45 protein-coding genes and 2 tRNA genes (1 of these 47 running past the window's edge) are annotated in these 57,671 nt (G+C 70.3%); 15 read left to right on the forward strand and 32 right to left on the reverse strand.

The window, feature by feature from the left end:
- The 5 genes from AC0T5L_RS23880 to AC0T5L_RS23900 form a co-directional block, all read right to left on the reverse strand.
- The coding region (locus AC0T5L_RS23880; RefSeq protein ID WP_476167727.1) for a ClpX C4-type zinc finger protein at nucleotides 1-247 on the reverse strand (247 nt) is incomplete at its 3' end.
- Nucleotides 248-530: 283 nt separating this feature from the next.
- Nucleotides 531-1,187 (reverse strand): ATP-dependent Clp protease proteolytic subunit, encoded by a 657-nt coding sequence (locus AC0T5L_RS23885; RefSeq protein ID WP_476167728.1) that lies wholly within the window; start codon nucleotides 1,185-1,187, stop codon nucleotides 531-533.
- Nucleotides 1,188-1,235: 48 nt separating this feature from the next.
- On the reverse strand, nucleotides 1,236-1,775 hold the full coding sequence (locus AC0T5L_RS23890; RefSeq protein ID WP_476167729.1) for a ClpP family protease: 540 nt from the start codon (nucleotides 1,773-1,775) through the stop codon (nucleotides 1,236-1,238).
- A 298-nt stretch (nucleotides 1,776-2,073) separates the two neighbouring features.
- Entirely contained in the window at nucleotides 2,074-3,525 is a 1,452-nt protein-coding gene (gene tig, locus AC0T5L_RS23895; protein ID WP_476167730.1) for a trigger factor, read from the reverse strand.
- Nucleotides 3,526-3,751: 226 nt separating this feature from the next.
- A tRNA-Pro gene (locus AC0T5L_RS23900) sits at nucleotides 3,752-3,826 on the reverse strand.
- A gap of 117 nt (nucleotides 3,827-3,943) precedes the next feature.
- On the opposite strand from AC0T5L_RS23900, the gene AC0T5L_RS23905 reads away from it, so the two are divergent.
- The 3 genes from AC0T5L_RS23905 to AC0T5L_RS23915 all read left to right on the forward strand — a co-directional run bounded on the left by AC0T5L_RS23905 (nucleotide 3,944) and on the right by AC0T5L_RS23915 (nucleotide 6,919).
- A tRNA-Gly gene (locus AC0T5L_RS23905) sits at nucleotides 3,944-4,017 on the forward strand.
- A gap of 379 nt (nucleotides 4,018-4,396) precedes the next feature.
- Complete coding sequence (locus AC0T5L_RS23910; RefSeq protein ID WP_476167731.1) at nucleotides 4,397-4,900, forward strand: adenylyltransferase/cytidyltransferase family protein; 504 nt, start codon at nucleotides 4,397-4,399, stop codon at nucleotides 4,898-4,900.
- A gap of 156 nt (nucleotides 4,901-5,056) precedes the next feature.
- On the forward strand, nucleotides 5,057-6,919 hold the full coding sequence (locus AC0T5L_RS23915) for an ABC transporter ATP-binding protein (RefSeq protein WP_476167788.1): 1,863 nt from the start codon (nucleotides 5,057-5,059) through the stop codon (nucleotides 6,917-6,919).
- A gap of 70 nt (nucleotides 6,920-6,989) precedes the next feature.
- Here the strand turns inward: AC0T5L_RS23915 and AC0T5L_RS23920 are convergent, their stop codons facing one another.
- The 10 genes from AC0T5L_RS23920 to AC0T5L_RS23965 form a co-directional block, all read right to left on the reverse strand.
- The gene (locus AC0T5L_RS23920; RefSeq protein ID WP_476167732.1) at nucleotides 6,990-7,490 is read right to left on the reverse strand and encodes a (2Fe-2S) ferredoxin domain-containing protein; all 501 of its coding nucleotides are present in this window, start codon (nucleotides 7,488-7,490) and stop codon (nucleotides 6,990-6,992) included.
- A 118-nt stretch (nucleotides 7,491-7,608) separates the two neighbouring features.
- The gene (locus AC0T5L_RS23925; RefSeq protein ID WP_476167789.1) at nucleotides 7,609-8,442 is read right to left on the reverse strand and encodes a peptidoglycan DD-metalloendopeptidase family protein; all 834 of its coding nucleotides are present in this window, start codon (nucleotides 8,440-8,442) and stop codon (nucleotides 7,609-7,611) included.
- A gap of 335 nt (nucleotides 8,443-8,777) precedes the next feature.
- Nucleotides 8,778-8,975: an Rv0909 family putative TA system antitoxin gene (locus AC0T5L_RS23930; protein ID WP_476167733.1), complete on the reverse strand. Its 198-nt coding sequence runs from the start codon at nucleotides 8,973-8,975 to the stop codon at nucleotides 8,778-8,780.
- A 106-nt stretch (nucleotides 8,976-9,081) separates the two neighbouring features.
- Complete coding sequence (mgtE, locus tag AC0T5L_RS23935) at nucleotides 9,082-10,425, reverse strand: magnesium transporter (RefSeq protein WP_476167734.1); 1,344 nt, start codon at nucleotides 10,423-10,425, stop codon at nucleotides 9,082-9,084.
- Between the two features lie 404 nt (nucleotides 10,426-10,829).
- Nucleotides 10,830-11,933 (reverse strand): PP2C family protein-serine/threonine phosphatase, encoded by a 1,104-nt coding sequence (locus AC0T5L_RS23940; RefSeq protein ID WP_476167735.1) that lies wholly within the window; start codon nucleotides 11,931-11,933, stop codon nucleotides 10,830-10,832.
- A gap of 682 nt (nucleotides 11,934-12,615) precedes the next feature.
- Nucleotides 12,616-13,089 (reverse strand): ribose-5-phosphate isomerase, encoded by a 474-nt coding sequence (locus AC0T5L_RS23945; RefSeq protein WP_476167736.1) that lies wholly within the window; start codon nucleotides 13,087-13,089, stop codon nucleotides 12,616-12,618.
- Nucleotides 13,090-13,174: 85 nt separating this feature from the next.
- Nucleotides 13,175-13,324 carry a hypothetical protein gene (locus tag AC0T5L_RS23950; RefSeq protein ID WP_476167737.1) on the reverse strand — a complete coding sequence of 50 codons (150 nt, stop codon included), beginning with the start codon at nucleotides 13,322-13,324 and terminating at the stop codon, nucleotides 13,175-13,177.
- 185 nt (nucleotides 13,325-13,509) lie between these two features.
- Nucleotides 13,510-14,931, reverse strand: a complete 1,422-nt coding sequence (locus AC0T5L_RS23955) for an aldehyde dehydrogenase family protein (RefSeq protein ID WP_476167738.1) — start codon at nucleotides 14,929-14,931, stop codon at nucleotides 13,510-13,512.
- A gap of 121 nt (nucleotides 14,932-15,052) precedes the next feature.
- Nucleotides 15,053-15,211 carry a hypothetical protein gene (locus AC0T5L_RS23960; RefSeq protein WP_476167739.1) on the reverse strand — a complete coding sequence of 53 codons (159 nt, stop codon included), beginning with the start codon at nucleotides 15,209-15,211 and terminating at the stop codon, nucleotides 15,053-15,055.
- A gap of 142 nt (nucleotides 15,212-15,353) precedes the next feature.
- Nucleotides 15,354-15,989, reverse strand: a complete 636-nt coding sequence (locus tag AC0T5L_RS23965) for a mycothiol-dependent nitroreductase Rv2466c family protein (protein WP_476167740.1) — start codon at nucleotides 15,987-15,989, stop codon at nucleotides 15,354-15,356.
- A 214-nt stretch (nucleotides 15,990-16,203) separates the two neighbouring features.
- On the opposite strand from AC0T5L_RS23965, the gene pepN reads away from it, so the two are divergent.
- Nucleotides 16,204-18,750, forward strand: a complete 2,547-nt coding sequence (pepN, locus tag AC0T5L_RS23970; RefSeq protein ID WP_476167741.1) for an aminopeptidase N — start codon at nucleotides 16,204-16,206, stop codon at nucleotides 18,748-18,750.
- A gap of 141 nt (nucleotides 18,751-18,891) precedes the next feature.
- Here the strand turns inward: pepN and malQ are convergent, their stop codons facing one another.
- Nucleotides 18,892-20,925: a 4-alpha-glucanotransferase gene (gene malQ, locus AC0T5L_RS23975; protein ID WP_476167742.1), complete on the reverse strand. Its 2,034-nt coding sequence runs from the start codon at nucleotides 20,923-20,925 to the stop codon at nucleotides 18,892-18,894.
- 11 nt (nucleotides 20,926-20,936) lie between these two features.
- Here malQ and AC0T5L_RS23980 point away from each other — a divergent pair, with 11 nt between their 5' ends.
- Together AC0T5L_RS23980 and AC0T5L_RS23985 are read left to right on the forward strand one after the other, a co-directional pair.
- Complete coding sequence (locus AC0T5L_RS23980; protein ID WP_476167743.1) at nucleotides 20,937-21,062, forward strand: hypothetical protein; 126 nt, start codon at nucleotides 20,937-20,939, stop codon at nucleotides 21,060-21,062.
- Between the two features lie 58 nt (nucleotides 21,063-21,120).
- Nucleotides 21,121-22,473, forward strand: a complete 1,353-nt coding sequence (locus tag AC0T5L_RS23985) for an MFS transporter (RefSeq protein ID WP_476167744.1) — start codon at nucleotides 21,121-21,123, stop codon at nucleotides 22,471-22,473.
- Between the two features lie 25 nt (nucleotides 22,474-22,498).
- Here the strand turns inward: AC0T5L_RS23985 and AC0T5L_RS23990 are convergent, their stop codons facing one another.
- Nucleotides 22,499-23,938: an amidase gene (locus AC0T5L_RS23990; protein WP_476167745.1), complete on the reverse strand. Its 1,440-nt coding sequence runs from the start codon at nucleotides 23,936-23,938 to the stop codon at nucleotides 22,499-22,501.
- A 210-nt stretch (nucleotides 23,939-24,148) separates the two neighbouring features.
- On the opposite strand from AC0T5L_RS23990, the gene AC0T5L_RS23995 reads away from it, so the two are divergent.
- Together AC0T5L_RS23995 and ilvD are read left to right on the forward strand one after the other, a co-directional pair.
- Nucleotides 24,149-24,934, forward strand: a complete 786-nt coding sequence (locus tag AC0T5L_RS23995; RefSeq protein ID WP_476167746.1) for a nuclease-related domain-containing protein — start codon at nucleotides 24,149-24,151, stop codon at nucleotides 24,932-24,934.
- Between the two features lie 218 nt (nucleotides 24,935-25,152).
- On the forward strand, nucleotides 25,153-27,015 hold the full coding sequence (gene ilvD, locus AC0T5L_RS24000; protein WP_476167747.1) for a dihydroxy-acid dehydratase: 1,863 nt from the start codon (nucleotides 25,153-25,155) through the stop codon (nucleotides 27,013-27,015).
- A 38-nt stretch (nucleotides 27,016-27,053) separates the two neighbouring features.
- On the opposite strand, the gene AC0T5L_RS24005 is transcribed toward ilvD, so the two are convergent.
- Nucleotides 27,054-27,257, reverse strand: coding sequence for an FmdB family zinc ribbon protein (locus AC0T5L_RS24005; protein WP_476167748.1), 204 nt, complete (start codon nucleotides 27,255-27,257; stop codon nucleotides 27,054-27,056).
- Nucleotides 27,258-27,352: 95 nt separating this feature from the next.
- Nucleotides 27,353-27,853 (reverse strand): HNH endonuclease, encoded by a 501-nt coding sequence (locus tag AC0T5L_RS24010; protein WP_476167749.1) that lies wholly within the window; start codon nucleotides 27,851-27,853, stop codon nucleotides 27,353-27,355.
- A gap of 377 nt (nucleotides 27,854-28,230) precedes the next feature.
- Here AC0T5L_RS24010 and AC0T5L_RS24015 point away from each other — a divergent pair, with 377 nt between their 5' ends.
- Together AC0T5L_RS24015 and AC0T5L_RS24020 are read left to right on the forward strand one after the other, a co-directional pair.
- Nucleotides 28,231-30,324 carry a prolyl oligopeptidase family serine peptidase gene (locus AC0T5L_RS24015; RefSeq protein WP_476167750.1) on the forward strand — a complete coding sequence of 698 codons (2,094 nt, stop codon included), beginning with the start codon at nucleotides 28,231-28,233 and terminating at the stop codon, nucleotides 30,322-30,324.
- 131 nt (nucleotides 30,325-30,455) lie between these two features.
- On the forward strand, nucleotides 30,456-30,896 hold the full coding sequence (locus AC0T5L_RS24020) for an acyl-CoA thioesterase (protein WP_476167751.1): 441 nt from the start codon (nucleotides 30,456-30,458) through the stop codon (nucleotides 30,894-30,896).
- A gap of 30 nt (nucleotides 30,897-30,926) precedes the next feature.
- Here AC0T5L_RS24020 and AC0T5L_RS24025 read toward each other — a convergent pair whose 3' ends face one another.
- The 9 genes from AC0T5L_RS24025 to cobT all read right to left on the reverse strand — a co-directional run bounded on the left by AC0T5L_RS24025 (nucleotide 30,927) and on the right by cobT (nucleotide 45,688).
- Complete coding sequence (locus AC0T5L_RS24025; RefSeq protein ID WP_476167752.1) at nucleotides 30,927-31,445, reverse strand: globin; 519 nt, start codon at nucleotides 31,443-31,445, stop codon at nucleotides 30,927-30,929.
- Between the two features lie 183 nt (nucleotides 31,446-31,628).
- On the reverse strand, nucleotides 31,629-33,293 hold the full coding sequence (gene ettA / locus AC0T5L_RS24030) for an energy-dependent translational throttle protein EttA (RefSeq protein ID WP_476167753.1): 1,665 nt from the start codon (nucleotides 33,291-33,293) through the stop codon (nucleotides 31,629-31,631).
- 407 nt (nucleotides 33,294-33,700) lie between these two features.
- The gene (locus tag AC0T5L_RS24035) at nucleotides 33,701-34,930 is read right to left on the reverse strand and encodes a DUF4192 domain-containing protein (protein ID WP_476167754.1); all 1,230 of its coding nucleotides are present in this window, start codon (nucleotides 34,928-34,930) and stop codon (nucleotides 33,701-33,703) included.
- A gap of 84 nt (nucleotides 34,931-35,014) precedes the next feature.
- The gene (locus AC0T5L_RS24040) at nucleotides 35,015-36,391 is read right to left on the reverse strand and encodes a sensor domain-containing diguanylate cyclase (protein ID WP_476167755.1); all 1,377 of its coding nucleotides are present in this window, start codon (nucleotides 36,389-36,391) and stop codon (nucleotides 35,015-35,017) included.
- 572 nt (nucleotides 36,392-36,963) lie between these two features.
- On the reverse strand, nucleotides 36,964-39,504 hold the full coding sequence (locus AC0T5L_RS24045; protein WP_476167756.1) for a YfjP family GTPase: 2,541 nt from the start codon (nucleotides 39,502-39,504) through the stop codon (nucleotides 36,964-36,966).
- Nucleotides 39,505-39,531: 27 nt separating this feature from the next.
- Nucleotides 39,532-39,681 carry a hypothetical protein gene (locus tag AC0T5L_RS24050; RefSeq protein ID WP_476167757.1) on the reverse strand — a complete coding sequence of 50 codons (150 nt, stop codon included), beginning with the start codon at nucleotides 39,679-39,681 and terminating at the stop codon, nucleotides 39,532-39,534.
- A gap of 203 nt (nucleotides 39,682-39,884) precedes the next feature.
- On the reverse strand, nucleotides 39,885-41,774 hold the full coding sequence (locus AC0T5L_RS24055) for a dynamin family protein (protein WP_476167758.1): 1,890 nt from the start codon (nucleotides 41,772-41,774) through the stop codon (nucleotides 39,885-39,887).
- Between the two features lie 72 nt (nucleotides 41,775-41,846).
- Nucleotides 41,847-43,127 carry a uroporphyrinogen-III C-methyltransferase gene (cobA, locus tag AC0T5L_RS24060; RefSeq protein WP_476167759.1) on the reverse strand — a complete coding sequence of 427 codons (1,281 nt, stop codon included), beginning with the start codon at nucleotides 43,125-43,127 and terminating at the stop codon, nucleotides 41,847-41,849.
- A 206-nt stretch (nucleotides 43,128-43,333) separates the two neighbouring features.
- Complete coding sequence (cobT, locus tag AC0T5L_RS24065; RefSeq protein WP_476167760.1) at nucleotides 43,334-45,688, reverse strand: nicotinate-nucleotide--dimethylbenzimidazole phosphoribosyltransferase; 2,355 nt, start codon at nucleotides 45,686-45,688, stop codon at nucleotides 43,334-43,336.
- 548 nt (nucleotides 45,689-46,236) lie between these two features.
- Here cobT and AC0T5L_RS24070 point away from each other — a divergent pair.
- Together AC0T5L_RS24070 and AC0T5L_RS24075 are read left to right on the forward strand one after the other, a co-directional pair.
- Nucleotides 46,237-47,331: a peptidoglycan recognition protein family protein gene (locus AC0T5L_RS24070; protein WP_476167761.1), complete on the forward strand. Its 1,095-nt coding sequence runs from the start codon at nucleotides 46,237-46,239 to the stop codon at nucleotides 47,329-47,331.
- A gap of 181 nt (nucleotides 47,332-47,512) precedes the next feature.
- Nucleotides 47,513-48,088 (forward strand): GNAT family N-acetyltransferase, encoded by a 576-nt coding sequence (locus AC0T5L_RS24075; RefSeq protein WP_476167762.1) that lies wholly within the window; start codon nucleotides 47,513-47,515, stop codon nucleotides 48,086-48,088.
- 235 nt (nucleotides 48,089-48,323) lie between these two features.
- Here the strand turns inward: AC0T5L_RS24075 and AC0T5L_RS24080 are convergent, their stop codons facing one another.
- Nucleotides 48,324-48,614 carry a DUF6504 family protein gene (locus AC0T5L_RS24080; protein WP_476167763.1) on the reverse strand — a complete coding sequence of 97 codons (291 nt, stop codon included), beginning with the start codon at nucleotides 48,612-48,614 and terminating at the stop codon, nucleotides 48,324-48,326.
- Between the two features lie 231 nt (nucleotides 48,615-48,845).
- Between AC0T5L_RS24080 and AC0T5L_RS24085 the strand changes: the two genes are divergently transcribed.
- From AC0T5L_RS24085 to AC0T5L_RS24095, 3 genes are all read left to right on the forward strand, one after another.
- Nucleotides 48,846-49,760 (forward strand): hypothetical protein, encoded by a 915-nt coding sequence (locus AC0T5L_RS24085; protein WP_476167764.1) that lies wholly within the window; start codon nucleotides 48,846-48,848, stop codon nucleotides 49,758-49,760.
- A gap of 173 nt (nucleotides 49,761-49,933) precedes the next feature.
- Entirely contained in the window at nucleotides 49,934-52,141 is a 2,208-nt protein-coding gene (locus AC0T5L_RS24090) for a serine/threonine-protein kinase (RefSeq protein ID WP_476167765.1), read from the forward strand.
- A gap of 84 nt (nucleotides 52,142-52,225) precedes the next feature.
- Nucleotides 52,226-53,191 (forward strand): quinone oxidoreductase family protein, encoded by a 966-nt coding sequence (locus AC0T5L_RS24095; protein ID WP_476167766.1) that lies wholly within the window; start codon nucleotides 52,226-52,228, stop codon nucleotides 53,189-53,191.
- Nucleotides 53,192-53,241: 50 nt separating this feature from the next.
- Here AC0T5L_RS24095 and AC0T5L_RS24100 read toward each other — a convergent pair whose 3' ends face one another.
- From AC0T5L_RS24100 to AC0T5L_RS24110, 3 genes are all read right to left on the reverse strand, one after another.
- A complete protein-coding gene (locus AC0T5L_RS24100; RefSeq protein WP_476167767.1) occupies nucleotides 53,242-54,324 on the reverse strand; it encodes an SPFH domain-containing protein in 1,083 nt (360 codons plus the stop codon).
- 37 nt (nucleotides 54,325-54,361) lie between these two features.
- Complete coding sequence (locus AC0T5L_RS24105; protein WP_476167768.1) at nucleotides 54,362-54,802, reverse strand: NfeD family protein; 441 nt, start codon at nucleotides 54,800-54,802, stop codon at nucleotides 54,362-54,364.
- Between the two features lie 163 nt (nucleotides 54,803-54,965).
- Nucleotides 54,966-57,671 carry the 3' portion of a penicillin acylase family protein gene (locus AC0T5L_RS24110; protein ID WP_476167769.1) on the reverse strand. The gene runs 213 nt beyond the window's last position, so 2,706 of the gene's 2,919 nt are visible here — the last part of the coding sequence; its start codon lies beyond the right edge, outside the window; its stop codon occupies nucleotides 54,966-54,968.

The raw sequence follows: 57,671 nt of genomic DNA on the forward strand, positions 1-57,671 counted from the left end.
TCTTGGCCTGCTCCTGACCGATCACGTAGGAGTCCAGGAACTCATAGAGCTCCCGCGGCTTGGGAAGCGAGTCCCAGGTGAGCTCGGTGGCGTCGGCGAGTTCCTCTTCGATGATCTCGTTGCACAGATCGATGCACTCATCGCAGATGTACACGCCGGGGCCGGCGATGAGCTTCTTCACCTGCTTCTGGCTCTTGCCGCAGAACGAGCACTTCAACAGGTCCCCGCCGTCGCCGATGCGTGCCACCCAGCCACTCCTCAAAACTAAGGCCGCCCCGTCGGTACCGCTCGCGCGCGAAGGCCGCACGGAAGTCGAGAATCTCCCGTAACCGTCCACAACGGCGGTCAACGGACGAGGCGATCTGTGTGTCGCTCTCCGTCAGACTAAGCGAAAGACCGGACCGGCTTCACCACCAGGCTCCTCCGGGCGGGTCAGGGGCCGGTCCGGCCAACACTTCTGCCTCTGTCTGAAACTCCCGCCGCGTTCCCGTTTCCACGGGACCAGCCGAGGTCTCAGTTCTGCCGTGACCCTACTGTAGAGAGGCCTTGCGGTAGGGCAGCACAAAGTCGATGATGCCGTAGTCCTTGGCTTCCTCGGCGGTGAGGATCTTGTCCCGCTCGATGTCGTGGGAGACCTGCTCGACCGAACGCCCGGTGTGGCGGGCCAGGGTGGTCTCCAACTGGGTACGGATACGGGTGATCTCGTTCGCCTGGATCTCGATGTCGCTGGCCTGACCGTGCATGCCCTCGGTCGCGGGCTGGTGGATCAGGATGCGGGAGTTGGGCAGCGCACCGCGCTTGCCGGCGGTCCCGCCCGCGAGCAGGATCGCGGCGGCCGAGGCAGCCTGTCCGATGCACACCGTCTGGATGTCGGGCCGGACGAACTGCATCGTGTCGTAGATCGCCATGAGGGAGGTGAAGGACCCCCCGGGCGAGTTGATGTACATCTGGATGTCCCGCTCGGAGTCGAGCTGCTCAAGGGTGATGAGCTGGGCCATCAGGTCGTTGGCCGAGACGTCGTCGATCTGCACGCCGACGAAGATGATCCGCTCCTCGAAGAGCTTGTTGTACGGATTCATCTCCTTGACGCCGTAGGACGTCCGCTCCACGTAGGACGGCAGGACGTAGCGGCTCTGGGGAGCCATCGAGGCCGCGCCGCCGATGTGACTGGGGTTGAACTCGGTCATTTCACGCCTTCCACGCACTGTGCCGTTCCTGGGACCAGGTCCGACGGATCAACTCTGGCCCCGGTCCGGGGTCACGTCGAGCGTTCCCTCCAGGACCTCGTCGATGAAGCCGTAGTCCAAGGACTCCTGGGCGGTGAACCAGCGGTCGCGGTCAGCGTCCTTCTCGATCTGCTCGATCGCCTGGCCCGTGTGCTCGGAGATCTTCTCTATGAACATCTTCTTCACGTAGAGAAGCTGGTCGGCCAGGATCCGGATGTCGGAGGCGGTACCGCCGATGCCACCGGACGGCTGGTGCATCATGACGCGGGTGTGCGGCAGCGCGTAGCGCTTGCCGGGGGCACCGGCGCACAGGAGCATCTGACCCATGGACGCGGCCATACCTATACCCACGGTGCGCACGTCGTTGGGGATGTACTGCATAACGTCGTAGATCGCCATGCCCGCGGTCACGGACCCGCCAGGCGAGTTGATGTACATGGTGATGTCTCGCTGGCGGTCCTCCGCGGACAGCAGCAGGAGCTCACCAACCAGGCGGTTGGCGATCTCGTCGTCGACCTGCTGGCCGAGGAAAACGATTCGCTGGCGCAACAGGCGCTGAGGCGTCTGCTCAAGAAAAGGGGAAAACTGCGTCTCCGACGTACGAGCGTCGAAGCGCGGGGACTCATCAAAGGTCGGCGGCACTCTCGTCACCTGCTCCGGAATCGAAACGGTTGCGATACAGCGACACTAACGCCGCACGGCACTGAGCCAGTCCGGATCGCGTCCCTGTTCGCTTTGAGCGCAGGGTGGTAGAACCCTGCGCAGTGCGTTCTTCCACCAGCGAACACGAAGGGCCCCGCCCGGCCTAGGAAGCTTGGGCGGGACCCGTGCGCGCAGGGCTTCGGAGCTACTTGGCGTCCTCGGCCTTGGCGTCGTCGTTCTTGGTGGAGGCCTCGGAGGCTTCGGCGGTCTCAGTCGCCTCGGCATCGTCCTCGATGACCTCAAGGGCCTCGTTGGCGGTGGCCGCGGCGGCCTTGGCAGCCTTCTCCTCGGCGCTCTCCTGCTCGATGACGTTACCGTCCTCGTCGGTGACCTTGGCCTCGGCCAGGACCAGGTCCATGGCCTTGCCGCGGACGACCTCGGTGAAGGCAACGCGAATCTGGTCGGACTCGACCAGGTGCTGGGCCAGCTGGTCCGGGCTCACGCCCATGCGCTGGGCCTGCTCGAACACGTACTGGCTGAGCTCGCTCTGGTCGGCGCTCAGGTCCTCCTGGATGGCCAGCTGGTCGAGGATGAACCCGGCCTTGACCGCGGAGCGGGCTCCGGTGGTCAACTCCTCGTCGAACTCCTCCTCGGTCTTCTCCTGCGACTCGAGGTAGGCCTCCTTGGTCAGACCACCCTGGGCGAGCTGCTGCTCCAGGCTCTGACGGCGACGGGTGATCTCCTCGTCGACGACCGCGTCAGGCAGCGGGACGTCGACGGAGTCGATCAGCTTCTCCAGGGCCTTGTCACGGGCGGCGGAGAGCTGCTGGAGGCGACGGACCTCGCCCATGCGCTTACGGACGTCGTCGCGCAGCTCGCCGATGGTGTCGAACTCCGAGGCCAGCTGGGCGAACTCGTCGTCCAGCTCGGGCAGCTCCTTGACCTTCGCGCTGTGCACGGTGACGGTGACGTCCGCCTCCTGGCCCTCGTGCTCACCGCCGACGAGGGTCGTGGTGAAGGTGGCCTCGTCACCGGCCTGCATGCCGCGCAGGGTCTCGTCGAGGCCCTCCAGCATGGAGTTGGTGCCGACCTCGTAGGAGTAGCCGCTGACCGCGACGTCCTCGAGGTTCTCGCCGTTGACGGCAGCGGACAGGTCAATGGACAGGTGGTCGCCGTCCTGGATCGGACGGTCGACGCCCACAAGGGTGGAGAAGCGCTCTCGCAGGGTGCCGATCTGCTCATCGACCTGCTCGTCGGTGACCTCGGCGCTGTCGACGGTCACCTCGATGCCCTTGTAGTCCTCAACCTCGAACTTGGGGCGGATGTCGACCTCGGCGGTGAAAGCGAGCTCGTCGTTGTCCTCCAGCTTGGTGACCTCCACGTCGGGCTGGCCGAGCGCGAAGAGCTCCTCCTTCTGGACGGCTTCGTTGTAGAGCTCCGGAACGGCGTGGTTGACCGCTTCGCTGATCACCGCGCCGCGGCCGACGTAGCGGTCGATCAGCCGCGCCGGCGCCTTGCCCGGGCGGAAGCCCTTGATCCGGACCTGCTTGGCGAGCGACTTGTAGGTCACGTCGAAAGCGTGATCGAGCTCCTCGAAGGGCACCTCGACGGTCAGCTTGACCCGAGTAGGGCTCAGCTCCTCGACATCGGTCTTCACGGGGCGGTACTCCTAGGTTTGCCGGCTGGTGTCCGCGTCGGCCCGCAGGCGCACCACACACAACGGCGAAATGCACGCGCGCACCCCGGGGGTCTTGACGACCACATCCAGCTGGGGTGCCCTGCGACGGGCTGGGACTTACAGTTTCCTGCTGATCGCACCAAGTCTAGGGCAGATACACAGGGGGCCACGGCGCACGGCCGGAGCCGCTGCCACAGTGGTTTCGTCGGGGTGGCGGGATTCGAACCCGCGGCCTCATGCTCCCAAAGCATGCGCGCTAACCAAGCTGCGCTACACCCCGTGTGCCAGACCAAGGATCGCACTCTCAGCGTGAGTGTGCGAACACGGCCTCAGAGACTGTACTCTTGTCTCTGTCGGCTCCACGAGTCTAGAGGACACTCGAGGTCTCTGGCGCCACGCGGGCGTAGTTCAATGGTAGAACCCCAGCCTTCCAAGCTGGTCATGCGAGTTCGATTCTCGTCGCCCGCTCCAGCATCCCGCCGGGGGACGGCCCCGCGCCACTCGGCGTGAGGTGCGCACGTGACGTGCCAACCCGTTCCGCCGCCCCGACTCGGGGACGGCCCCGAACCCCCATGCCACCTGGCGTGAGGTGCGCACACCACGCGCCGCCCCCACCGCCCACGCACCACCCGCTGGCGATCCGTGTGCCCCCACGCCCGCCCCTCCTGCGCCCGACCGTCTTTTCGGTGAGGTCTCTCACACTCACGACCCGGCACCCCTGGAGGAGAACACCGTTCGGTTTTCTCCTCCAGGCGGAATACCGGCCCCGGACGGGTACGTTGACCTTGCGGGCGGCCCTGTGGGCGCGATCGGATACGGGCGCCCTCGGGCTTGTGAAACGGGTGACTGAATGACGGACACGGACGCGGCACACGAGCCGGGCACCACTCTCAGTACGCGCTGGTTCGAACGCCCCGACGACCTGGTGCGGCCGGCCGTGGTCACCGGAGCCTTCGACGTCCTGCACGTCGGACACGTCCGCTTCCTCCGGGCCATCGCCGAGCGCGGGCTCCCCCTCGTGGTGGGTATCGAATCCGACGAACGCGTGCGCGCCTGGAAGGGGTCGGGACGACCGGTGAACCCCGCCGAGGAACGCGCCGAGACCGTCGCCGCCCTGGGATGCGTCACCGGCTCATTCATCGTCGAGGGGCCACCGGAGGTCGCCGACTGGGCGTCCTACGCCGAAGCCCTGCGTCCCCTGGCCCCCGCCGCCCTGGCCTACACCGCCGGGGACCGCTACACCCAGGCCAAGATCCGCGGCGCCGACGCGCTCGGCGCCCAGGCTTGGGAACTGCCCTTCACCCCCGGCCGCTCCACCACCGCGGCGCTGGGCCGCCTCGCCCACTCCCTTTAGCACCGCGCGGCCCACGGGTGTGCTCGACGGAGCGGGCGGCCCCGAACCGCCGTGGACGTCCGCCCCGGGAAGTGCCCCACGTACACCAGTGTTGACGCATGCGTGTGTTGACACATGCGTGGCGAACCGGCGAGCAGAACGAGGCTGTCCATGACGATGATGTCCGGCAGGCCCTCCTACAGGGCCCTGGTCAACGACGGGAGCGCGAGAGGGAAGGCACTGCCTCCCGGACTCGCCCGACGGATCATCTCCTACGCCCGCCCGCACTGGCGAGCGATCCTGTACTTCCTGGGGGTCACCACGGTCGGCGCCTCGATCGTGGTCGCCAACCCGCTGCTCCTCAAGGCCATCATCGACCGGGGCATCCTGTCCGGGGACACCTCGCTGGTGGTGTGGCTGGCGTTCGCCGCGGCCGGGCTGGCGGTGCTGGAGGGCGCCCTGACACTCCTTGGCCGGTGGCTGTCCTCCCGGATCGGAGAGGGGGTCATCTACCAGCTGCGCACGGAGGTGTTCACCCACGTGCAGCGGATGCCGGTGTCATTCTTCACCCGCACGCAGACGGGTTCACTGATCAGCCGGCTGAACACCGACGTGGTGGGTGCGCAGCGGGCGATCACCTCCGTACTCCAGTCGGTGGTGTCCAACCTGGTCAGCGCGACCGCGGTGATCGTGACCATGCTCGCGCTGTCGTGGCAGGTGACGCTGATCGCCCTGGCGCTGGTCCCGCTGTTCGTCATCCCCGCCAAACTGATCGGGCGGCGCCTGGCGCACATCTCCCGCGACGCGATGGACACCAACGCGGACATGAGCTCGCTGATGACCGAGCGGTTCAACGTCGGCGGAGCGATGCTGGTCAAGCTGTACGGACGCCCCGACGAGGAGTCGGCCGGCTTCGCCCGCCACGCGGGACGGGTCCGCGACCTGGGCGTGCGTCAGGCCGTGTTCGGTTCGCTGTTGTTCAGCATGCTGGGCCTTATCACGGCCTTGGCGATGGCGATGGTGTACGGAGTCGGCGGCGTGCTGGCGATCAACGGGGCGTTCGAGGTGGGCACGCTGGTGGCGTTGACCACCCTGCTCTCCCGCCTGTACGGACCGGTGACCACGCTGTCCAACGTGCATGTGGAGATCATGACCGCGCTGGTCTCCTTCGACCGTGTCTTCGAGGTGCTGGACCTGGAGCCGGGCATCAAGGAGAGCCCGAACGCCAAGGACCTGCCCGGAGGCGCGCTGGGTGTGGAGTTCGACAACGTGTCGTTCCGCTACCCGGGGGCGAAGGAGTCGTCGGTGGCGTCGCTGGAACTGACACCGCACGCGGAGGTGGACGAGGACACCCAGGTGCTGAGCGGGGTGTCCTTCCACGCGAGGCCGGGAACGATGGTGGCCCTGGTGGGGCCCTCGGGCGCGGGCAAGACGACGCTGACGCACCTGGTGTCGCGGCTGTACGACCCGACCGACGGCGAGGTGCGCCTGGGCGGGCTGAACCTGCGCGAGGCGACCGGGGACTCGCTGCGCGAGGCGGTGGGTGTGGTCACCCAGGACGCGCAGCTGTTCCACGACACGGTGCGCGCGAACCTGCGGTACGCCCGTCCGGAGGCGACCGACGCAGAGCTGGAGGAGATGCTGCGGATGGCGCGGCTGGGTCCGCTCCTGGAGCAGCTGCCCAACGGCCTGGACACGATGGTCGGCGACCGGGGGTACCGGTTGTCCGGCGGTGAGAAGCAGCGGCTGGCGATCGCGCGGCTGCTGCTGAAGGCGCCGTCCGTGGTGGTGCTGGACGAGGCTACGGCACACCTGGACTCCGAGTCCGAGGCGGCCGTCCAGGAGGCCCTGGCCGTGGCGCTGGAGGGACGGACATCGCTGGTGATCGCGCACCGGCTGGCCACGGTGCGGGAGGCGGACCAGATCCTGGTACTGGAGGACGGGCGGATCCTGGAACGGGGTACACACGACGAACTGCTGGACCAGGACGGGTTGTACACGGCGCTGTACCGGACCCAGTTCGCACCGCAGAGCCGGTAAGTCGGGGCCGCGGGGGCCGGGTCCACGGTTCCCGGAACGGGACCGGGCCGTGTGACGGCGAAGCATCGGACTACTTCTTGTCCTTTTTGATCTTCTTGTCGCTTTTGTCGCCCTTTTTCTTGTCCTTGCCGGACTTCTTCGGGTGACTGCGGTCCTTGTCCGAACCCGTCTCCTTGGCGGCCTTCCTCTCGGCCTTGGCCCTCTTCTCCGCCTTCTCCTTGGCCTTCTTGCGCTCCTTCTTGGCCGCCTTGGAGTGCTTGGACTCCTTGCTCTTCTTCGGCTTCTCGGCGTCCTTGGACGTCACGTGGCCGGCCAGGACCGCGGGCAGAGGTGCGATACCGGGACCGCCCTCGAAGATCCAGTCGTCGATGACCCCGACCAACCCGTCCTCGGTGACCCCGCCCAGCCACACCGGGCGGCCGCCGGCGGCGCGTCCCGCCCGGGACGGCTGGACGACCACCACGTTGGCCTGGAAGCAGATGTCCAGGCACGTGCTGGTGCGTACGGGGACGGTGCGGCCGGAGTGATCCTCGATAGCGCTGAGCCGGGCGAGCTGGGCCTCGTGGTCCACGCCCGGGACCTTCTTCCTCGTCCCGCAGCAACAGCCCCGACAGACCGTGAGCTGACACGGACGTCCTTCGCCTCCGTTCACGCTCTCCCCCGTGCTCTCCTCGGGACCACCAGAACCATTAGGTTCGCCTTACCTCATCAGCGTAGTCCGCATCGGGGACCTTCTGACCAGCGGGTACGCCGTTCCCTTCGGGGTCGGCGACCACCACGGGCCGCCAGGTCTCCGGGAGCCCCTCTCCCGGGGAACTCCCGTTCCATCCCGGTACCCACATGATCGGCAGCCCGGCGGCGAACAGGGGACTGCGGTGGTCCATGAGCTGCACGCGTACCTGGGGCTCGGTGCAGGCCCCCGAGCTGCCGCAGCGGGCCACCAGCTGACCGGCCCGGACTCGGTCCCCCCTGCGGACCACCGCTGATCCGCGACGCAGGTGGCCCAGGAGCACGTAGGCGCCGCCAACGTCGATCACCAGGTGGTTGCCGAGCAGTCCGGCCGGTCCGCGCAGCTCCCGCAGCGTGTTCTCCACGACCGAGCCGAACAGCCACGGCCACGAGTTGCGGCTGCGGTGGTCGCGCCGACGGCCGTGCACGGTCACCACGGTCCCGTCGGAGGGGGCGTACACGGGCTGCCCGAAAGCCGGGAAGTCGCCTGGCGGGCGGCTGAGCGGCCGCCAGCCGATGTCGGGGCGCGCGCCCTTCCCGGGTTCGGCGACCAGGCCGAGCGCGTAGGACTGCCCGTAGGCGTGGCTGCCCTGGCTGGGCACACCGTCCACGGGACTGGTGAGTGCCATCCACCGGCCCCGTACCGGCGGCTCCAGCACCCGGGGCTCACGCCGCACGGTGCCCAGGCGCAGGTAGACGGCGAGCGCGGCGGCGAGCAGCGTTCCGCTCACCCACCAGGACAGGCCGACGTAACCGGCGAGGAGGGCGAGCGTGGCCGCCCACATCAGCGGCATGCGGACCCTGGCGAGCAGGATCGGCCACCGGGGGCCGTCCGGGACATTCGGCCCGGAGGGTTCGACGGGTTCGGGGGAGGCGGAGCAACGCCGGAGGGACGGAGAGGGCATCCTCCATTCTGGCTTCTCTTCCTCCTGGAAGAGGATCCCCGGGCTCAAGCCGCCCGTCGGGGCCCGCGCGGCCAGTACCAGCCGGAGGCCGAAGGGGCCCGAACCGGCATCACACACGCGGTGGAACCCCCGGGGAGAACACCATTCTCCCCAGGGCGCGGACCTGGGCGTCCTCCAGCACGGCTGGTGGACGCCCCGTCCGTGTCGCTCTCACACGGGCCGTGCTACTTCCCGTCCTCCCGAGCGCGCTTGCGCAGGTACTCCGTAGCGGCTCCGGCCCCTCGGTCGATCTTCTCGTCGTGGGCGCCCCCGGTGGCCTTCTTCGCGGCTCTGGCGGCCTTGCCCACCATGCCCTGAGCCTTGCCGGCGTTGTCGTCGACGGCCTTCTTCAGCCGGTTGAACGCACCTCCGGTACCGGACATGGAATCCTCCCTCGATCCGTCCTGCTCTTGTCGCGATACCCGCTCCACGCCCGGTCCATGCAGCCGGAGTACCTTGCAAAAGGTGCGCGAAACGGCACTGAGCAGGTCAGATACCCAGGACCGCTGTGGCGATGGAGAAGTAGATGAGCAGTCCCGTGGCGTCCACGATGGTGGTCACCATGGGCGAGGACACCACCGCCGGGTCCACACCCACCTTGCGGGCCAGCAGCGGCATGGACGAACCGATGACCGCCGCCCACGTACACACCGCGATCACCGAGCACGCCACCACCAGCGCGACGTCCACACCCACCAGCAGGGAGCCGATGGCCATGGCCAGCCCGGCGAGGAGGAACCCCAGGAGCAGGCCGACCCGCGCCTCCTTCCAGATCACCGAAGGCAGGTCGCGCACCCGCACCTCACCGACCGCCAGGGCGCGTACGATCGCGGTGGCCGACTGCGCACCGACGTTGCCGCCGGTACCGATGAGCATCGGTACGAACAGCGCCAGGGCCGTGACCGCGTCCAGGGCCGACTCGAAGGCCTGCATCACGTTGACCGTGAACGTGGCCGCCACGATGAGCAGCATCAGCCACACTGAACGCGCCCCGACCAGGCGCAGTACACCGACGGTCACGTAGTGGTCGCTGACCGGGCTGGCGCCGGACTGGCGGGCCATGTCCTCGGAGTCGGCGGCCTCAATGATCTCCAGGGCGTCGTCGAAGGTCAGCAGGCCCAGAAACCGGTCCTCGGAGTCCACCACCGACAGGGAGACCAGGTTGGCCTCCTGCATCAGCCGGGCGGCGCCCTCGACCGGTTCCGAGGCACGCACGCGTGGCGCGAAGACGTCCACGATGTCCTTGATCAGGCGGTCGTCGTCACTGACCACCAGGTCGCGCAACGTCACGGTCCCGACCATGCGGCGGCCGTCGCTGACCACTGGCAGGGTGTAGATGCTCTCGGCGCCGGCCCCCTTCGCACGCACGACCTCCAGGGCGCGGCCCACCGCCAGGTCCCGGTGCAGGATGACCGTCTCGGGGGTCATGTACCGGCCGACGGAGTCGTCCGCGTAGCCCAGGAGGGCGGCGGTCATCCTGCGTTCGGCGGGGCTGAGGCCGGCCAGCGCACGGGTGGCGATCTTGGCTGGCGCCTCACCGATGAGACGGGCCCGGTCGTCGGGGTCCATCTCCTCCAGGATCTCGCGGAAGGCGGCGTCGCGCAGCCCCAGCAGGATGGCCTGCTGCTGGCTGGGGTCGAGTTCCTCGAAAACCTCCAGTTCGCGGTCCTTGTCCAGGAGCCGGAAAGGGATGATCGCTTCGCCACCATCCATGCGGGAGAGCTCGTCGGCGATCTCGTGGGGCCTGTGTTCGGCCAACCAGAGCCGGATACTGGTCAGGTCGTTGGTCTGCACCAGATCGGCCAGTTCCTCAGCGCGCTCGCCTTCTGCCATGCGAAGCACCCCCTCGCATTCTCCTACGCCCGTTGGGGGGCACCCACGGGCGGCACCAGTCCTCGGAAAAGCGGTGGGCCGGTGGTCCGGCCCCGCTCCGGTCCCGTCGTCACTGGTGTGGTGGACCGTGCGTGGAGTTGGCGCCCGGGGGCGGAAAAGGGCGGGCACGGCGATCCTGGACGTGTACGGACTGAACCGCCGTACGCGGGACGGGGAGCACACCGACCCTACCCGTCCGAGCGGCCCGAGCCGTACTGATCGGCCCTCCGGCGCGGCAGCGGCGGCTCCGTGGCGTGGGAGGGCGCACCAGGAGGGCGGCGCCGAGGAACCGCCGGGGAGCCGTGAAGTACCTGGCCAGTGCTCAGGAGGACCCACACCAACAGATCACAGCCCCTCTGCGTGGGTCAGTCGCGCCAGAGGACGACCAAGGCGCAGTCGTCGTTCTTGTGCTTGCTGAGGGTGTCCACGATCTCGTCCGCGCCAGTGGCGAAGCCGCGTGGGACGAGCTGCTCGGCGGCGCCCAGGAGCCGGTCGATCCCGGCGTCCAGGTCCTCGCCGGGGGTTTCGATGAGGCCGTCAGTGCAGAGCATGATGGCGTCACCGGGCCGGAGTTTGCCCTCGGCGGAGGCGTAGGTCATCTCGGGGATGACGCCCAGGACCACGCCCTTGGCCTCGGTGGTGCTCCACACACCGCCGCCGCTGTCGTAGTGCAGCGCGGGAGGGTGCCCGGCGGAGGCGATCTGGTACTCGCCCGTGTCCAGGTTCACGCTCAGGTGCACGGCGGTCACGAAGCCCTCACCGCCGCCGTTGCGCATGAGGTAGTCGTTGCAGTGGGCGAGGAAGTCACTGGTGGGAACGGCCCCGATGAGCCCGCTGAACGCGCCGGAGAGCATCAGGGCACGGGTCCCGGCGTCCACGCCCTTACCGGAGACGTCCACGACGGCCACGTCCAGCTGGTTGCCCCGGCGGATGGAGACGACGAAGTCGCCGCCGAAGGAGGAGCCGCCCGCCTGGCGCAGGACGGCGGTGCGCCCCCAGCCCTCGGGCAACAGGGGCATCCTGCCCTGGTGGCGGATGCGGTCGCGCAGGTCCAACAGCATCATCTCGCCGCTGAGCCCCTGCACGCCGAGGCGCTCGCGCACCCCGGACAACAGGTAGGACAGGACGGCGGTAACGCCGATGGTGACCAGCAGTCCGGGGCCCACCTGGCCGAAGTCGAGCATGAAGGCGACGAACAGCAGGACGGCGCCGACCACGGCCAGCAGGAAGGCCAGGCTCTTGCGTTTGAGGAGGAGGCCGCCCGCCAGGACGGTGAGGATCGTGGAGCTGGGCGGGAACCAGCCCGCGGGGCCCCACACGGCGCCGACGCCGATACCGACAGCCAACACGACGAGGGTGATGAGGACGAGCCGGTAACGGAACAGCACCTTGCGCCGGAGCACCGCGACGAGCCGCTGCACGGTGGAACGCAGCAGCCGGGTGGCCTTGGCGGTCGGTGTGGGCTTCATGGATCCCCTGCATTGCACACCCGCTCGCCGGCGGGAGTTCGGTTCTCGGACGGCACGGTCGGGTGGCACGAGGGCCACGTCGCCACCGGGGGACGTGGCCGGCGTACGGGGGCGGTGTACGGGGTACGCCCTGGCCGTGATGGCTGGAGGCGCCGACGGCGGACGCCGACGCGCTGCGGGCGACGAGGGCCCGCTACTGTGCACGAACTGTAGCGCGGGGGGTGGAACCGTGGCACGTGCAACCAGCGGTGTTCTCCCCCCAAACCACGGATTTGGGTTCAGCCGATAACCGAGCGTACGGAGTCAGGCACTACTCCGACACGGGGGAACGGTTCCGAATACCGGGATTGTTCCCCTCTCTCGGACACCGTTTCACGATCGGGTTCCTCTCGCGACCGGGTCGTCCGGGTGGGCCCGCGGCCCGGTGGCGCGACCGCGCTTCAGGATCTCACAGAGGCCCGGCGCAGGCCAGAGACCCACGTCCCAAGAAGTGAGATAAGGCACAATGGCCGAAAAAGACATAAACCGGATATCAAGTGCAAATAGGGCACTTGGCAGGAGTGAAGGGATGGCCGGACGAACGGAGGCCCCCGCGCGGTGATCCGTGGCCAACGCACCAGAACGTGGAGAAACGGTCCCGGCAGTGTCCTGGGAGGGCCCCGGCCGGGGCCCTCCCAGGACACTAGCCCTGTGGAAGCGGCGGGAGTTCGCCGGCCTCCTCGTAGGCCGTCAGCATCTCGATGCGGCGGGTGTGCCGCTCCTCGTCGCTGTAGGGGGTGGAGAGGAAGACCTCCACGAACCTGGTGCTCTCCTCCCGGGAGTGCATCCGGGCGCCGATGCCGAGCACGTTGGCGTCATTGTGCTCGCGCGCCAGTCGGGCGGTGTCCTCGCTCCAGGCCAGAGCGGCGCGAACGCCCCTGACCTTGTTCGCGGCGATCTGCTCGCCGTTGCCGGAGCCGCCGATGACGATGCCCAGGGAGCCCCGGTCCGAGGCCACGCCCTCAGCCGCGCGCAGCACGAAGGGCGGATAGTCGTCCACGGCGTCGTAGACGAGGGGGCCCGCGTCGACGACGTCGTGGCCGTGCTCCTTCAGCCAGGAGACGAGGTGTTCTTTGAGCTCGTAGCCCGCATGATCTGATCCAAGGTAAACACGCACGGCATCAGTCTGGCAGGTCATGGTGGTGACAAGCGCGGCGCCCCGCTCGCATGTGCGTAACGGGGCGCGGTGGTACGCGGACCTCTCAGACGGCGGCGGAGGCCGCGGAGGCGACGGCTAGTCCGAGAACGGCGAAGAGGGCCATGGAGACGATGGCGATCATGTTGTACAGGACCATCGACTTGATGTCCTTACCGATGGGGCCTGCCTTGGAGACCGCGGACTTGTTGCTCAACTCACACCTCGTTCGGGGTTCGACCAGAGATATCCCGCCGGAATTTTTCCACACCGCACAACGCGGTCGTCACCGGGGCCGATTCCCCACGGAAGCATGCGAGGGCCGTGAGCCCGCGCACACGTCCGTTGGCGAGCCCGCGGCCCCGACGGCCCTTCAGCCGCCCGGGGGCCAGCACGCGAGCGTCACATCTGGACGGCCTTGACCTCGCAGAACTCCTCCAGCCCGGGCAGGCCCCACTCGCGGCCGTTACCAGAGCGCTTGTAACCGCCGAAGGGCGCACGCGGGTTGAGCGCACCCCCGTTGAGCTCGACCTGCCCGGCCCGCAGGCGCCGGGCGACGGCCAGGCCCTGATCGGGGTCGCCGGACCACACGGCGGCGTTGAGCCCGTACACGGTGTCGTTGGCGATGGTGACCGCCTCCTCCTCCGTGTCGTAGGGGATCAGTACCAGCACGGGGCCGAAGATCTCCTCCTGGGCGATACGCATGTCGTTGCGTACGTCGGCGAAGACGGTCGGGCTGACGTAGTAGCCGCTCTCGTGCCCCTCCACCGGCTCGGCGCCGCCGGTCACCAGGCGGGCGCCCTCCTCCGTCCCGAGCGTGATGTACTCGCGGACCTTCTTCAGCTGGGCGGCGGAGACCAGCGGACCCATGCGGGTGGCCCCGTCCTCGGGGTCGCCGGGCGTGTACTTGGCGGCGTACCCGGCGGCCAGTGAGACCGCCTCGTCGTAGGAGTCCCGGTGCACCAGCATGCGGGTGAGCGCGTTGCAGCTCTGGCCGGTGTTGCGCATGACGTCGGCGACACCGCGCTTGACCGCCTTGGCCAGGTCGGCGCCGGGCAGGATGACGTTCGGGGACTTGCCGCCCAGCTCCAGAGCGACCTTCTTGACGGTCTCCGCCGCGACCTGGCTGACCCGGGTCCCGGCACGGGTGGATCCGGTGAAGGAGACCATGCCCACCCCGGAGTGCGCGGCGATGGCCTCGCCGACGACGGGGCCGGTGCCCGAGACCAGGTTGAACACACCCGCGGGAAGGCCCGCGTCGTGGAACACCTCGGCCAGGGCGTAGGCGCTGAGCGGGGCGATCTCGCTGGGCTTGAGCACGACGGTATTGCCCGCCAGCAGGGCGGGGACGATCTTGAGCACGATCTGGTGGAGCGGGTAGTTCCACGGGGTGATGGCGCCGACGACGCCGACGGGCTCGCGCACGATGAGCGAGTTGCCCTGCCGTTCGCCGCCGAAGTAGTGCTCGCCGGTCTCCTCGACCAGGTCGATGTAGGTCTGGAACATCAGGGCGGGCAGGCCCGCCTGAACCTTGCGGGCGAACCCGGAGGGGGCGCCCATGTCACGGGTGAGCACCGCGGCGGTGTCGTCGACGCGGGAGTTGAACAGCTCAAGGGCCTTGGCCAAGTGGGTGACGCGCTGCCCGGGCGTGAGCGCGGACCAGGCGGGGAAGGCCGCCGCCGCGGCCTCGACCGCGGCGTCGACGTCCTCGGCGGCCCCGGCCGGAACGGAGTCGATGACCTGCTCGGTCGCCGGGTTGACCACGTCCAGAGCCTCGCTGGAGACGGAGTCGCGCCAGGCGCCGTCGATGTAGAGGGATCGCATGACCCTACTTTCGCAGAACGGGATTCGGGTTGACCAGCCCGGAACTCGGTGCCGGTGGTTTTCCCGATACCCGGAGGCTTCCCGTGAACACGAAGGGGCGTGTGGGATCCGGGGCGGTGGGTCAGTCCCAGTGCGGCGGACGGTCGGCCATCAGCCGCGCGGTGGAGTCGTCCTCCGCGTCCTCACCCCATCCGAGTCCGCTCTCGTCACTGGTGGTGTCAGGCAGGATGTCGAGATCGTCGAAGAAGTCGACCCTGCGCTCGTCGTCGGGTCCGGGCACGGTTTCCCCTCCATGGTCGCGGCGGGCCCTGCCCGCCGTGCTGCCTGCGTGGTTCCGGACTCCAGTGTGCACCGGATCCGGTGCCGCCCCGCCGCACCGGGAGGGGCGGCGCGGCGGGGTTCGGCGTCGGCGGGCTCCCGGATCAGTCGAAGACGGGGCCCCGGGTCCGGGTCCGCTTGAGCTCGAAGAACCCGTCGGTCCCGGCGACCAGCAGTACGCCGTCCCACAGCTTCCCGGCGTCCTCTCCACGCGGGACGGGCGTGACGACCGGGCCGAAGAAGGCCGTGTCCGCGACCTGGATGACGGGGGTGCCCACGTCCTCACCGACCAGCTTCATCGCCTCGGCGTGCGAGGCGCGCAGGACCTCGTCGTGGTCGGTGACCGACCCCGCCGCCGCCAGGTCCTCGGGCAGGCCGGCGTCGGCCAGCGCGGCGCGGATCGTGTCCGTGGTGCGCGACTCGCCGTTGTTGTGGAAACGGGTGCCCAGGGCCGTGTACAGGCCGCCCAGGACCTCCGGACCGAAGCGCTGCTCGGCCGCGACGCACACCCGCACCGCCTCCCAGGACCGGTTGAGGCCCTCCCGGTACTCCTCGGGCAGGTCCTTCCCCTCGTTGAGCACGCCCAGACTCATCACGTGCCAGCGCACCCTGACCGACCGCACCTTCTCGACCTCGACGAGCCAGCGCGAAGTGATCCAGGCCCACGGGCACGCGGGGTCGAACCACATGTCCGCGTAGACGGTCTTCTGCTCACCGCCGGTGTTGGGGGTTTGCGTCATCGCTACTCCTCGGATCACGAAGGGAAGTGCACAAGTTCTGGCCGTAGAAGTGCAACCTCGCCCATCAGTTGCGCATTCCGCCCCGGCGCGTGACAGGATCGTGCCGAGTGGAAGACGACCTCCGGCCCCGACGACGCTCCACCCCAGGCGGCGGACTCGCCGTGGTCGGCAACGATCCGGCCGGCGAAGAAGGCGGCCGTGGAGGGAGCGTGGCGTGGCAGGCAACCTGACACGGGACGAGGCTCGGGAGCGGGCGCGGATTCTCAGCGTCGACTCCTATGACGTGGAACTGGACCTGACCACCGGTGACGAGACCTTCCGGTCCACCACCGTGATCCGTTTCTCCAGCTCGGAGCCGGGAGCGCGCACGTTCGTCGAACTGGCGGCACCGAAGGTGCTCACGGCGACGCTGAACGGCACCGCACTGGACCCGGCCGAGCTGTTCGACGGCGAGCGCCTCACCCTCCCCGAGGTGGCCGGGCGCAACGAGCTGACGGTCGTCGCCGACGCCGCGTACATGCGCACCGGTGAGGGCCTGCACCGGTTCGTGGACCCGGTCGACGAGTCGGTGTACCTGTACTCACAGTTCGAGACGGCCGACGCACACCGCATGTTCGCGTGCTTCGACCAGCCCGACCTGAAGGCGACCTTCGAGCTGACGGTGTTCACGCCCCCGTCGTGGGAGGTCGTGTCCAACAGCGCCCCGGACGTGGAGCGCGAGGCTGCGGGCGAGGAGCGGGTGCGCTGGCACTTCCCGGCCACACCGGTGATGTCCACCTACATCACCGCGCTGATCGCGGGCCCCTACCACGTGGTCCGCGACGAGCACGACGGCATCCCGCTGGGCCTGTACTGCCGGGCCTCGCTGGCCGAGCACCTGGACTCCGAGGCCCTGTTCGAGGTCACCAAGCAGGGCTTCGACTTCTTCCACGGCCTGTTCGACCTGCGCTATCCCTTCGGCAAGTACGACCAGCTGTTCGTGCCCGAGTTCAACGCGGGCGCCATGGAGAACGCGGGCGCGATCACGTTCCTGGAGGACTACGTCTTCCGCTCCCGGGTCACCGACGCCCGCTACGAGCGCCGCGCCGAGACGATCCTGCACGAGATGGCGCACATGTGGTTCGGCGACCTGGTCACCATGCGCTGGTGGGACGACCTGTGGCTGAACGAGTCGTTCGCGACCTACGCCAGCGTGTACTGCCAGTACAACGCCACCAGGTGGACCGACTCCTGGACGACGTTCGCCAACGTGGAGAAGGCGTGGGCGCTGCGCCAGGACCAGCTGCCCTCCACCCACCCGATCGCCGCCGACATGGTCGACATCCAGGCGGTCGAGGTCAACTTCGACGGCATCACCTACGCCAAGGGCGCCTCGGTGCTCAAGCAGCTCGCGGCCTACGTGGGCGTGGACTCGTTCTTCGCGGGCGTGCGCGCCTACTTCAAGGAGAACGCGTTCGGCAACACCGAGCTCAAGGATCTGCTCAAGCACCTGGAGGCCGCCTCCGGACGCGACCTGTCGGGCTGGTCTCGCGAGTGGCTGGAGACCACGGGCGTCAACACGATGCGTCCGGAGTTCGAGGTGGACGCCGAGGGCAACTTCACCTCCTTCTCCGTGCTCCAGGAGGCCCCCGCAGAGCACCCGACGCTGCGCTCGCACCGCCTGGCGATTGGTCTGTACGACCGCACCGGCGAGGGCATCGTGCGCCGCGAGCGCGTGGAGCTGGACGTCAGCGGCGGGCGCACCGAGGTGCCGGAGCTGGTCGGTAAGGCCCGGCCGGACCTGGCGCTGATCAACGACGACGACCTCACCTTCACCAAGGTCCGCCTCGACGAGCGCTCCCTGCGCACCGTGGTGGAGGGCGCCGGCGAGATCCGCGAGTCCCTGCCGCGCGCACTGGCCTTCGGCGCCGCCTGGGACATGACCCGCGACGGCGAGATGGCCGCCCGCGACTACGTCGCCCTGGTCATCTCCGGGATCAGTGGTGTGGACGACGTCATGGTCGCCCAGACCCTGCTGCGCCAGGCCACCTCGGCGCTGCACATGTACGCCGACCCGGCGTGGCGCCCGTTCGGCTTCGAGCAGCTCTCCGACCGGCTGCGCGAACTGCTGAGCGCCGCCGAGCCGGGCGGGGACCTGCAACTGGCCTACGCCAACGCGCTGGCCGCCACCGCGGTGACCGACGCCCACCTGTCCCTGCTGCGGGGCCTGCTGGACGGCGCGATCACCGTGGACGGGCTGGTGGTGGACACCGAGCTGCGCTGGACGCTGCTGCGCCGCCTGGTCGCGGCGGGCAAGGCCGGCGAGGCGGAGATCACCGCCGAGCTGGAGACGGACCCGACAGCGGCCGGCCACCGGCACGCCGCCGGCGCCCGGGCCGCGATCCCCACCACCGAGGCCAAGGCCGCCGCGTGGGAACGCATCGTGGGCGAGGAACTGGCCAACGCCGAGTTCCGCGCCGTGCTGATGGGCTTCACCGAGCCGGGCCAGGCCGAGCTGCACCGGCCCTACGTGGAGAAGTACTTCGCACAGCTGGCCCCCGCCTGGGAGAAGTGGACGGGCGAGTTCGCGCAGACCTTCGCCGAGGTGGTCTACCCCCGCAGCCTGGTGGAAGAGGAGACGCTGCGGCGCACGGACGCCTACATCGCCGAGACCGACCCGCCTCCGGCGCTGCGCCGCCTGCTGATCGAGGGCCGGGCGGGCGTGGAACGCGCCCTGCGTGCCCGCGCCACCGACATCGCCGCGGGCGCACGGCAGGAGTAGCACCGCTCGGGCAACAGCCCCTCTCCGGGGCAGCGCGGACGTCCCGCCGCCGTCGGGTGGCGGGACGTCCGCGTGCCCGCGGGTGGTACCTCCCCCTCGGGCCCTCCCATGACGGCCGCCGAGGCGCGTTCCGCCCCGCCGCTACAGGACGCGCCCCTGGCCGCCGCTGACCGGGCCGAGGGTGCGCCGGATACGCGCGACCATGCGGGGGTCGGCGAGTAGTTCGTCCACGAGCACAGGCTCGCCCTCTCCGTTGGTGAGCGGGATGCGCCAGTTCGGGTACTCGTCGCTTGTGCCCGGCTGGTTCTGCATCCGCCGGTCCCCCACCACGTCGGTGAGTGCCACCCCGACCATGCGGGCGGGTGTGGCCACCAGGTAGGCGTGCATGGCCGCCACCACGGCGGCGGGGTCGGCCACCGGGTCGACGCCGTCGTCGAGCAGTCCCAGCTCCACCAGCAGCTCCCGCCACCGCTCCACCCGGGCCTCGGCGCCGGCGCGCTCCTCCTCCACCGGTCGGTTGAGCAGCCCCAGCCGGTCGCGCAGCTCCACGTGCTCGGCGGACAGAAACGACGCCACCGGCGGCAGATCGTGGGTGGCGACCGTGGCCAGGCAGTCGGTGCGCCACTGGTCGGGGGTGTGCGGCTCTCCGTCGGCCTCCTGCTCGAACCACAGCACGGACGTGCCCAGGACCCCGCGGTCGGCGAGGTACTCGCGCACCCACGGCTCCACCGTGCCCAGGTCCTCCCCCACCACGACGGCGTCCGCCTGGTGGGCGGCCAGGGCGAGCGCGCCGACCATGCCCTCGTGGTCGAACCTGACGTAGGTGCCCTCCGCGGCGGAGGCGCCCTCGGGCACGCACCACAGCCGGAACATGCCCATGACGTGGTCGACTCGGACCCCGCCCGCATGGCGCAGCGTCTGGGCGAGGACCTGCCGGAACGGGCCGTAACCGAGTTCGGCCAGCCGCCGGGGGTGCCAGGGCGGCTGCCCCCAGTCCTGGCCCCGCTGGTTGAACTCGTCCGGCGGCGCGCCCACGTGCAGGCCGGACACGAGCGCGTCACCGTACATCCACGCGTCCGCACCGCCCGCCTGTACGCCGATCGCCAGGTCGTGCATGACGCCGACGCTCATACCCCCGTTCAGGGCGGTGTCCTGCGCCTGGGTGAGCTGCTCGTCGAGGACCCACTGGAGCCAGCGGTGGAACTCCACCGTCGGCCACCGGCGCAGAGCCTCCTCTCCCACGCTCCGGGCGTTGACGTCGCGCAGGTGGCCGGGCCAGGACCGGTAGTCGGTACCGTACTCCTCGGCCAGGGCCGACCAGGTGGCGAACTGGATCAGGGGCTGACCCTCGCGCTCCAGGTAAGTGCGCAGGGACGCTTCCCGGCTGGGTACCCGGGTCACCTCGAAGAGCACCTCCAGGGCGGTGCGTTTGGCCTTCCACACCGAGTCCCGGTCGAGCAGGTCGGCCGTGCGGCCGCGTTCGCGCAGCGGCCGGGCCAGGCGCTGGATGCCCTCCCGTTGGGCGGGGTCGAGCCGGGCGTATTCGGGAACGTCCTCGATACGGATGTAGAGGGGACTGGCGTAGCGGCGGCTGACCGGCAGGTAGGGCGAGGGTTCCACGGGCGGCAGCGGCTCGGTGGCGTGCATCGGGTTGATCAGGGCGAAGTCGGCGCCCAGGTCGCGCGCGCTCCAGTCGGCGAGCTCGGCGAGGTCGCGCAGGTCACCGGTGCCCCACGAGGCGCGGGAGCGCACGCTGTAGATCTGCGCCATGGTCCCCCACAGGCGCGGGTTGTTCCGGAGTGCGCTGGGCTCGACGCGGTCGGGGACCACGAGCAGGGGCGCGTCGTGCTCGGCGCCGTTGTCGGTGACGTGCAGTGTGTGCACGCCCAGCGGCAGGCCGGGGTCGAAGGGCAGCAGGGAACCGTCGGAGGTCTCCACCGTGCTGCGGGCTCCTTCGGGCAGCACGAGGTCGGGGGCCTTGCCCTCCCGGACGACCACCGCCGGAGGCAGGAGGCCCCGGGCCGCGGTGTCCGGCGCTCCTGGATCCACCCCCAGAGCCGCCAGGACATGGCGGATGGTGTCGGGGCTGACGGGGACCCGCCGTCCCCGCCAGTCCTCGTAGGTCGTCGCGACTCCGTGCTGCTCGGCCACCCGTGCCAGCTGAACGTCCCTCACAGAATCCGATCATGCCCTACCAGGTGCTCCGTACACTGGAGGCCGTACCGGCGTGGGGCCGGAACGTGCCCGAGGTCCTGGCCGATAACGGCTGGCGGACACGGCACGGCTGGCTCCGCGGCATACGTGAACAGTAGGCCTGCACAGGCCGTTAATTCGATCGCAGCGTGTGCTTGACAACTGCATAATCGAGTTGTGCTCGCGAACTACCGGCGGCTCTTCGCCGTCCCCCATGTGCTCTCTCTGCTGGCCTGGTCCCTGACGGCGCGCTTCTACACCCCGGGCCTGATGATCGCGGTCACCTTCCTGGTGGAGGAGTGGACCGACTCCTACACCCTGGCCGGTCTGGTCGCGGGCGCCTTCACCCTGGGTACCGCCCTGGTGGGACCGCTGCGGGGCCGGATGGCCGACCGTGGCGGCACGGACCGGCTGGTGCTGGTGTGCGGCGCGGTGTTCAGCGTGGGCCTGCTGGGGCTGGCCCTGCTTCCAGGATCGCTGTGGTGGCTGTCGATTCCGCTGGCTCTGGGAACCGGGCTGTTCAACACCCCCGCGAACCAGGTCGTGCGTGCGCTGTGGCCGCGGCTGACACGCGGTCCGGAACGGCAGGCGATCTACGCGGCCGAAGCCACCACCCAGGAGCTGTTGTTCGTCTTCTCCCCCATCCTGACCGCCGGTGTGGTGGCCTTCGCCGGTGCCCGCTGGGCACTGTTGGTGTTGTCGGTGCTGGCGCTGCTGGGCGCGCTCGGCTTCGCCCGTGCCCTGCGCCGGGCCGGGGTGACCGGTCCCGCACCGGTCGACGGTGAGGAAGGCTCCGCCGGCGCGGCCACGGCTCCCCGGCGGAGCCTTCTGCGTCGTCCGGCGCTGGTGGTCCTGTTCCTTATGTGCCTGCTGATGGTCAGCGGGATCATGGGGATGGACCTGGTCATCGTGGCGTGGGCCAACGAGCTGAACACGCCGCAGTACGTGATGGTGCTGGCGTCGGTGTGGGCGCTGGGGTCGCTGGTGGGCGGTGCGATCGCGGGCGGGCTGCACGGCCGCCCCCACCTGGTGCGGCGCTGCTTCGGGTCGGCGCTGGGCGTGGCGGTCCTGGCACCTTTCGTGCCGCCGATCATGTACCTGCCGACGCCGCTGCTGATCACACCCCTGCTGTTCCTGTCCGGGATGGCGCTGGCACCGACGTTGGCCGCGGTGATGGGCCGCCTGGGCGACCTGGCCCCCGCTCGGCGGCGGGCCGAGGCGTTCGGGTGGATGGCCACCGCGCTGGGTACCGCGGGCGCGGTGGCCGGGCCGCTGACAGGCGCGCTGGTCGACCTCATGGGGATCGCGGGCGGTGTGCTGGGCGCCACGGCGCTGGTACTGGTGGCGGCGCTGCTGAGCCCGTTCGTGCCCGAACCGCGCCACGAGGCCTCCCGGGAGGGAGCGGACGAGGGCCCGGCCGTGAACGCCCCTGACGGCGATCAGGCCCCGGGCGTGCTGAAGGCTCCTCCTGTGCGCGGGACGGACCCGGGGGCCGAGGCGTGCGCCCCGTCCCCCGACGAGTCCCCTTAGGTCGTGTTGCCGGCCCGGCCCGAGGTCAGCCGTTCCAGCCGGGCGGCACCCGGTGGGCCCACGGGCGTGCGCGTTCCAGCTGCGCGGACAGCGACAGCAGGGTGGCCTCCGCACCCATCCGGCCGGTGAGCATGGCGCCGATCGGCAGTCCCCGGGGCGACCAGTGCAGGGGGACGCTGACCGAGGGTTGCCCCGAGACGTTGTAGACCGAGGTGAACGGCGTGAACTCGGTCATCCGCCAGAACTCCTCCTCCGGACCGCCGCTGGTGAAGTGGCCGATCGGAACCGGGGGCGCGGCCAGTGTGGGCGAGAGCACGGCGTCGAAGGGCTCGGTCCCGGCGATCAGGGAGCGGACGCCGCGTTGGAGGCGGGCGCAGGCGGCGATGTAGTCAGGGACGGGAGTGGCGCGGGCGCGTTCGCGCAACCACCGGTTGAGAGGACCGAGCTCGGCCTCCCGGTCGGGGGCGACGGGGGTGGCCGAGGCCATCGCGGCCCAGAGGAGCTGGAAGTCCTCCATGAAGGTGCCGCCGAAGTGGGCGTCCCAGGGGACGGACACCTCCTCCACGTCGTGGCCGAGGTCGCCCAGCAGGCGGACGGTCTCCTCGTGGGCGGCCAGGACGTCGGGATGGACGGGGATCCCGGCGGAACCGGTGGTGGCGTAGCACCCGATGCGCAGGCGGCCCGGCTCGCGGTCCACATGGTCGGCGAAGTTCTCGCCGCGACGCGGAGGCGGGGCGGCGAAGTAGTCTCCCGGCCGGGCGAGGGCCATGGCGTCCAGGAGGAGTGCGGCGTCGCGAACGTCCCGGGTGAGGGGGCCGGCGGTGGACAGGCCGACGAGGTCGGGCTTGAGGGGGGCGCCGGAGATCCGGCCCCGGGTGGGTTTGAGGCCGAAGAGCCCGCACACGCTGGCGGGGATGCGGATGGAACCCCCTCCGTCACTGCCCTGGGCGACGGGGGCGAGCCCGGCGGCGACGGCCACCGCGGCGCCTCCGCTGGACCCGCCCGGGGACAGGTCCGTGTCCCAGGGGTTGCGGGAGGGCGGGGCGATGCCGTTCTCGGTGTAGCAGCTCGACCCGAACTCGGGGGTGTTGGTCTTGCCCGGCAGGACCGCGCCCGCTTCGCGCAGTTGGGCGACCAGGTCGGAGTCGATCGGGGCCACGGCGTCACGGAGCACCGCTGATCCTTGGGTGAGCCGGACCCCGGCGACGGGGTCGAGGTCCTTGATCGGCACGGGGAGCCCGAGCAGGGGCGGCAGAGTGTCGGGCGTGTCACTCATCACCCGCTTCTCCGCGTAGCGGGCCTGTTCGAGCGCCTTTTCTGGAGTGACCGTAATGTACGCACCATAACGGTGGTCATACCGTTCGATCCGGCTCAGACAGTGCTCAGTGATCTCAGTAGGGGACAGTTCACGACTGTGGACCATCGCCAGGAGGCGGTGGGCCGGAAGGTCATGGATCTGGGTCATGTCGAGTCAGGTTAGCGGGCACGTCTCCGGGCACCACGGTGATGGAAGGCACTTCTCTAGAGAACCTGTCCGAAAGGTAATCATTCCCTTCCCTGGCGCAGGGAACACGTATACGAGTCAGGAAACAGGGCAAGAAAAGTGTGAGAAGTAATGCACTAGGACTCGGATATGGAACGAACTAACCTGTCCGACGTGGAATCGGCAACCAGAGTGAACGGCCCTACCCCATCGTCCGAGGGACAAGAGCGGCAGAGTCCCGAGACCCTCTTTTTCCCCAACCAGAGCAAGAGTACGGAGATTTCGGGCAGCAGAGCTGTCTACGGCGCGCTCCGGGAGAACCAGAACGCCCGCAGGTGGGTCATGCGCGGTGGCGGCGCGGCCCTGGTCGCCGTCGTGGTCGGCATGCTCACGCTCGACTGGCGGATCGGTGTGACCTTCGGGATCCTCACCCTGATCGGGACCATGGTGTACTCCTCCCGGCGCGAGTCCGAGATCCCCCGCTGGCGCAAGCCCTCAGCCGCCCAGCGAAAGACCGAGGCCCAGCTCAAGGTGATGAAGCAGCTCGGCTACCGCGTCCTGCACGCCCGTGCGGTACCCGGTGGCAACGGACAGATCGACCACTTCATCGTGGGACGGCGCGGCGCGTTCGCCATCGACTCCGAGTCGTGGGACAAGCGCCTGCCGCTGCGCAACAAGCTGGAGAAGCTCTACCACGGGCGGTTCAGCAAGAACGAGCGGATCGACGAGGCCCTGGAGGAGGCCAAACGCGCGGAGGAACTGATCAGCGACGAACTGGGACGCGAAATCAAGGTACGTGCGTCGCTGGCCATCTACGGACCCGGCATGCCCTGGGACAGCCACCGGCTGCGGGGCGTGGACATCATCACCGGAACCAAGGTCCGCAAGTGGCTGCGCACCGGCCGCGCCCGTCTGACCGAGACCGAGATCGAGGAGATCTACCAGGCCGCACAGAAGGCCCTGCCCCCCAGGTACTGAAACCCCCCGCCTTCGACACCCCACCGGCCCGGGACGGACCACAGCGCCGTGGCACCCGGGCCTTCCGTATGCCCGGGACGGAGCACAGGGGCGCCAACCTGGGCAGCGGTCGTGAACGTCTCACGATTCGGATGCCCTGTCTTCCACTACGAGACCACAGCGGTGCGGTGAAGGACTACCATCGAGGGGAAACACCCGTAACGATGGGAGTCCACCCCATGCCAGCCCTACGCTCGCGCACCGTCACACACGGCAGGAACATGGCAGGCGCGCGCTCTCTCATGCGCGCCACCGGCGTGGAGCGCGAGGACTTCGGCAAGCCCGTCGTGGCCGTGGCGAACAGCTTCACCGAGTTCGTCCCCGGCCACGTCCACCTGCGGGAGGTGGCCGATGTGGTCGCCGGATCGATCCGCCAGGCGGGCGGGATCCCCCGTGAGTTCAACTCCATCGCCGTGGACGACGGCATCGCCATGGGCCACAGCGGCATGCTCTACTCGCTGCCCAGTCGCGAGCTGATCGCCGACTCGGTGGAGTACATGGTCAACGCGCACTGCGCCGACGCCCTGGTGTGCGTGTCCAACTGCGACAAGATCACCCCCGGCATGCTGCTGGCCGCACTGCGCCTGAACATCCCCACGGTGTTCGTCTCCGGCGGCCCCATGGAGGCGGGCAAGGTCACGGTGGTCGACGGCACCGCCACCACCGTCCGCAAGCTGGACCTGATCAACCCCATGATCGCCGCGGCCGACGAGAGCGTCTCCCAGGCCGAACTGGACGAGATGGAGGAGGCCGCCTGCCCCACCTGCGGCTCCTGCTCGGGCATGTTCACCGCCAACTCGATGAACTGCCTCACCGAGGCGATCGGCCTGGCGCTGCCCGGCAACGGCACCGTGCTGGCCACCCACACCGCCCGGCGCGCCCTGTACGAGGACGCCGGAAGCCGGGTCGTGGAAGCCGCGAAGCGCTACTACGAGGACGACGACGAGTCGGTCCTGCCGCTGTCCATCGCCACCCCCTCGGCGTTTGGCAACGCCATGGCCCTGGACGTGGCCATGGGCGGCTCCACCAACACGATCCTGCACCTGTTGGCCGCCGCCACCGAGGCGGGCGTCGACTTCGGCCTGACCGAGATCGACGAGCTCTCCCGCCGGGTGCCGTGCCTGTGCAAGGTCGCGCCGAACACCGAGAAGTACCACATCGAGGACGTGCACCGGGCGGGCGGCATCCCCGCCATCCTGGGCGAGCTGTCCCGCGGCGGGCTGCTGGACACCTCGCTGCCCACGGTGCACGGCAAGACGCTGGGCGAGTTCATCGCCTCCTGGGACATCGCCTCCGACACCGTCCTGCCCGAGGCGGTGGAGCTGTTCCACGCCGCACCCGGCGGCAAGCGCACGACCAAGGCGTACTCACAGTCGACACGCTGGGACACCCTGGACACCGACCGGGAGGCGGGCTGCATCCGCGCGGTCTCCCACGCCTACACCAAGGACGGCGGGCTGGCGGTGCTGTTCGGCAACCTCGCCCCGGACGGCGCGATCGTCAAGACCGCCGGTGTGGAGGAGGAGCTGTGGACCTTCTCGGGCCCCGCCAAGGTCTTCGAGTCCCAGGACGAGGCCGTCGACGGCATCCTCAACAAGAGGATCGAGCCCGGTGACGTGGTGGTCATCCGCTACGAGGGCCCCAAGGGCGGCCCGGGCATGCAGGAGATGCTGTACCCGACGAGTTTCCTCAAGGGCCGCGGCCTGGGCAAGGCCTGCGCGCTCGTCACCGACGGACGCTTCTCCGGCGGCACGTCGGGGTTGTCCATCGGCCACGCCTCCCCCGAGGCCGCCTCAGGCGGCGACATCGCCCTGGTGGAGGACGGGGACGTCGTCAGTATCGACATCCCGAACCGGAGCATCTCGCTGGATGTCCCCGGAGGGGAACTGGACACCCGTCGCGAGCGCCTCCTCAAGGAGCTGGGCCGGTTCCAGCCGCGCGACCGACAGCGCCCGCTGACGGCGGCGCTGCGCGCCTACGCGGCCATGGCGACCTCGGCCTCCACCGGCGCGGCGCGCGACGTGTCCCAGATCGAGGGGTAGGAGCGTGTGGCGGCCTGTCCAGGGCCGCCACCGGTGTCTCAGGAGCAGCAGCCGCCTCCACAGCACCCTCCGCCGGAGGGCGCGGGGGCAGGTGCCCTACCACCCACCGCCACGGTGGACAGTAGACGAACCGTGTCATCGTGCCCCTGTGGGCAGGCGGCCGGGTCCCCGGCTCGGGCCATCGGACGGGAGAGCTCGAAGGTGTCGCCGCACTCGCGGCAGCGGAAGTCGTATCTGGGCATGCCGTCAGAATACGGCCGCCCTCCGGCGGACGTGCCGGAGGGCGGAAGGGTGGTGGCGGGGACCGAGTGGGACGCCCGGTTCCGGTCCCGCCGGGTCATGCCACCAGATGGGCCATGTACGGCTCCCACTGGGGATCGCCGTGGAGGTCACCGTTGATCAGACGCCAGTGGGGGCCCTTGGGCACCTTCGGGGTGACATGCAGTTTCCAGCCGAGCTCGTCCAGGAACCTGTCGGCCTTGCGGTGGTTGCAGGGTTTGCACGCGGCCACCACGTTCTCCCATACGTGCGCGCCGCCACGGCTGCGCGGGATGACGTGGTCGATCGTCTCGGCCTTCCTCCCGCAGTAACCGCAGACGTGTCTGTCCCGACGCATGAGCGCCACCCTGGTGAGGGGCACTCTACGGCTGTGAGGGACGTTGATGTAGCGCCGGAGCCGGATGACCGACGGTACGTCGTAGGAACGTGTCGCCGAATGCAGTACCGCGCCCGCGTCGTCCTGGTGGACGACCTCCGCCTTCTCCCTCAGGATGAGGAGAACCGCCCTTCGCAGGGGCAGCGTCGTCAATGGTTCAAAACTGGCGTTGAGCAGCAGCACATGGCGTCGGGCGGTTCCTGGACCACCCTCCCGGCTGCCTCGGGCGCTCATCGCGTCGCCCCAGCCGTCGTCTGAGACGACTGTGTCTCTTCCCCGGCCAGCCGATTGGCCAGCCAGGAGACCTCCCTGTGTACCGATCCGAGGATCGGTGGTTCCGTACGCCTTGCCACACGGACCTCCCGGTGGTGCCGCCGAGTTGCGTCCCGCATTCAGTTTGCGTGGTCGGACCGCCCCGGCGCCACCCCAATTTCCATCGGGCCGCCCAGAAACCGCGTGTTCTCCCTTTTCTGCGCACCATTGTGCGCCGAACACCCCTGTTTCACCCTGCCGCCGCGCCGAACACACCGGGGTGGATAACGGTGGATAGAGTGCGAAGTATGCGCGAACTCCGCTACCCCTCGGCCGCAAGGCTGGACATCATCGAGAACCTGCACGGCCACACTGTCGGTGACCCCTACCGGTGGCTGGAGGATGACGAGTCGGCGGAGACCAAGGAGTGGGCGACCTCGGAGGACGCCCTGTACGCCGAGGTCTCATCGCGGTTCGGCACACGTGACTGGTTCGCCGACCAGGTGCGCTCCCTGCTGGGGGCCGGAAACGTCGGGGCGCCCGTGTGGCGGGGCGACCGCCGCTTCTTCGTCCGCCGTACCGCCGAACATGAGCACGGCGTGCTCCACGTCCAGGACGGCGACGGCCCCGAGCGTGTCCTGGTGGATCCCGGGGAGCTCGACCCGGAGGGCCTGACCACCCTGGACGCATGGAAACCCGACCACTCCGGCCGCCTGCTCGCCTACCAACTGTCCGAGGGCGGCAACGAGGAGTCCGTACTCCGGATCGTGGACGTCGACAGCGGCGACGTGGTGGACGGGCCCATCGACCGGGCCCGTTACAGCCCCATCGCGTGGTTGCCGGACTCCTCCGCCTTCTACTACGTGCGGCGTCTGCCCGCCGAGGAGGTCCCCGAGGGCGAGGAGAACTACCACCGCCGGGTCTACCTGCACCGGCTGGGCACCTCCACCGGCCAGGACATCCTGATCTTCGGCCGGGGGCGCGACAAGACCGAGTACTTCGCCCCCGTGGTGAGCCGCGACGGGCGCTGGCTGATCCTGCTCGCCAACCTGGGGACCTCGGCGGCCACCGACGCCTGGATCGCCGACCTGTCCGACGGAAACCTGGACGAGCCCAGCCTGGTACCGATCCAGGAGAACGTCGACGCCTCCCTGTACCCGCAGGTGGGCAGGGACGGGTACCTGTACCTGCTCACCGACCGCGAGTCCCCGCGCGGACGCCTGTGCGTGGCCGACCCCTCCGATCCCGCGTACGAGAACTGGACCACGCTGGTCCCGGAGGATCCCGAAGCGGTCCTGGAGGGATACGCGATCCTGGACGGCCCCGGGGTGGAGCGGCCCGAACTGCTGGTGGACCGCAGCCGCCACGCGGTCAGCGAGATCGACCGGCACGACCTGGCCACCGGCGAGCGCCTGGGCGGACTGGACATGCCGGGCCTGGGCACCATCGGCGGACTCGTCGAACGCCCCGAGGGCGGGCATGAGGCGTGGTTCGGCTACACCGACAACACCCACCCGTCATCGGTGTACCACTACGACGCCCGCTCGGGCGGAGTGTCGCTGTGGGCCGACGCCCCCGGCGACATCGAACTGCCCGGGGTGAACGTGGAGCAGGTCACCTACACCTCCGGAGACGGCACACCCGTGCGCATGCTGGTGGTCTCGCCCGAGGCTCCCGGCGAAGGGCCGCGGCCGACCATCCTGTACGGGTACGGGGGATTCCGGATCTCCCTCACCCCCGCCTACTCGGCGGTGGCGCTGGCCTGGGTGCGCGCCGGCGGCGTGTACGCCGTCGCCAACCTGCGCGGCGGCCTGGAGGAGGGCGAGGAGTGGCACCGGGCGGGGATGCTCGCCGACAAGCAGAACGTCTTCGACGACTGCGCGGCTGCGGCCGAGCACCTGGTCGCCACCGGTGTGACCGATCCTGAGCACCTGTCCGTCATGGGCGGCAGCAACGGCGGCCTGCTGGTGGGCGCCATGGTCACCCAGCGACCGGACCTGTTCACCGCCGCCGTCTGCTCGGCACCGCTGCTGGACATGGTCCGCTACGAGAGGTTCGGTCTGGGCCAGTTGTGGAACGTCGAGTACGGTACCGCCGACGACCCCGAGCAGCTGGGATGGCTTCTGGGCTACTCGCCGTACCACAACGTGCGCGAGGACACCCGCTACCCGGCGACGCTGTTCACCGTGTTCGACAACGACACCCGCGTGGACCCCCTGCACGCGCGCAAGCTGTGCGCGAGGATGCAGCAAGCCACGTCGGCGGAGTTGGCGGAGCGGCCGATCCTGCTGCGCAGGGAGTCGGAGGTGGGCCACAGCTCGCGCTCGGTGAGCCGCAGTGTGGCCCTCAGCGCCGAACAGCTGGCCTTCCTCGCCCACTACCTGGACCTTTCCGCGGGCTGACCCCGCCCCGGGCCCCGTGGGAGAGCAACAACACAGGGAGCGGACGGGGAGCACAGCCTGTTCTCCTGGGGAGCCTTGAGACAATCGAGGGTGTCCCGCCCCCCAGGAGAACAGCGGAGAGGAACCCGGACGTGACACAGACCGAGGCCGGAGACGCCGACACCCGGACGGTGCCCCGGCGGCACGTGCATCTCGCCCAGGTCCGCTACGCCGACCTCGACCCGCAGCACCACGTCAACAACGTGAGGATGCTGACCTACCTGGAGGACGCGCGGATCTCGTTCCTGCGCTATGAGGGCTTCGTCGAGGACGAGGAGGTCTTCGGGGCGATGGTCGTGGCCCGGCAGGAGGCCGACTACGTGGCACCGCTGCTGCCCCGGTCGGAGCCGGTGCGCGTGGAGCTGTGGGTGACCGAGGTGCGCAACGCCAGCTTCACCCTGTCCTACGAGATCCTGGACGACACGAAGGTGTACCTCAGGGCGAAGACGGTGCTGGTCGGTTTCGACGTACCGACACAGCGCGCCCGGCGGCTCAACCCCACCGAACGCGCCTTCCTCGCCGACTACGCCTGAGCGCCGCGGGGCCCCGCCGGCCCCGCGTCCTTATTTCAGGGAGATGGTGACGGTCTCGCCGTCGTCGCCGTCGTCATCGGCGGACACCGACATCCGCGTCGGGTTGGTCGCCTCCGGGACCGCCGACTCCTCGGGAACGTTCACCATGCTGTGCGCGGCCATGACCATGTACTCCCACAGTTGCCGCTCCAGCACCTCGTGCAGGCCGAGGGAGTCCACCGCCGCCCGCATGTGCTTGAGCCACAGGTCGCGCTCGGTGACGCCGATGCGGAAGGGGACGTGCCGCATCCGCAGCCGGGGATGCCCCCGCTGCTCGTTGTAGGTGCGCGGACCTCCCCAGTACTGGATGAGGAACAGGCGCAGGCGCTCCTCGGCGGGGCCGAGGTCCTCCTCTGGGTACATGGGCCGCAGCACGGGGTCCTCTGCCACGCCCTCGTAGAAACGACGGACCAGGCGGGTGAAGGTCTCCTCACCGCCCACTGCCTCGTAGAACGTCATACGCACGGGCTCGTCGCCCGCGCTCTGCTGGTGATCGCGCGCGGAAGTCATCGCCACCAGGGTATGTGACACCCCGGCGCCCACAAGTGGTCAGCGGGAACGGGTCCGTGCACCGGCGCCGCGGCTCCGTCCCTTCCGGGTGGGCGGAAACGACGGAGCCCGTGGCCGGACCGGTGGTCCGGCCACGGGCCGGTGGAGCGCTGCGGGCCAGGTGGGGCCCGGTGTCCTGGTGCGTCAGTCGCGGGTGAGCTTGCGGTGGGTGACCGCGTGCGGACGCGCGGCCTCGGGGCCCAGACGCTTGATCTTGTTCTGCTCGTAGGCCTCGAAGTTCCCCTCGAACCAGAACCAGGAGGCGTCGCCCTCCCACGCGAGGATGTGCGTGGCGACGCGGTCGAGGAACCAGCGGTCGTGGGAGGTGATCACGGCGCAGCCGGGGAAGTCCAGCAACGCGTTCTCCAGCGAACCGAGGGTCTCCACGTCCAGGTCGTTGGTGGGCTCGTCCAGGAGCAGCAGGTTGCCGCCCTGCTTGAGGGTGAGCGCCAGGTTCACGCGGTTGCGCTCACCACCGGAAAGCACACCGGCGGGCTTCTGCTGGTCGGAGCCCTTGAAGCCGAACGCGGCGACGTAGGCGCGGCTGGGGATCTCGACCTTGCCGACCTCGATGAAGGTCTCGCCGTCGGAGACGGTCTCCCAGACGTTCTTGGTGTCCTCGATGCGGCCACGGTACTGGTCGACGTAGGAGATGTTGACGGTGTCGCCGACGTTGATGTCGCCCTGGTCGGGGGTCTCCTCACCGACGATCATCTTGAACAGCGTCGTCTTGCCGACACCGTTGGGGCCGATGACGCCGACGATGCCGTTCGGCGGCAGCGAGAAGCTGAGGCCGTCGATGAGCACGCGGTCGCCGAAGCCCTTGGTGAGGTTCTTGACCTCGACCACGGTGTTGCCCAGACGCGGCCCCGGCGGAATCTGGATCTCCTCGAAGTCCAGCTTGCGGGTCTTGTCGGCCTCGGCGGCCATCTCCTCGTAACGCTGGAGACGGGACTTGCTCTTGGTCTGGCGGGCCTTGGCGTTGGAGCGGACCCACTCCAGTTCGTCCTGGAGGCGCTTGGCCTTCTTGGCGTCCTTCTGCCCTTCGACCTTCAGACGGGTCTGCTTGGTCTCCAGGTAGGTGGAGTAGTTGCCCTCGTAGGGGTAGAACTGGCCCCGGTCCAGCTCCAGGATCCACGTGGCGACGTGGTCGAGGAAGTACCTGTCGTGTGTGATCGCGATGACGGTGCCGGGGTACTTGGCCAGGTGCTGCTCCAGCCAGTTCACGCTCTCGGCGTCCAGGTGGTTGGTGGGCTCGTCGAGCAGCAGCAGGTCGGGCTGTTCGAGCAACAGCTTGCACAGGGCGACGCGGCGCTTCTCACCACCGGAGAGCTGGGTGACGGAGGCGTCGCCGACCGGGCAGCGCAGCGCGTCCATCGCCTGCTCCAGCTGGCTCTCGAGGTCCCAGGCACCCCTGTGGTCGAGCTGCTCCTGGAGCTTGCCCATCTCCTCGAGCAGATCGTCGGAGTAGTCCGTCGCCATCAGCTCGGCGATCTCGTTGAAGCGGTTGAGCATCGCCTTGGTGTCGGCGACGCCGTCCTCGACGTTCTCCAGGACGGTCTTGTCAGGATCGAGGAGGGGTTCCTGCGCGAGCAGGCCGACGGTGAAACCGGGCATGAGCCTCGCCTCGCCGTTGGACGGCTGCTCGATGCCGGCCATGATCTTCAGAAGCGTCGACTTACCCGCACCGTTGGGGCCCACGACGCCGATCTTGGCTCCGGGCAGGAACGACCCCGAAACGTTGTCCAGGACGACCTTGTCGCCGTGCGCCTTGCGCACGTTGTTCATGGTGTAGATGTACTCCGGCATGCTCCCAGCCTAGGGTGTCGGGGCCAATGCCCCCGCCATCGCTGATGGCCCGGGGTGACCGCCGTGAAAATCCGCGTGTCATGCGGAATCGGAGAACCCGACATGGCCACCCGAAACGACGTCTCCTCCCTCGCGGAACTGGTGGACGGGTTCCTCGAAGACCGCACCGCCGACGGGCGCCCGTAGAGCTGCTCGCGCCCGCCGCTGCCAGCTCCACGGGTGCGCGGCCGGGGACTCCGAAAAGGCTCTGCCCCACCCCCTTGGGGCGGGGCACCTCGCACGTCCTCCGCACGGGGGCACGGTCACTCACTTCCCGCAGTACTCAATAGGAATTGCCTTCTAGGGTGCCGGGGCCAGGCCCGGGCGGGAACGCACCCAGCCCGGCCCCGTACTGCGTCGGTGACCGCTCACTCCTCGGGACGCTCGCTCCTCTCGCGCAGCCAGCGGGGTGTGAACTCCCGCCAGCGCTCCACCGGCAGCCCCCAGGCCAGTGCACGGCTCATCAGCACCGCCATGGAGTAACCGGGGTCAGCGGTCAGAGCGACGTCCAGAGCCGCCGCGGCCAGCGGTTCGTCGCCGCGCTGCCACGCCGCGACCGCCAGCAGCGAGGCGGGGGCCGCCCGTTGGCGCTGGGGCAGGTGTCGAGTGACCCGGCTCCACAACTCCTGGTGCGCGGGCGCGGTCTCGGCGGTGATGCGCGCCCACACCTCGTCGCGCACGCGGGTCTCAACCAGGTACGCCCCCAGCCAGACCAGCTCCTCCCGGTCGGTGGTCCCCCGGCCCGCCCGCTCGGCCCGCACGGCCGCCAGGACGATGGGCAGGCCGCGGTCCGTCAGGGTTCCGCGCATCCCCTGTTCCAACAGCCGCCGGGTTTTCGCCTCCGCTTTCTCGGCGAGCGCGTCCACGGCGATCCGCTCCTCGCCGCCCACGGGTTCGAGGAGGTCCCGGATCCGCTCCGCGTCGGCCCCGGTCGGATGAAGGGACACTGCGGGGGCGATTCCGTGCAGAACCGCGCTGGCCGGGACGGTGGAGCTGTCGACGTTGACGGCGGTTCCCTCGACCGGACAGCAGTCGACCTTCCGACAGGTGTAGGACCAGTACCGGCCGTCGGTGACCCGGAGGGCGTCCATGACGGTCAGGGCGCGCTCGCGTGCGGCGGACAGGAGCCCGTCCACGTAGGGGGTGACCCGTTCGGGCGGCCCGTAGGCCACGACCACCAGGGCGGTGCAGCCCTCGGACACGGCCGTGTCGACGGGGACGACGGCACGCTCCAACGAATCGTCGACCGCGTTCAGCCGGTCCAGGTCGCCGCAGAACGCGGAGTGCACGCCCTTGCCCCGCATGGCCAGGACCACGATTCCGGGGTCGGGAGGCTTTCCCACCAGATAGGGAAGGGTGGCGATGACGTCGGTCGGGGTGGTCAGGACGAGGGCGGCGCGCGGCGCGGGGACGCGGGGACGCGCCGCCTCAACGGAGCTTCGTGGTGTGGGGACCACGGGGGTCACAGGGTCGGGGGCGTCGGCCGGGGCCGGTCCGGGCTCGGCCGGGGTGTGGGGGCGTTCCGTGGGGGTGAGGGGGTCGAGGGAATCACGGGGGTCGGAGGGGCCGAGAGGACGGTGTGGCTGGTCGGAGTGCATATATTCACGGTGGGTGACGCGGTGGTTTCCCGCAATGGCCTCTCCGAAGCTGTGGACAACTCCGCGGAACCGTGAAGCCGCGGTTCAGGGGATCTCTGTGGGATCGACGGGGTCGACGGATCCCGCGCGTCCGGGGATCTCACCTCCTCGGGGACCGGGGATCTTGCCGCCGGCGCCGGGACGTCCAGCGGGCAGGCACACGCGGTTGCGGCCGGTCTCCTTGGCCCGGTAGAGCGCGAGGTCGGCCGCGGTGAGCAACTCCACCAGGTCGTTGCCGTGGTCACCGGTGACGGCCGCGCCGATGGAGATGGTGATGGACACGGGCACGTCGTCCACCGCGATCTCCATGCAACCCACCTGGGAGCGCAGACGCTCGGCGGCCCGCCACGCCTCGGTGGTGTCGGAGCCGGGCAGCAGCACCACGAACTCCTCTCCGCCGAAGCGGCCGAGCAGATCGGACTGGCGCAGCTGCTGGGCGATGGTGGTGGCCACTCCCAGCAGCACCTGGTCGCCGAACAGGTGCCCGTGGTTGTCGTTGACCCTCTTGAAGTGGTCGATGTCGATGATCAGCACCGCTGCCCGGCCCCGCGAGGATCGCGCTCTGGCGATCTCCACCGACGCTTCCTGCTCCCAGGTCGGGGCGTTGAGCAGGCCCGTCTTGGGATCGGTCCGGACCGCCATCTGCAACTGCTGGTACAGCAGGCTGCGCTGTAGGAGTAGCACCGGGGGAACGGCGATGACCAGCAGGAAGAGCGACAGGTGGGCGAGGATGGCGACGGTGACGCCGACACATAATTCGACGGCGTCCACGGTGAAGGCCTCGCGGTCCCACATGGGTCGGAGGCTGTTTCCGGGACCGCTGCTGATCCCCGCGGCCACCGCGACGAGGAGCGTGTTGAGGATCGTGAACCCGGCGCAGCACAGCACCGCCACGAAGACGCCCATCCCGGTGCTCAGGCTCTCGTGGGCCTCGGGGGCGCCGCTCAGCCCGACCTTGAACCCGCCGCCCTGGATCGCGTGCCAGATCACCGAGGCCAGGAACCCCGACAGTGCGATCGAGGCCGCGTTGAACACCCTGCGGTGCACCAGCGCACGGCGCGAACGGAGCTGGAGCAGCAGGAAGACGGGGATGGGGATGAGCAGCGAGTACAGGGGCGGCAGGAGGAGCACGACGGGGAACCACCAGGCGCCCAGCAGGTCGCGGGTCAGGCCGGCGGGTATACCCAGTCGCCGGATCGCCTCCACGCAGAAGGCCGCGCAGACGACGAACCCCGCGAAGACGGCCAGGTCCAGCCACACGAGGGTGACCAGGCCCGCGGTCACTCCGAACAGGAAGAACCAGGAGAACAGGAGTAGCCCCATGTAGAAGATCAGGCTTCGGGGCTGCTGTAGAAACGGCCAGCGCACCCGCCCCTCGGAGGGGCTGCCCTCGGTCTTCATCGGCTTCTCCGAGATGCTCACGGCTCCGTCCTCCCTTCCCGCGTCACGTTCTGTCGCTCGCTCCCGCACCCGTCTCCGATGAGCCGACCGCCCCTCGAGGTTCTCCCTTCGACGGGCCGGATTTGCCCCGCGTTCCCTTACGGTGCCACTCGGTTACGACCATTGGATACCCGTGAACCCGAAAAGTTGTTCGGTGCGTAGCACCGTCGTTACCGCCGCTACTTTACATTACTTTGGGTAATAAATTAATTGCTTATTGTGTGAGGCTTGCAGGCAGCGCCCCCGCCGCTCTCGGAGGCGGTCTCCCGGAGGGTTGGAACAAGCGGAGTTTTAGGGCATTCTGCGCTAGGGACCCAAGACAGTAGCTGTTCTATGGCACAGGGTGTCGACCGCCTGGCGCCCTGGTCGTCCAGGTCCCGGCAGCACCCGACCGAAGGAGCACGACATGTTCAACAGCATCCACTGGATCTAGCCCGAACCGAACGAGACCCGGGGGCGGGCGGCGCGGCGCCGCCCGTCCCCGGGCTGTTGAACGACGTGTGGAGGACTCCGGCGGGACGGTGCTTCCCTGCCCCACCGCCGGGGCCCTCAGGTCAGTTCGCGGTGCTGGCCACCTCATAGGCCGTCCGAAATGTCCGATACCTGGCTAGTTCGGCCTCCATCGGCTCCACCACACGCAGTCCGGTGATCTCCCGGACCCGGACCTGGGCTGCCCTCTCCACGTCCTCACGGCGCTGGACCGCGGCCACCTCCACAAGATTTCCGCAGCCGACCCCGGTCAGCCATCCCACCAGGAGGGCGGCGGCCACCACGGCACCGGAGTAGACGGCGAACAGCGGGTCGTCGAACGCACGCAGCCCGGTGATACCGCCGCCGAACCAGCTCAGCAACGCCACGACCGCCCAGGCCAGCCCCACGCCCGCGACCGCCAGCAACGCGTACTGGGCCGCACGGGCGGCCTTCCACCACGGCGGGCTCAGATCGGGGTCGCCGACCGCACCGGAAACGGCTTCCCCCAGCTCGGCCGGGAGCTCGGGCACCCCGCTGCGCGCGGCGGCGCGCATCCGGCGGCGCCAGGGTGCGGGCATCCCCTCCGAGACGGTGTCGGCGGCATCGCCCAGAACGGTCTCCAACTCGGCCTCGTGGGCGTCCACCGGGCCGCCCACGCCGTTCTCGCTGTCACGGCGCAGGAAGTCGAGCTGGACCGCGGCGAGCGGGTCCTTGCGCAGCCGCGCCGCACCGCGGGCGGCCGGCCAGCCGACCTGGCGCTTACCGCGTCTGACGTCGTTGGTCTCGGTGACGTCGGCGACCGCCGCCACCCCGGCCGCGCTGGCCAGGCCGTCCTGGATGCGGGCACGCACATCGGCCGGGACGGTCTCGGATACCGCTTCGCCGTGGAACTCCCCGAAGAGCTCGATCACCTGGTCGAGGTCGGCGGTCAGCCGGTTCACCAGGGCCCGCCGCTCACGCACCGTCTCGGCGAGGAACTCGCGCAGTTCGTGGATGCCCTCGCCGGTGACCGTGGAGGTGGTGATCACCCGCGGGTGCACCCCCGACTCCGTCTCCAGCAGGCGGCGCAGGTCGGTGAGCAGTTCCTCCAGCTCGTCGGTCTCGACCTTGTCGACCTGGTTGAGAACGGCGACGGTGACCGCGCCGTGCCCGGCCATCTGCGCCAGGTAGCGGTGGTGCACCGCCGCGTCGGCGTACTTCTGCGGATCCAGCACCCACACCAGCAGGTCGACCGAGCCGATGAGCCGGTCGGCCTCGTCGGTGTGCATGCTGCGGACCGAGTCGTGGTCGGGCAGGTCGAGCAGGACCAGGCCGGTCAGCTCGGAGTTACCCGAGTCCAGGACGCTGCTGCGCGAGTGCCGGTAGCGGGTGGGGACGCCCAGCCAGCTCAGGAGGGGGTCGGCGCCCTCGTGCCCCCACACGCAGGCGTGCGCGTTGGAAGTGGTGGGCCGGGTGACGCCGGTCTGTGACAGCTGGAGTCCGCACAGGGCGTTGAACAGGGAGGACTTACCGCTGCCGGTGCCCCCGGCGAGCGCGACCACGGTGTGCTCGTCCGACAGCCGCAGCCGGGCACCCGCGTGGTCGAGCAACTGGGCGGACCGCGCGGTGAGTTCCTGGGGCAGGTCCTCCCGGCCCAGTTCGGTGAGGGTGGCCAGCGAGTCCAGGCGCTCGATCAGCTCGGCGCGGGTGGTGGCCCGGTCGGACCGCCAGCCGTCGTGGGTGGTGGGGCGGTACTCCTCGTCCTCTTCGGCCTCGTCGGCGACGGTGTTGGGGCCCACGGCGCGGAAGGCACCGGAGACGGCGGAGGGGCCGGGGATGCGGCGTGGCAGCGGCTGAGGCTCCTCGCCCGTGGCGTCCCCGTCGCTTTCGGGCTCCGCGGTCCCTGGGCCGGCGGCGGTCGCGGGGGTGCGCCGGCCCCGCTGCGGGCCCGGTCCGGTGCCGGGCTCGGGGCGCCGCCCGGCTGGCTCTTCCTCCGCCTCGACCGGACCGGGGGCCCGGGCGGGCGCAGCCTCGCCTGCACGCTGCGCGGAGTCCTCTCGGGGGCGGTCCTCCTGACCGGTCGGCCCGTCATCCCCAGTGCCCTGCTGCTGGCCCACCGCCGGGAAGGCACCGGTGTTGCGTCCCGCGATGCGGGTGTCGTCGACCGCCTCGGCGAGGCTGCCGACCCACCCGGCGAGCCCTTCGGGGTCCTCGTGGTCGGCGGCGTCGGAGTCGGCGCCGCGGACGCTCCCGCGCTCTCGTTCAAGTGCCGCCGAGCGCCGCGCGTGCCGTCCAGAGCGCCGCTGCGCGTCCGAGGAGGCTTCCGGGGCCCCCGAGTCGCCCCCCTCACCCTCCGGCGTTCTCCCGTCGCTCCGGGGAGCTTCCCTCGAAGCTACCGGGTAGCCCGCGATGCCGTCGTAGGCGGGCTCCTCGGAGCCCTCTCCGGACGCGGTGTGCTCGGGGTGTTCGGGGACCGGCATGGTGTACCCGCGCCACGGCCCGCTCCCGGACCGCGTGTCGTTTCGGGTGCGTTCCTCACTCCGGGCACCGGGCGCGGGCTGCCCGCTCTCGCGGTTCTCACCCTCGGCGCGGTCTCGCTCGCCGGGGTTCCCATGCGCCTGCGCGGGGTTCCACTTAGTCGTCATCAGATGTGTGGGGTGGATACCCCGCCTTCAGGCGGGGAAGGAAGCCCCTGCCTCCTTCTTCTGCGTGGTGTAGCCGTAACCGTCCGCCCGCCGGAGCAGGCGCAGGTTCTTCCATGGGATCTTGACCAAGCCGTGCGGGGTTTGCAGGGTGTGGTCATCACTGCTGCATGCCGCCACCCGACCGGGTTCCTCCCCTGTTCCCGGGGAAGTCCGCTGACGCGGACTCCAGGGCGGGCCGTTGGGGAAGCACGGTCTGACGGTTCTGCCCACCCGTGTGAAACGGAGCCAACGAGTCACCTCCCTGGTGTTGGTTGGTGATGATAACGGCAGGCTCCCGACCGCCAGGGATGGAAGCCCCCACCTTCGGACGGTGGGACCCGTTACCGTGCTGTCTCAAGGTTGTACGTGGCCTGGTAGAGCTGGACGGCGGTGTCCTCGGACGGGATTCCGGCCGATGCCAGGGTGTCGTCGAAGGGCACACGCTCGCGGTTGAGCAGCCCGAGGACGCGCTGGCGCAGGTCCTCCCGTGCCGACGCGCCAATGCTACGCAGTGACTGGGCGCCGAAGAGTCCCTTGAGCAGGCGCTGCGGGGAGGGGCCGGAGGCGTCGGCGGCCGCGTGGACGCCGCCTCCGGAGCGGGACCGCTCGTATCCGAGCAGGTCGATGATCAGGACCAGGGCGACGATGTCATGGTCGAAGGTGACGAACCGGGCCACGGAGCGCTTGGTGGCGCCACCGGCGGTGGTCATCTCGGCGATCCCGCGTTGCCACTCGGTGATCTCCTGGCGGATCTGCTGCGCCAGCAGGCCGGTTCCGGGCTTGTTGAGGGCCTTGACCGCCAGTTCCCCGCCTCCGGGTACCTCCCGCCACTTCTGCTCGATCTCGTCGGAGGCGCGTTCGCAGGAGGAGACCACCAGGGCCTCCAGGGCGTCGCGGACGGCTCGCTCCAGAGCCCCCACACGCTGGCTCCGCTCAGCCTGCTCGGCACGGCCGCTCCTGCGCGCGCGCCTTCCGCGCGGGCGCAGGCTCCTGGTGAGCTCTCCCCCGGCGGTCACCTCCTGCCAGCGGGCAAGCAGCGATCCGCGCAGCAGGGAACCGTCTCCCAAGCTGGTCTCGATGCGGTGGCGGGCGGTGGCGTAGGAGTCGTCCACGGCGGTGGAGAGCGTGCGCCCGGCCTCGATCTGCGCCTCCACTTGGCGGGCCAGTTCGGGGACCCTGGTGCGGAAGCTGTCGATGACGCCGATGAAGGTGCGCCGGGAGACGCGGTCGCGCTGTTCGGCCTCGCCCGCGACGTCGGCCAGGTAGCCGCGAATGTGGTCGGCGACATTGGAGGTGAAGCGCTCGCCGCGGACCTGGTCGGTCTCGGGGATGGCGAACCGGGCGGCCGCGCCCAGTCCGTTGGCCTCCAGCATGGCCCCGAAGTGGTCCAGGAGTTGGCGCCGTCCCCGACGCGGCACCCGGGAGAGCACGACGGCCAGGGAGGTGTCGCGGTCGCGGGCGACCTGGAGGAACTCCCACACGCGCGCGTCGGCGTAGCGGGTACTGGTGGTGACGAACATCCACAGGTCGGCGGCGTCGAGGAACTTGGCCGCGAACTCGTGGTGGGCGGCGACGGCGGAGTCGACGTCGGGGGTGTCGAGCAGGGCCACGCCCGGGGGCATCGCCTCGGTGGCGGCCAGCACCAGCATGCCGTCCTTGCCCGGCATCGCCAGGCCCTGCTGGCGCACGCGCGGCAGGGACGGGATGAAGGAGGCCTCGCTGAACCAGTCGACGTCGGCGGGGTTGCAGGCCAGGACCGGGCTGTTGGTGGTGGGTCGGCGCACGCCGGTGGTGGTGACCTGCTCGCCGACCAGGCTGTTGACCAGGGTGGACTTGCCCGCGCCGGTGGATCCGGCGACCGCGATCAGCAGCGGGATGTCGGAGCGGCGTACCCGGGGCAGGACGTAGTCGGACAGCTGGGCGAGCACGTCGACCTGGAGGGTGCGCCCCTCCTCCGCGTTGGGCAGGCCGTCGGCGAACTCCAGGTCCCGGATCTGCTTGCGCAGCGATTCCAGGACCTGTTCGAAGTGGTGGTCGTCCGGTACGGGAGCGCGGTGCTTGGCCGGTCCGTCCGGAGCCGGGACGGTGGGCCCCCGCCGGGCACCGGGGCCCGCCTCGTACGCGGGTTCGGAGCCCTGGGCGGGCTGGTCAGAGGTAGCGGCCGGTCCGGTTCCGAACCGGTCCGGGGCACCGGGACCTGTGGTCCCCGGTACTGCCGACGGCCGGGTCATGATCGGTGTGCCCTCCTCATCGGTGCTGACGGTCCCCCGCCGCGTGAACGACGTACGCCGCGGGCAGAGGTCTCACTGGAGATCGCGCCCGGTCGCCAGTCGACGGGTCTCGAACTGGGTCCCCGTGTGCAGTATGTCAAGATCCCGCGCTGTTTTGACCACTTCTCCGATGATCACCACCGCCGGAGGCCGGACTCCAACCGATCGGACCGACGCGGCGATGGTGGCCAGCGTACCCGTGACGACCCGTTGACCCGGCAGTGTGGCCTCCTGCACCACGGCGACGGAAGTGTCCGCGGAGCGGCCATGGGAGACGAGGGCGTCAGCGATCGACTCGATGCGCTCCACTCCCATGAGGACCACGACGGTACCGCCCGCGCGTGCGAGCCCCGACCAGTCGACCGTGGAGCGCTCATCCCCCGGCGGGACGTGCGCGGAGACGACGTGCACGTCCTGGGCCACACCACGGTGGGTGGTGGGGATGCCCGCGCTGGCCGGGGCGGCGAGTGCACTGGTCACACCGGGTACGGCGATGACGGGGACCCCGGCGGCGGCGCAGGCCGCGGCCTCCTCGCCGCCGCGGCCGAACAGGAAGGAGTCGCCGCCCTTGAGCCGCACCACGAACTCGCCCCGCCGCGCGCGGTCGACCAGAACGGCGTTGATGTCCTCCTGGGTCATGGACCGGCCGTAGGGGATCTTGGCCGCGTCGACGATCTCGACGTCGGCGGGCAGGCGGTCCAGCAAGGAGGTCGGGGCGAGCCGGTCGACCACCACCACATCGGCCTGGGAGAGGAGCTGTTGCCCCCGAACCGTGATCAGGCCGGGATCGCCGGGGCCGCCCCCGACGAGTGCGACGCCTTGGAGGCGCTCGCGTCCGCGTCGGGCGTCGAGGGTGCCGTCGGTGAGGCCGTCGACGACCGCGTCGCGCAACCCGGCCGAGCGCCGGGGGTCGCCGGAGGCGACGACGCCGACGGTGATCTCGCCGGCGGTGCCGCTGGCGGGGGTCCAGGCGGAGGAGGCGTGCCGGTCGTCGGCGCGCACGCACCACACACGGGCGCCCTCGGCCTCCTCGGCCACGGCGGCGTTCACGCCGGGGGCGTCGGTGGCGGCGTGCACGAGCCAGTAGGCGGGGGCGTCCGGTCCGGCGACGTCGCCGGAGGCGTAGGGACGCCGGTGCCAGGTGAGGTGCCCGACCGAGGCGAGGTCCTCCAGGGCCGCGGACACCTCGGGTGCGATGAGGGTGACCCGGGCTCCGGCTTCGAGGAGTACGGGCACCCGGCGCTGGGCGACTCTGCCCCCGCCGACGACGAGGACGTCACGGCCTTGCATGCGCAAACCAAGGAGATAGGTCACGGATCGCGCCCCTTCGGTCGTCCGTACCGGCCCCCGGCGACGACGGCGGGGTGCTGGCGAAAAGGCGCGCCAGCCACCGGCGATGTCGGTGATTGCTCCACACAGTACGTTGTCAAACAGGTGTTACACAGGCGTAAACGAGAGCGCCTGGGCGGTGTGACCCCGCCCGCACCGGATGCCGGTACGGGCGTGAGCACGGGGCCGCCTCAGTGCGCGGCGGACACGCCCGCGTCGTCGAAGGTGGCGACGTCGCGCAGGGCTCGCGCCGCGCTCTGGAGCAGCGGCAGGGCCAGCAGAGCGCCGGATCCCTCGCCCAGGCGCATCTCCAGGTCGACCAGGGGCCGCAGACCCAGGTGCTCCAGGACCAGGCTGTGGCCGGGTTCGCTGGAGCGGTGCCCGGCGAAGCAGGCGCTGACCGCCTCCGGGGAGATCGCGGCCGCAGCCAGCGCGGCCGAGCCCGCGATGACCCCGTCGAGCAGGACCGGGACGCGCAGTGCCGCACCGCCGAGTACGAACCCGGCCAGGGCGGCGTGCTCCAGTCCGCCCAGCGCGGCGAGGGTGCCGATGGGGTCGTCCGGATCCACCGGGTTCGCGGACAGTGCGCGCCGCACCACGTCGATCTTGTGCGCGTACATGGCGTCGTCCGCACCGGTGCCGCGGCCGGTGGCCTGGTCCGGGTCCGCTCCGGTGAAGGCGCACACCAGCGCGGCGGCCGGTGTGGTGTTGGCGATGCCCATGTCGCCGGTGATCAGGCAGCGGTTGCCCGCCGAGACCAGGTCGCGGGCGACCTCGATACCGCCTTCCAGCGCTTGGAGGGCCTGCTGGCGGGTGAGCGCGGGGCCCTGCGTGAAGTCGGCGGTGCCGCGCGCGACCTTGCGCGGCAGCAGGCCCGCGGCCCGGGGCAGGTCGCCGACCACGCCGACGTCCACCACGGTGACCTCGGCGCCGACCTGGGCGGCGAAGGCGTTGACGACCGCGCCGCCCCCGAGGAAGTTGTGCACCATCTGGGAGGTGACCTCCTGGGGCCAGGAGGTCACCCCTTGGGCGTGCACGCCGTGGTCCCCCGCGAACACCACGACGGCGACCGGATCCGGGACCGGCGGTGGGCACTCTCCCGCGAGTCCGGCGAGTTGGACCGAGACCTCCTCCAGGAGGCCGAGGGAACCGTGCGGCTTGGTCATCCGGTTCTGCCGGTCTCTGGCCTCCTCCATCGCACGGGTGTTCAGCGCTCCGAGGGTGGTGATGGTCTCCTCCAGCAGGCTCGTGGGCTCCTGGCCGGGCAGACCGCGGCGACCGTAGCGGTCGTGGTGCACCGCCCAGGACAGGGGGCGTCCCCGGGCCCAGCTGGCAAGACTGAGTTCGGGTTCGGCGGGGAACTCCTCCACATAACCGACGCACAGGTAGGCGACCACGTCCAGGTGGGAGGGGAGTTCGAGGGCGCGGGCGACGTCGCTCTCGTCGAGGAAGGTGACCCAGCCGACGCCCAGGCCCTCGGCACGCGCGGCGATCCAGAGGTTCTCCACGGCGAGTGCCGCGGAGTGGGAGGCGGCCATGGGCTTGGCGTGGCGGCCCAGGGCGTGCCGCCCGCCACGGGTGGGGTCGACGGTGACGGCGATGTTCAGGGGCGCGTCGAGGATGGCCTCGACCTTGAGCCCGGAGAAGGCACGGGCCCGGGTGCTGGGCAGGGCGTGCGCGTAGCCATCGCGTTCGGTCTCCGCGAGGTCGCTGACACGGCCGCGCAACCCGGGATCGTCGATGACGAGGAAGTCCCAGGGCTGGGAGTGGCCGACGCTGGGAGCCTGGTGGGCGGCCTCCAGGACACGGGTGAGCACGTCGTGGGAGACCGGGTCGGGGCGGAAGCCCACGCGGACGTCGCGGCGTTCGCGGATGGCCCGGTAGACGGCGGCGCGCTCGGCGTCGCCGTAGACGTGGTCGGACCAGCCGTCCACGGACGCCGCGGGCGCCCCCTGGGGCTCGGAGGCGGGCTGGACCGGCGGACCGGTGTGCTGCGGCTCGGGTAGAGGCGCGGCTGCTTCGTGTGCGTGCATGTTCCGTTCTGCTTCGGCGGTCGCGGAGGGCTCCTCCCCGTGCCCGGACCCCTGGTCGGGGGCGTGCTCGGGAGGTGCCTGGTGGACGGCTTCGGCCTCTGGCCCGGAGGCGCGCTCCCCGCCCCGGAAGGGGATGACGTTGGGGTGGTGTGGCGGCCCGGTCGGCGGCGGCGCGTCCACCGGGGGCGCGGCCTCGGACGCGGTCTCGTGCGCGGGCTGCGGGGCTCGGGGAGCGTCCAGGGGAAGCGGGCCGTGGGGGGAGTAGGGCTCGGGCGGGGCGGGGCGCGAGGGTTCCTGGGGCGCGGATCCGGCCGGCCGCCGGAAGGGGTTGGCCGACGCGCCGCCCTCGCGCGGCGACTGGGTCTGGGCGCCGCGTCCGCTCTCGGGGAGCCCGTCCAGCAGTCCGCCGAGGCGGGGACCGGCCCCGGGAGCGGGCCTGCCGCCGTGCCAGCGAGGCGTTTCGTGTCCGCCCTCTTCGCCGCGCCGGGCGTCCTCGCGGTCATCCTTGGTCATGATCGCTCCCCGAAAGAGGTGTTTCGACGGCCCATCTCCGCTTGATTCGGCGTTGACCGATAAGCGTAGTCTGCGGCTTTCGCGCCTTTCGCGCGGGTCCCCCGAGACCCCTGGCCACCGGCCCCGGCTCGGCTGCCGGAGTCCTCAAGTCACCCCAACTGTGCCAGAGTCCGCTTGAGCACGCGGAGGTTACGAAAGACTCGCACCTCTTCCCCCCAGGTCAGAGCATGCGGGATCCCCGCCCGGGACGGGCGTGCACTGAACGGGCCGCCGCCCGGAACCGCTCTGACCCCAGACAGGGGAGGGTGCCTGAGCGTCGGACCGCGACGCCGTGGTGACGCGGATCCGGGCTCGTGTCCACGCGCTCCCCCGCTTCATCGGAGAAATCACCGCACACCACAGCGCTGCCGACTTTTCACCGTCACGGGGACCGTCACCAGTCACAGATTCGGCCATGTCACTGGTGGCGTGGGTCACATCATCATGCAAGGGTGTCGGGGTTCCCGATTCCGGGAGCCCAGTCGGACGAGCCGAACGGACGGACACACATGCGAAGGCGCACCCTCCTGGCTGGTGCCACCGCCGCCGCGGGCCTGACCGCGCTGGGCACCGTCCTTCCCTCCCCGCGTCCCGCCGCCGGGGGATCTGACGACCGGCTCGTGCCCCGGGTACTGACGGAACCCTCCTCGGCGGACGGACTCGTCCGGCCCGACCTGCGCTTCGACATGGTCTCCGTCACCGGGAGCCCCCGGGACACCGATACGGCGATCCGCTTCGAGACCGCCGACGGCCTGGGCCGATGGGTCCCGGTCCGTCTTCACGCCGAGGGCCGCGACGACCGGGAACCGGTCGCGGCCGCACTGGTGCGGGCGCCGAAGGGCGCCACAGGCTACGAGGCGCGTTCGAGGGGGGAGACCGCGGCCGTGAACCTGAGTGACGGAGAAGGGCTGCGTTTCGGCGGCCCCGAACAGATGTGGCTGCCTCCGGACTCCTCCGCGCCGAGCGGTCTGGCCGCGCTCCCGTTCCGTACCCGCGCGGGCTGGGGCGCCGACGAGTCCTGGCGCTTCGACGACGAGGGCGAAGATCTGTGGGAGGCCCGGTTCCACCCGGTGCAGGCGCTGACCGTGCACCACACCGCGATACCGACCGGGGACGACCACGCGGCGGACGTGCGGGCGGTGTACCACCTGCACGCGGTACAGCAGGCTTGGGGCGACATCGGCTACCACGTGCTCATCGACCCCGACGGGGCGGTCTACGAGGGCCGCCACTCCGGCGGGGACCGCGTGCCGGTCTTCTCCGGGCCGCCGGTGCCGGGACGGGCCCGCGCGGTGACCGCCGGGCACGTCTACGGGTTCAACCACGGCAACGTGGGCGTGTGCCTGCTCGGCGACTTCACCGACGAGCTTCCCACACAAGCCGCGCTGGACGCCCTGGTCGGCGTACTGCGCCTGCTGTGCGCGGTGACCGGCGTGGACCCGGCCGAGCGAATCGAGTACGTGAACCCCGATACCGGAGCGGCTACCCCGGGCGACGCGCTCTCGCGGCACCGTGACTGGCTGGCGACCGAGTGTCCGGGCAACGCCTTCGCGGAGGTGTTCGACACCACCGTCCGCCAGCGAGTCGCCTCCGGCCTGGCCTGAGCGCCTACGGGCACCCCCGGCGGATCCGTACGGGAACCGCGGTACCGCGGTTTTCGTACGGGTTTCCACGAGCACCGTCGCGGGACCGCCCCCACCCGCTCCGGGTAGGAAGAACGGGTGCCGAACCATCTGTTCTGCGCGTATTGTGAGCGCACCCTGAAGTGATGGGAGAGACCCCGGCGTGACCACCACCCAGAGCAGACCGATCCTGCCGTCCGTGATCCTGGAGACTGAGCACCTGCGGCTACGCGCTTTCGTCGAGGACGACATCGACGATGTGTACGCCACCTGTACCGACGCCGAGCTCCAGAAGTGGCTCCCCCTCCCCCGCCCCGGCGCGCCCTACACCCGTGAGGAGGCCGAGGTCTGGTGCCGCGAGGCGGCTCCCGGTATGCGCACCAACGGTGAGGGGCAGCAGTGGGCCATGGTGGAGCAGGAGACCGGGCGGCTGGTGGGCTCGGTGGGCCTGGTGCGCGTCCTGTGGTCCGCGATGACCACTGAGATCGGCTACTGGGTCTCGCCCTGGGGCCGCGGTCATGGATACGCGACCGAGGCGGCCGTGGCCGTCTCTCGCTGGGCCGTCAGCCAGAGCTTCCAGCGGGTGGAGATCAAGGCCGCCACCGGCAACACCGGCTCGCGCCGGGTCGCGGAGCGGTCCGGGTTCAGCTTCGAAGGCGTCGAGCGCAGCGCGATGCCGCTGCACGAGGGCCGCGCCGACCTGGCCGTGTACAGCCTCCTGCCCGCCGACCTGGTCTGATCCCGAAGGCCGACCACCTCTCAGGGCGTGGCGCGCGACGGGAGGTGCTCCGGAGGCCGCGGGCACGCGGCGGACCGGCAGACCCCGGACCGGCACCGTGACGACGCGTCGGGGGACCGCCTCATGGCCCGCGGCGCCCGCCCCTCCCCTGGCGAACGCGGCGGAGGAAGCGGACACAGCCGGGAACCCGCGGCCGCGACCAGCGGTCCCCGCCCGCCGCCCCTTCGTCTCGGTGCTATCCCCACACCCGGGACAGCAGCCACCTGCCGGTCGCCGTGTCGTGGCGCAGCTCGTACACCCCCTGCGAACGCGCCGTACCGGCCTCCACCCTCCAATGCCTGCGTTCGGGCACCTGGGGCTCATGCGCCGGCGTCCAGTCCATGCGCAGGGTGACCCAGTGTTCGAGGATCCTGCGCACCCCGTACACCCTGCCGTTCCACGTGAACCGGGCCGGGCGCCCATCGTCCTCGGCCACGGTGACCTCCGCCCCGTAGTACCGTCCCACGACACTTCCCCTCAGCATCATCCGTCTCCTGACCGTCCCGGCGCACGCCACCGGGACACCCGCCCGGGGGAAGACTCGGACAGATATTCGAACGTGTGTTCTGATCCTAGCGAAACCAGTGCTCCCGTGGAACTGTTTCGGGCCGAGCCGCATCCCCTCATGTGAGCACGAGGCCGCCGCCCCACACTCCGCGTGCACAGCGCGGGTGGGTACGCTGAGCGGCTCGCCCCACCGGAAACCGTGAGGTCCCCCATGTCGCACAGTGGCAGCCCGCGCCGCCCCGAAGGCCCCACCGGCCCGGAAGGCCGCCCCGGGCCCGCGGCGCCAACGCGCGGGCGCCGCGGGCCCGTCATCGCCGCCGCCGCTGCCGCCGCGGCACTGGTCCTGGCCGTCGGGTACACCACCCTCCGGCTCACCGACGACGGTCCTCCCACCGACACCTCCGGCATCCTGGCGTACGGCTTCGAGAGGAGACCGGACTGGGACGGGCTCGGCTCCTACCTTCCCGGGATCCGGGAGGAGAACGGGTACTGGGCCGAGCAGGACGGCGTCATGCTGGTCCGCGATCCGCAGGTCCACGAGTACGCGCGGACCTCGGTCTGGGCTCCGGCCCTGACCACCGAGATCCCCGAACAGATCATGGGAGAGGCCGACGCCCGCGTGGTCCTGGGGTACGGACAGGCCGAGTTCGCCCTGCAATGCTGGGACACCTACGGCCCCTCGGACGACCCGGTCCAGCAGGTCTCCTACGAGGGGGCGGTCCGCTTCAACGGTGAGCAGGCGGTGATCCGCAAGTGGTCGGCCGGTTCCGAGTCCCACGAGGACCTGGAGCGCAACATCGGCGTCTCCGGCTTCACCCCCTATCCCGTTCTGGAGGGAAGCACCGAGGGCACGGGATCCGAGGCGGGGGAACAGGTCGCCAACAACCTCAAGTTCGCCTGCGAGTACGTTGGGGGAGAGGACGATGACCCGCCCGCCATGCGGCTGTCCCTGTGGGTCAACGACGGGCTCGTGGTGCGGGCGCTGGACGAGGAGGCGGTCTCCGAGGACACCGTCGGAGAGGCCCTCGTCCGCCGCTACGGCCTCGCGCAGAACCCCGGTTCCAGCGGCCAGCCCATCGGCGTACTGTTCGAGACCTTCCGCCTCCACGAAATCCACCCCGACTGACCCCCGGCGCGCCTTCGCGCCGCCCCGAGCCCCCGCACCACGAGTCCCCGCACCACGAGTCCCGGCCCCGCCGGGGAACCCCGAAGGACCAGTCAGACCAGAACGCGCAGGCGTGTCGGTATCGGTACGCTGTCAGGCGCGAACTCCACGATTCATATGAGGGACCCCCAACTGTGACGTCGAACGGGCACCAGAGCGGCAAACCCCTGCGCGCGGGGGATCCGCGCGAACTCGACGGTTACCGCATCGTGAGTCGTCTCGGACGGGGCGGCATGGGGACCGTCTACCTCGCCAAGGACGCCTCCGACCGTTCCGTCGCCGTCAAGCTCATCCACCCCGACCTGGCCGACGACGAGTCCTTCCGGCTCCGCTTCGCCCGTGAGGTCGAGTCGGCCCGCCGCGTGGCCCGCTTCTCCACCGCCGGAGTGATCGACGCGCGGCTGGAGGGCGAACCCCTCTTCATCGTCTCGGAGTACGTACCGGGCCCGAACCTGGACGAGGCCGTCCGCGCGGACGGCTCGATGGCGGGCGGCACCCTGGAGAGCCTGGCCATGGGCGTGGCCGCGGCGCTCACCGCCATCCACGGGTCCGGGGTGATCCACCGCGACCTCAAACCCGCGAACGTGCTGCTGTCCCCGGTCGGCCCCAAGGTCATCGACTTCGGCATCGCCCGCGCCCTGGACGATTCCGGGGGCGCGGTCACCCGCTCCAGCCAGCTCATGGGCACCCCCTCCTACATGGCGCCGGAGCTGATCCTGGGCCAGAACGCCACGGCGGCCGCCGACATCTTCGCGTGGGGCTGCCTGGTGGCGTTCGCCGGGACCGGTTCGGCCCCCTTCGACGCAGCCACGGTGCCCGCCGTCCTGCACAACATCTCCTCGGCGCCGCCGCGCCTGGAGGGCCTGGATCCGAGCCTGCACGACCTGGTCGGCTCGGCCCTGGACAAGAAGCCGGAGAACCGCCCCACCTCCAAGCAGCTCCTGGCCCGGCTGACCGGGCAGAAGGACCCGGAGGAGTCCGAGGTGAGCCGCAGCATCATCACCTCGTGGGCCCCGCCGAGCAGCGCCCCGGTCCCCGGACAGCCGCCGCAGAACACCGAGAACCAGGCCGAGGCATCCACCCACCAGGCACCGAGCGGACCTCAGCAGGGCGTGACGACACCGCCCGGCGGTCAGCCCGCCCGGACCCGCAATCCGCCGCACCCGCAGTCCACCCAGGCGCAGCGACCCGCCCAGATGCCCCCCACGGCCCCGCAGCCGCAACCGCCGCGCTTGGAACAGCAGTCCGGCGGCCAGGGGTTCCCGCCCGGCGGAACGCCGTACGGCGGATACCCGCCCCAGGGCCCGGGGCGGGCGCACGGCCACGGGCAGCCGGCCCCCGCCCACTACGGCCCCTCCGGCGGACACCCGCCTCCGGCACAGCAGATGCAAGGCGGGTACCCGTCGCCGCCGCAGGGCCAGCCCGCCTTCGCCTCCGGTCCCGGCGGTCCCGGGGTCCCCGGCGGTCCGGGGCGGCCTCCCGGCCAGCCCGGCGGCACACCTCCCAGAGGCGGCCGCAGGCGGATGGCGGTGATCGGAGCCGCCGCGGGCGCGGTGGTCCTGGTGGCCGCCGTCGGAGCCGTGGTTCTGCTGAACAGGGCGCCAGCGGTTCCGGAGAACATCGTCTCCCTCTACAACACCGACTTCAGTTCCGACCCCGGCTGGATCGGCAGCACCTACGAGGCGGAGGAATCCGACGGGTACTGGGCCGAGCAGCGCGGCCTCATGGTCACGCTCGATCCCGAGGACCAGCCCAGCCGCGGTGAGGTCGTGTCCCTGAACCGGGACGACGTGCTGCCTCCCAGGGTCCTGGTCGAGACCAGCGCGTACGTGGCCGCGGGGCCCGGGCAGGCCCTGTTCGGTGTCCGCTGCTGGGACAACGACGGCGAGGACGGCCGCAGCCAGTACGAGGCCCTGCTGCGCTACGACGGCCAGGGCGCGTCGATCCGCCGCATGAGTGAGACGGAGGGCGACAGCATCCTGGCGGAGACCACCGACGTCTCCGGCTACGAGCCCTACCCCCTCTTCGAGGAGTCGGTACGCGAGGAGTACGGCTATCAGGCCGACGACCCCCTCGGGTTCGACTCCGGCGACGTGGTCGCCAACACCGTCACCCTGGCCTGCGACTACGACGAGGACGAGGACAGCATGGAGCTGTCCATGTGGGTCAACGACGAGCACGCCATGACCACGGTGGACGAGGATCCCCTTCCCGACACCGCCGAGGACGTGGAGGACCGGCGCCGGACCGGCGTCGTGACCCGGCGGGGCCCGGGCAACGAACCGCTCGGGGCGCTCTTCACCGAGTTCTTCATCGACCAGATCATCGAAGAGGAGAGGTGACGGGAAGGGACCACCCGGCCATGGCGGACCTCGGAGCCGGACTGGCATGATGCCGGGAACGGACCCGGAAGGAGCAGTGGACCCATGCGCGCCATCGTCATCGAGGAAAACGGCGGACCCGAAGTACTGCGGCTGACCGAGACGGCCGACCCCGTGCCCGGACCCGGCGAGGTTCTGATCGACGTGGCCGCACGCGGGGTCAACTTCATCGACGTCTACCAGCGCAGCGGCCTGTACGACGTTCCGCTCCCCTACGTCCCGGGGATGGAGGCCGCCGGTGTGGTCGCCGCCGTCGGCGACGGCGTCACCGACCTGTCCGTCGGGCAGCGGGTCGGCTGGGCGATGGCCCCCGGCGCCTACGCCGACAGGGCCGTGGTCAGGGCGTCGCTGGTCGTCCCCGTCCCGGACGCGGTCTCCACCGACCAGGCCGCCGCTCTGCTCCTACAGGGCATGACCGCCCACTACCTCGTCCGCTCGGTGCACCCGGTGTCCGAGGACGACACCGTGTTGGTACACGCGGCGGCGGGCGGCACCGGGCTGCTGATCACCCAGCTGGCCAAGGAGCGCGGCGCGCGCGTCATCGGCACGGTGTCCACCGAGGAGAAGGAGCGCATCGCGCGCGAGGCGGGCGCGGACGAGGTCCTCCGCTACACCGAGACCCCCGTGGCCGAGGCGGTACGCGACCTCACCGGAGGGCGGGGAGTGACCGCGGTCTACGACGGCGTGGGCAGGGACACCTTCGACGCCAGCCTGGCCTCGCTGCGCCCGCGCGGTGTGCTGGCCCTGTTCGGACAGTCCTCCGGCGAGGTGGCCCCGGTGGATCCGCAGCGGCTCAACTCCGCCGGTTCGGTGTACCTGACCAGGCCCTCGCTGGCCCACTTCGTGGCCGACCGCGAGGAACTGCTGGGCCGGGCCCGCGACCTGTTCGCACTGGTGGAGTCGGGCCGTCTGGACGTGCGGATCGGCGGCCGCCACCCGCTGTCCGACGCCGGACACGCCCAGAGCGACCTGGCCTCGCGCAAAAGCACCGGCAAGCTGCTGCTGGTCTGAGCCCGGCGTCCTCCGGGCACGGGTCGGGGAGGGAGCTCACCCAGCGGGCTCTAGCCCTCCTCGCGCGGTTCCGGTGTCCCTCCCGACTTCGCCCCGGCCCGTCGGACGTCGTCGCGTGCGTCGGCGACCGCCCGTTCAGCGGCCTCGGCGGCTTCCGTGGCCGCCCTGGCCGAGGAGGACCGGGCGGGGTCGGGACCGGCGAGCTGCGCCGGGCCAGCCGGTGTCTTCTCGTCCGTCCCCTTCTCCGTGGAGGGTGTGGACTCCGCGGCGTCCCCGGAGAAGGCGTGCGAGACGTTCTTGACCGCCTCGGTGAGCTCGCCCGGGATCACCCAGAAGGTGTTGCCCTCGCCCTGAGCCAGACTCGGCAGGGTCTCCAGGTACTTGTAGGCGAGCAGCTTGGAGTCGGCGTTGTTGGCGTGCACGGCCTGGAACACGCGCTCGACCGCCTGTGCCTCACCGTCGGCGCGCAGGATGGCGGCCTGCTGGTCGCCCTGGGCCTCCAGGATGGCCTGTTGGCGGGCGCCTTCGGCCTTGAGGATGCGGGCCTGGCGCTCACCCTCGGCGTGGAGGATGGCCGCGCGCTTGTCGCGGTCCGCCCGCATCTGCTTCTCCATCGCCTCCTTGATGGTGGGCGGCGGGTCGATGGCCTTGATCTCGACCCGGTTGATGCGGATCCCCCACTTGCCGGTGGTCTCGTCCAGGACGCCCCGCAGGCGGGTGTTGATCTCCTCGCGGGAGGTGAGGGTCCTCTCCAGGTCCATGGAGCCGATGACGTTGCGCAGCGTGGTGACGGTGAGCTGGTCGATGGCCTGGATGTAGTTGGCGACCTCGTAGGCCGCCGCCTTGGGCTGGGTGATCTGGTAGTAGAGGACGGTGTCTATGTTGACGACGAGGTTGTCCTCGGTGATCACCGGCTGCGGACGCGAGGTGAAGACCCGTTCACGGAGGTCGAACTTGGTGTTGACCCGGTCGACGCCCGGGATGATGAAGTTCAGGCCCGGACCGAGGGTGCGTGTGTAGCGTCCGAAGCGCTCGATGTTGTACGCCCTCGCCTGAGGGACGATGCGGATCGCGGACAAGGCGACGGCGACGACTATGACCGCGAGGATGATGAGGGCGATGGTCGGTTCCATGTTCTGCACCTGGCCTATGTACGGGGATGTGGCTGGTTCAGGGCAGTGCTTCGCGCGGGTAGACCACGGCCGTCGCTCCGTCGATCTCCATGACGTCGACGCGCGTACCCACCGGGATCACCATGTCTTCGTCGATGCAGCGCGCGGACCACTCCTCTCCGGAGAGCTTGATCCTTCCCTGTTCGCCGTCGACTTCCTGTAGGACGACGGCGGAGCGCCCGACGAGCGCCTCCGCACCCGACCTGGCGTCGGGTTCGCCTCGCATCTGGCGCTGCATGATCGGTCGTACGAGGTAGATGCCGGCCGCCGCCGTGACGGTGAAACCGATGATCTGCACGGCCACCGGCATTCCGATGGCTCCGAGGAGGGCGGCTATCAGTGCCGCGACCGCGAGGAGGCCGAGCACAAAGGTGAGTGTGAGGACCTCGGCGATGCCCAGGCCGATGGCGAGGATGAGCCAGACCAACCAGGCGCCCATGTTCCTGTGACCCTCCCGCTGTGTTCGGGGTATTTCTTACGCTACCCACACAAGCCCGGTGAAGCACGTGTTCCGTGGCAGAGTTCTCGGGCCGTGACGCACGGACGCGGCTCCCGGTGGCACCCGCTCAGGACCACCGCGAACCGCGTCCGCTCCGCCCGCCCTACCGTCCGCCGGAGAACTGGTAGACGAGCTGGTACGTGGGCCGGTTCTGCCAGGCGATCGGCCACATGTTGATACCGCCCACCGCCTGGTGGATCACCGTGTCGGCGCACAGCTGGTCCCCCACCGCGCAGTGGCCGTCACCGGGGTAGACCTCCCCCGCCGGGGTGGCGGCGGCCTGGGCGAGGGTGTCCAAGAGGATCGTGCGGCAGGCGTCCAGGTCGCCCCCACCGCAGTAGGCCCCGCCCAGCGATCCGTCGACATCCCGCCCGAGCACGGTGCGCAGGTCCTTGTCCGCGTACGACCACCAGCCGTACTGGAAGGCCGATCCGCGGTGGGGCTGCCCCTGGTTGACGCTGCCGGGCTCGCCTCCGCCGATGGCGCCCGAAGGGGACTCGTCGGTCTGGACGGCCCGGGTGAGCTGGGTGTAGAGGTCCTCTCCCAGCTCCGGCTCGAACTGCGCCCGGACCAGCAGCGGCCACCAGGCGTCCAGCGTGCGGATGGCGTTGGCGTAGGAGTAGTACCCGGCGTCGCGGAAGGGTTCGCGGCGCGAAGAGCCCGCCTCGTGCCAGAGCCGCAGCTCCTCCACGGCGGAGGCCAGCTCGGGATCGGCCACGTCCTCGGTGTCGATGACCTCCAGCAGGAGCGGGAGGATCTCCTGGGCCCGCAGGTCGGCGACACCGGCCTCCATCATCGTCCGGGTGAGGCTGGCGGTGGTGAACCGGTGCCCGTCGGCGATCAGCGAGGACACCCGGCCGTCGAGCAGGTCGCCGCGGTGCACCGGGCCGGACGCCCAGCCGGAGGTGTAGCCCCGGGCGGGCTTGTTGTTCCAGTTGACGATGTAGTCGGGGTTGACCTCCTGCGGGTGGTCCTCCATCGGGTGGTGGTCGGCGCCGTTGGTGTCGGGGTCCCACCCGGACCATCCCGAACCGGAGTAGGCGTCGATGGGCAGGTTGGGGTTGGTGCCCTCGGTCCGGACGGGGTTGGCGCCGGAGTTGACGAAGGCGATGTCCTCGTCGTCGACGTAATGCCAGTTGAAGGCGTAGCCGATGTCCTCGGCCGCCTCGGTGAAGGACGCGGCGGAGGTGACCTCGTCCGGGTCGTTGAAGCGCTGGAAACCGAGGATGGAGTCGACCTCGCGCATGTAGGTGGAACGCAGCGTCGTGAACGCCACGGGTTCGCCGTCCACGGTCGCGAACGAGTGCACCAGCCCGAACTCCGAGCGCAGGGATGTCAGCGTGTAACCGCCCTCCGGGGTGCCGTCGGCGACCGTGGGCGACCACTCGTTGGTGACGCTCAGCTCCTCGAAGGGAACGCAGGCCCCGGAGCCGTCCACGTAGGCGCGTGAGGCGGTGTTGGACGCGGAGCCGTCGGTCTCGCACAGCTCGACCGCGAAGGTGTCGGTGACGTCCTGGCCCGCCGATGTGGCGCTCCAGGCGTAGTCGGCGCCGCGACCCATCTGGACGTAGAAGCTCACGCCCGCGAAGGAGGCGCCGCGCGCGCTGATGCCCGGGCCCTGGAGCTCCTGGAGCATGAGCAGCTGCGGGGAGAAGTAGCCGGTCTGGGGGCCCATCACCGCGACGGGGTTGCCGCTCTCGGTGTGCTCGCCCGAGACCAGGAGGGCGTTGGACATACCGCGCGGGTCCATGAAGCCGTCGGGCAGGACGCCGTCGTTGAACACGCCCTCGACCGCGGACAGGTCGCCCTCCTCGGCCATCTGCTCCAGTTCGTCCTGCTTCTCCTGGGGCAGGTCCTCGACGGTGGGAGCCTCTGGTTCCTCCACGGTGCCCGCCAGCGGCGCGGGGGCCTCGGCGGTCCCACCGCTGAGCGCGGAGCCGTGTTCGCCGTGGACGATGTCGTAGGGTTCGACGGATCCCGGATCGGGCACCACCTCGCCGACCGGGTCGTCGGGGGTGCCGCTGTAGGGGAACTCGCCCCCGACACTGACCAGGGCCTCGGGGTCGTTCTCCATCCGCCAGGCATCGTAGAGTTCGGCTCCCTCCTCGGAGCCGTAGCGGTCCTGGAAGTTGGCGAGCACGATGGCGGACCGGACCTCGCCGCCACCGCCGCCGCCGAAGATGCCGCCGACCATGGAGGCGATGCCGACCACGTCGGTGGCGGTGAAGGGCTCGATCTCCCCGGCGTTGGTGACGGAGTCCTTGTGCCCGGTCAGGACGTACTCGCCGGGGAAGTAGCGTCCGCTGTCGGCCTGCTCGACATAGGTGTTGACGCCCTCCAGATAGGCGTCGACGTCGGCGAGGGCCTGTTCGCCGCGTTCGCCGCTGGCGGCGACCCGGTCGATCTGTGCCCGCTTGTCCTCCTCGGTGTAGGGGGCGTTGCGCCACAGGTCCTGTTCCAGGCCACGGTTGCCCTCGGCGCCTCCGGCGAAGGAGGTGAGCTCGCCCCGGCCGACCCGGCGCAGCACGTCCATGAGGAAGAGCCGGTCCTCGGCGGCGACGTACCCGGCGCCGAACATGGTGCCCTCGCGGGTGGTGCCCCGGACGTGCGGGATGCCGTGGCCGGCGTCGCGGGTGACGGTGACGTCCTCGCGCGGCTTGTACTCGCGGCCCACGTCACCGGGGTCGACGCCGAATCCGGCGTCGAGGAAGAAGTCGTCCAGGCCCTCCTCGGTGAGGCCGTCGTAGTGGTGGACGAGGTCGTCGTACATGTCCAGCTGGCTGGAGGAGTGGTTGGGCCGGGTGCCGAA

It is taken from the genome of Nocardiopsis sp. TRM 82005, assembly GCF_056312425.1.

What these genes read in the sequence shown, in the direction of transcription:
- AC0T5L_RS23940 (WP_476167735.1), bottom strand. Translation starts at nt 11,933, where the DNA reads ATGAAGCCCACACCGACCGCCAAGGCCACCCGGCTGCTGCGTTCCACC.
- AC0T5L_RS23980 (WP_476167743.1), top strand. Translation starts at nt 20,937, where the DNA reads ATGCCCTACCAGGTGCTCCGTACACTGGAGGCCGTACCGGCGTGGGGC.
- AC0T5L_RS24100 (WP_476167767.1), bottom strand. Translation starts at nt 54,324, where the DNA reads ATGGAACCGACCATCGCCCTCATCATCCTCGCGGTCATAGTCGTCGCC.
- AC0T5L_RS23990 (WP_476167745.1), bottom strand. Translation starts at nt 23,938, where the DNA reads ATGACCCAGATCCATGACCTTCCGGCCCACCGCCTCCTGGCGATGGTC.
- AC0T5L_RS24095 (WP_476167766.1), top strand. Translation starts at nt 52,226, where the DNA reads ATGCGCGCCATCGTCATCGAGGAAAACGGCGGACCCGAAGTACTGCGG.
- AC0T5L_RS24005 (WP_476167748.1), bottom strand. Translation starts at nt 27,257, where the DNA reads ATGCCCAGATACGACTTCCGCTGCCGCGAGTGCGGCGACACCTTCGAG.
- AC0T5L_RS24070 (WP_476167761.1), top strand. Translation starts at nt 46,237, where the DNA reads ATGCGAAGGCGCACCCTCCTGGCTGGTGCCACCGCCGCCGCGGGCCTG.
- AC0T5L_RS24015 (WP_476167750.1), top strand. Translation starts at nt 28,231, where the DNA reads ATGCGCGAACTCCGCTACCCCTCGGCCGCAAGGCTGGACATCATCGAG.
- ettA (WP_476167753.1), bottom strand. Translation starts at nt 33,293, where the DNA reads ATGCCGGAGTACATCTACACCATGAACAACGTGCGCAAGGCGCACGGC.
- AC0T5L_RS23955 (WP_476167738.1), bottom strand. Translation starts at nt 14,931, where the DNA reads ATGCGATCCCTCTACATCGACGGCGCCTGGCGCGACTCCGTCTCCAGC.
- AC0T5L_RS24035 (WP_476167754.1), bottom strand. Translation starts at nt 34,930, where the DNA reads ATGCACTCCGACCAGCCACACCGTCCTCTCGGCCCCTCCGACCCCCGT.
- AC0T5L_RS23925 (WP_476167789.1), bottom strand. Translation starts at nt 8,442, where the DNA reads ATGCCGCTGATGTGGGCGGCCACGCTCGCCCTCCTCGCCGGTTACGTC.
- AC0T5L_RS23965 (WP_476167740.1), bottom strand. Translation starts at nt 15,989, where the DNA reads ATGACGCAAACCCCCAACACCGGCGGTGAGCAGAAGACCGTCTACGCG.
- AC0T5L_RS23930 (WP_476167733.1), bottom strand. Translation starts at nt 8,975, where the DNA reads ATGTCCGGTACCGGAGGTGCGTTCAACCGGCTGAAGAAGGCCGTCGAC.
- AC0T5L_RS23915 (WP_476167788.1), top strand. Translation starts at nt 5,057, where the DNA reads ATGATGTCCGGCAGGCCCTCCTACAGGGCCCTGGTCAACGACGGGAGC.
- AC0T5L_RS23910 (WP_476167731.1), top strand. Translation starts at nt 4,397, where the DNA reads ATGACGGACACGGACGCGGCACACGAGCCGGGCACCACTCTCAGTACG.
- AC0T5L_RS24055 (WP_476167758.1), bottom strand. Translation starts at nt 41,774, where the DNA reads ATGACCCGGCCGTCGGCAGTACCGGGGACCACAGGTCCCGGTGCCCCG.
- AC0T5L_RS24080 (WP_476167763.1), bottom strand. Translation starts at nt 48,614, where the DNA reads ATGATGCTGAGGGGAAGTGTCGTGGGACGGTACTACGGGGCGGAGGTC.
- cobT (WP_476167760.1), bottom strand. Translation starts at nt 45,688, where the DNA reads ATGACCAAGGATGACCGCGAGGACGCCCGGCGCGGCGAAGAGGGCGGA.
- ilvD (WP_476167747.1), top strand. Translation starts at nt 25,153, where the DNA reads ATGCCAGCCCTACGCTCGCGCACCGTCACACACGGCAGGAACATGGCA.
- AC0T5L_RS23885 (WP_476167728.1), bottom strand. Translation starts at nt 1,187, where the DNA reads ATGACCGAGTTCAACCCCAGTCACATCGGCGGCGCGGCCTCGATGGCT.
- AC0T5L_RS24025 (WP_476167752.1), bottom strand. Translation starts at nt 31,445, where the DNA reads ATGACTTCCGCGCGCGATCACCAGCAGAGCGCGGGCGACGAGCCCGTG.
- AC0T5L_RS24085 (WP_476167764.1), top strand. Translation starts at nt 48,846, where the DNA reads ATGTCGCACAGTGGCAGCCCGCGCCGCCCCGAAGGCCCCACCGGCCCG.
- AC0T5L_RS24105 (WP_476167768.1), bottom strand. Translation starts at nt 54,802, where the DNA reads ATGGGCGCCTGGTTGGTCTGGCTCATCCTCGCCATCGGCCTGGGCATC.
- AC0T5L_RS24045 (WP_476167756.1), bottom strand. Translation starts at nt 39,504, where the DNA reads ATGACGACTAAGTGGAACCCCGCGCAGGCGCATGGGAACCCCGGCGAG.
- mgtE (WP_476167734.1), bottom strand. Translation starts at nt 10,425, where the DNA reads ATGGCAGAAGGCGAGCGCGCTGAGGAACTGGCCGATCTGGTGCAGACC.